Here is a 55,791-nt window from a genome sequence, read left to right as displayed (position 1 = left end):
AACCCACACGCAGCGTGCGGATCGGGCGTGGATCGGTGTAGTCGGCGCCGTCATCCGGCAGGGCCTGATGGTCGCGCGGATCCGGACCCTTGGCGATGTTGAACAGCAACGCGCTGTCCTTGGCCGAAACGCTCATCGGGCCGGCATGGGAGAGCATTTCCGTCGCGCTCCACGGCCAGGCCGGCACGCGTCCCAGAGAGCCCTTCATGGCAAAGACGCCACAGAAGGCCGCCGGGATGCGCACGGAACCGCCGCCATCCGACCCCAGAGTGAAGGGCACCATGCGAGCGGCGAGCGCGGCGCCAGACCCCGAAGAGGAGCCACCGCTCGTCAGTTCGGGATTCCAGGGATTGCGGGTCGGCCCGTAGAATTCGGAATGGCCGGAACCGGACCAGCCCATCTCCGTCGTCGTCGTCTTGCCGATCATGATCGATCCGGCGTCGATCATCCGCTGGACGATCGGCGCCGTCGCCTTGGGAGCGAAATTTTTGTAGGCGGCCGAACCGCGCTGGCAGAGCCGGTCCGCCACGAAGAAGAGGTCTTTCACCCCCATCGGAATGCCATGCAGCGGGCCGCGCAGATGGCCTTGCGCTGCTTCGCGGTCGCAGGCCCGCGCTTCCTCCAGCGCCTCCTCCTCGAAGACCTGGCTGAAGGCGTTGACGACAGGGTTCAGCCGCCGGATGCGCGCCAGGCATTCCCGCACCAGCGCCTCGGATGTGAGGCTGCCAGAAGCAATTGCCGACCTGAGCGCAAGAACCGAAAAATCCACGACCTTCATCTCCCGTTATGTGGATTTATGTTGGTTTTGTGGAAATTGTCAATACACACAAAATCAACAAATCACATATTGAGAAGCATGAAGAACCGTAGGACGGCCGTGCATGAGAACCGCTCTCCCAGCACCGTTGGTTGTCGCCTGCCAATGCCCGAGGACCCAGTACCGAAACCCGTCAATGGGTCACATACATGCCCAGCAAGGAGGAAGCACCAAGCCGCGCTTGTCATTTCTGGACCAAAACAACGAGAACGGCGAAGCAAGTCGCTTCGGCGTAAAAAATAGGGAAAAGAAAGAGATACAACGTTCCTACAGCTTAGGAATCGCAACGTGGAGGATGCTTCCGCTCCCGAGCGTCATACCGGATGAATGGACCACTTCTCGAACCTATGCAACCCGCCCGATTCGCCGTCGTGAATGCGAATCTCACAGCTCCTTCGACCTGTCGACGAGTTCGGCCTGCTGGATGGCCGGCACGGTGCTCGTGCCGTTCTGGTCGAAGGCCATCAGGAAAAATCCCGCTGGGCGAGACGCGCGTTTAACCATTCGATGTTCTCCTCCGGCTCCTCGAACGGCAGGCTGAGATCGAAGAAGCGCACATTCGCCCGATAGGAGACGCTGCTCTAGTAGATCATGACCTCGGTGAAGACCGTATCTATGGTGAGGTCGTCGTCGACGAGGGTGCCGAGGTTTTCAGCGCCCGGAAACGTGCCGGTCGCGCAATGGCCGATCCGGTAGCTTTCCGCATTGCGCGCCGACCAGGCGAAGGACACCTCGCCGTAGGGCCGGTCGATCGTGCGGTACATGCGGAAGAACTCGATGCTGGTCACCGACTCCACCACGGTCAGCGTCGCCTCCCGCGTCCAGGTCATCGGCTGGGGCGTCTGCCAGGTGCCGCTGAGGCGGTAGAAGCCGTTGCCGCACCTCCTCCGGCATCGAGCCGCGCAGCGGCACGTCCGTCGCCGGCTTGGAGATCTTTTGCAGGATGATGCGACCCTCGGTAAGCGTTCCCTTGAAGGCCCATCGGCCGCCAAGCTCCCAGGAGAGATGCGCCCGCTCGCCGAGCGCCGCTGCCTTCGGCGTCATGGTCAGGTCCATCACCGGCATCACCACGGTGATGTCGATCGAATCCTCCTTGACCAGCTTGCCGTCCTTGTAGAGCGAGAGCGTATAGACCATGAGGTCCTCGTAGGGCATCGCGGCCAGCGAGCCCTCGGGCAGGCTGAGGCTCGCATCCTCCCCGTCGCTCGTCAGCGTATGGGTGGTGCCGTATTCGACATAGGACAGCTCGATCCGGTCGCAGCCGAGCACCGACCAGCTCAGCCGGCTCTCCTCGCCGCAAAACAGCGAGGGTGGCTCGGCCATGAAGCTGCGGATCTGCGGCTCGGGGATCTGGCGGTAGAGCGTCAGCGTCTCGTAGCCGGGATCCCAGCCGTCGATGCCTTCATAGAGCACGTAGACCTGCGTGGCGAAGGGCGGCAGGCTGGTGTTGAAGTCGGAAATGTGCAGCATCAGCGCGCCGCCCTTGCCGATCAGCTCCCGGTGGTCGGGTTTCGGCCGTATCGCACTGACGAGGCTGTCGGCGTCGGGGCCGGAAACCGTCCAGCCGTGTTTCGCATCGCTCGCCGGCACCACCTCGATATCTTCGACCAGCGCCACCGCCGTCAGGGCCGTCGTGCCGGTGAACGTCTCCTCCTCGCCGGGTTCGACCCAGACGGCGGGGAAGACCAGCGTGAAGCCCGGCGCGCTGTCCGCCGCCCGCGCCGAAAGCAGCGGCTTGTCCTTGTCCCGGTTGCGAATGGTGACGGTGAGCTCGTTAGGGATGAGATAGTCGCGGCCGACCGAGGTGAGCACCGTGCCCCGCGAAATGGCGAAGGAGAGCGCGTTCGAGAGCTGCCGCTTCGGATCGGGCTCGACCGGCTTGTCGGCGAGGATCACTTAGCGGTCAACCGTTTTCGACGCGACGGCACTGGCGCCGCTCCGGAAATCCTTGAACACGGCCTGCATATGTTTAAGGCCGAGGGTCTTCTTCAGCCCGAGCATGCCGAAACTTAAGGAAATGGCGAGCGTTGCCCCCGGCCCCCAGGTGACATCCGCGGTCGGCGAGAGCCCCGGCTGTCGGCGGACCAGCCGGCGGCGGTCAGCACCGCCTGGCCCGCTTCCTCGTCGCCGCACAATTCCGCAAGGTTCAGCGTCAGCGTCGTCGTACCCGCCTTCAGGGTCAGCGTGTCGGGGCCGGTGTTCTTCAGGGTGCGGTGGCGCTCAAACCAGTCTTTCACATGATGTAGCAGCTGCGAAGGCCTCCGTTTGTATTTGAGCGGCTACGGCGGCAATGTCTATCGGGCCTCTTCATCCCGGTTTCCGACTGGCGTCAACCAATTCGGAACCCTTGGCGCCTGCTCCATAAGCACCCAGCAGGCCGCGTTGCGCGAGATTGCGCATCAGATGGGACGCAGCGAAGGTCCAGGGCGCGCATTCGTCGGAAAGCCTCACCCGATTGACCAGGGCGCCGAGCCGGTCGTTGGAGATGGTGACCGTATCGCCGATCTTGTGGGTAAACCCCTGACCGGCCACGTCGCGGTCCTCGACGGGTGCAAACAATGTGCCGAGAAAGAGCATGAAGCCATCCGGATATTGATGGTGAGCGCCAATCGTCTGGGCAACGAGATCGAGCGGATCCCGGCTGATCTCGTGCATGGAGCTGTGCCCGGTCAGTACGTAACCGTCCTCACCCTCGACCCGCAGATGAAGAACGGCATTGCGCACGTCCTCGATGGAGTAGGTTTCATCGAAAAGACGGATGAACGGTCCGATGGAGCAGGAGGCGTTGTTGTCCTTGGCCTTGCCGAGAAGCAGCGCGGAGCGGCCTTCGACATCGCGCAGGTTGACGTCGTTGCCGAGCGTGGCACCCCGCACCCGGCCCCGGCTGTCGACGGCGAGCACGACCTCCGGCTCCGGGTTGTTCCACGAAGATATCGGGTGCAGCCCGACCTCCGCACCATGGCCGACCGACGACAGCACCTGTGCCTTGGTGAAGACCTCGGCATCCGGGCCGATGCCCACCTCAAGATATTGCGACCAGAGCCCTTCCTCGACGAGGGCCGCCTTGACTTTCACCGCCTGGGCCGAGCCCGCCTTGAGATCCCGAAGGCTGGCACCGACCAGGGCCGCCACCCGATCCCGGATCGCTGCCGCACGCGCAGGATCCCCGGCAGCCCGTTCCTCGATCACCCGCTCGATCATGGAGCGGGCGAAGGTCACGCCGCAGGCCTTGACCGCTTGCAGATCGCAGGGCGCGAGAAATCGTGCCGCATCCCTTTGCCCGGATGCGGCGAGGACCTCTTCCATGCGGCCGATCCGGGAGCCGGTCTCAGCCCGCACGAAGCCGACGGGGTCGTCCAATTCGAGCAGGTCCCGCATGGTCGGTGCGGTGCTGGAGGTGATGTCGACCAGCACTCCCTTCCGCAGCACGACAAGGGAGGGGCCGGCCACAGCGGGAAGCCACACGCGGCCGACGAAGGTGCCTTGCAGATCGAGTTCCATATCGTCACCCGTCAATAATCGACGACCCGACCGTCGTTCGGATCGGCCCAGCGCGTGTTCGGCACGACGGAGAACCAGCCCTCGCGCGAGGGATCGCGATCATAGGGGTAGCCGCCCAGCGTCTTGTAGAGGTCGGCATACTTGCCGAGCTTGTCGCGGTCGATCTCCACGCCGAGCCCCGGCGCCGACGGCACCTTGATCGCGCCGTTCTCATAGCGCATCGGCCCACCGACGATGATGTCGTCTACGAGCTGGTGATAATGCGCATCCGCATGGAAGACGAGGTTCGGCACGACCGCGCCGAGATGCAGCATGGTGGCAAGCTGGATACCGAGTTCGCCCGAAGAATGCACGGCGATACCGAGCTGGAAGGTTTCGCAGACGCCCGCGGCCTTCACACAGGGCCGGATGCCACCCCAGAAGGTCGTGTCGATCAGGATGACATCGACCGCCGGATTGAGGATGTTGGCGGCGAGCTGCTCGAAATTGACGACGACCGTGTTGGTGGCAAGCGGCATCGTCGTGTTTTCGCGCACGCGGCGCATGCCGTTAAGGCCCCAGGTCGGATCCTCGTAGTAGTCGTTATTGAGATCCTCGATACTCTTGGCGAAGCGGATCGCCTCCTCCACGCTGAAGGCGGCATTGGGATCGTAGCGCACGCTGTCCGGCCCAAGCGCCTTTGCCCAGGCGCGATAAACCTCCAGCTCGTAGCCAGGTGGGAAGACGCCGCTCTTCAATTTGTGCGAGGTGAAGCCACATTTTTCCTTGAGAGCCAGCGTCTGCTCGATGAGCTGGTCGGCAGTGCGTGTCTCGCCCTCACCGGTCTCCTTGTTGGGCAGGCGGAAGAACATGTAGCTGGCGAAAGGCACCCTCTCGCGCATCTTGCCGCCGAGCAGGTCATAGACCGGCACGCCAAGGAATTTGCCCATGATGTCGAGACAGGCGAATTCGATGGCCGCATGCATCTGCGTGCGGTTGTTGTAGAGGCTGGCGGTCGGATTGCAGATCATGAAGCGGAGATTTTCCAGCTCGAACGGATCATGCCCGACGAGATAGGATTTGAGTGCCCGAAAGGCCGCCTCCGCGCTCTCCCCGCCCCCGCCCATCTCGCCGAGGCCGACGATGCCCACATCGGTCTCCACCTCGACGATGGTGCGCACAAAGCGCCCCCAATGCGCCCCGTTGGAATGGCGCAGCGGCGCTTCCAGCGGAACAGTGACGGTCGTGGCGCGGATATCGGTGATTTTCGGTCGCTTCATGGAAGGCTCCAATGCGGTCTGTCTGTTGCAAATGGCCGGGCCAAACGCCCGGCTAGCTGATCATCCGGGTCATCTCGTCCACGCTGATATCCCTGGCCGGCAGGTCGGCGATCTTCTCGCCCCGCGCCATCGCGACGATGCGGTCGGAAATCGGGTGGATGTGATGCAGGTTATGGCTGATGAAGATCGAGGTTACGCCGAGGCCCTTCAGTTCCACGACATGGTCCAGCACCTTGTTGGTCTCCTTGACCGAAAGGTGGTTGGTCGGCTCGTCAAGGATCAGCACCTTCGAACGGAAATGCATGGCGCGCGCAATCGCCACCCCCTGGCGCTGGCCGCCCGACAGCGCTTTGACCGGCGTGTCGGCACCGCGCAGGTGCAGGCCGACACCGCGCAGGCCTTCCATGGCTTCCCGCGCCATCTTCTCCCGGTCGACGATGCCGAAGCCGGGCCGCCCGAATTTCAACGGTTCGCGCCCGATGAAGAAGTTCTGGGCGATCGACATTTCCGGCACCATGGCCGTGTACTGGTAGATAGTCTCGATGCCGAGCCCCATCGCCACTTCCGGGCCGGTGATGGAGGCGCTGCGGCCCTCGATGAAGATGTCGCCCTTGTCCTGCGTGTGCACGCCCGACAGGATCTTGATCAGCGTCGACTTACCGGCGCCGTTGTCGCCGACGAGGCCGATAACCTCGCCGCGCGCGGCATGGAAATCGACATTCTTCAGGGCATGCACGGCGCCGTACCATTTTTGCAGGCCAACGCATTTAATGATCGGCTCTTCGGCCGGATTGACGGCAGTGCTCATGGCCTTACCCCTTCATGCCTTCGGCCTTCAGCCGGGTCTGCGTGTTGAGGACGACCGCCACCACGATCATGGCGCCGACGGCGAACATGAACCAATTGGCATTGACGCCGCTGAGGATGAGAATGTTCTCGATCATGGCGATGAGCAGCGTGCCAACGACCGCGCCGAGAATGGAGCCGACCCCGCCGGTCAGCGCCACACCGCCAATGACGGCCGCGGCGATCGCCTGCATTTCAAGGCCCGTGCCGAGGTTCGGCACGATCACCTTGACGCGAAAACTCTGGATGATGCCGGCAAGGCCGGCGAGCGTGGCGCAGAGCATGAAGCAGGCCATCTTCACCCGCTCGGTCTTGATGCCCATGTCGCGCGCCGCCTGCGGATGGCCGCCCGTCGCAAAGATCCAGTGGCCGAAATCCATGCGGCGCAGCACGAAGCCGAGCACCAATGCAATCGCGATCATGTAGAGCAGCGAGACACGCGGTGTCACGAGCCCGAGATCGAGCCGCCCGACCAGCCAGGACACGTCGAGTTCGCGCGGGAACACCGGCGGGAAACCGCCAGCCAGCACGATGGCAAGACTGCGGGCCATGAACAGCATGCCGAGCGTCGCGATGAAGGAGGGAATCTTGAGCTTTAGCGTGATCAGGCCGTTGGCAAGGCCGATCAACGCCGCCAGCGCAAGGCCGATCAGGATGGCCGCCGCCGTCGGCCAACCGGCCTGCATCAGGAGCACCGTCACCATCGGCGACAGGCCGAAGACCGAGCCGACGGAGAGGTCGAACTCCCCGGCAATGATCAGGATCGTGATGCCCATCGCGACAATCGCCAGCTCGGGGATCGGCTGCAAGTAGACGGTCATGTTGCCGGTCGTGAGAAACCGGTCGTTGATGATGCTGAAGGTCACGAACAGGGCGAGGAAAATCAGCAGCGCTGCCATTTCCGGCCGCGCCATCAGGCTGCGGATATTGGGTTTCATCGTGTCAGGCCTTTGAAGGGCCCTCCCGCGCCTTGGCGGAAGGGCTGGGAAACGGCGGGCTTAGCGGACACCCATCGACATGAACTTTTCGACCTGCTCCAGATCCTTCGGCTCGACCACCGCCTTGCCCGTATTGACGTCGAACGCGCTGAGACCGAATTTCTTCATCATTGCGAGCTGGAGTATCGGCAGGTAACCCTGGTAGTAAGGTTGCTGGTCGATGGTGATGTCGACATAGCCCTTCTTCATCTCATCAAGCACGACGGGCACCAGATCGAAGGTCGCCATGTGCAGCTGGCCAGGCTTGATGCCGAGATCACGCAGGCATTCGCCGGCGCCCGCGCCCCAGAAGCCGGCATCGACATAGGCATTGGTCTCCGGCTTGCCCTGGACATATTGGCAGATGCGCGAGGCGGTGACCGAGATGTCGTTGGAGCTGTCGATCACCTCATAGCTGATCTGCCGGTTCGGCTCGGCGGCCTTGGCCTCGTCCAGGAATTTCTTGGCGCCGCCGATACGTGCTTCCGCCCAGCTTTCACCGGGCCGCGACAGGCCGAGCAGCGCGTGGATGGGCTGGTCTGCCGGTATCTTCGCGTGGAGCCCCTTCATCAGCACGTAGCCCGCCTCGAAAAGATCCTGCCCCACGAAAGCGTTGCGTGCATTGCCGGCGGCGCCCTGGCTGTCATCGACATTGGCCGTGATGACGGGAGTCCCCTTGTCGACCGCCTTCTTGATCGTCTCGTCGTAGAGGTCGTCGTTGACGATCACGGTGACGATGCCGTCGACACCCTGTTCGACGACGGTGTCGAGGTTCTGCAGGTGTTTTTGCAGGTCGCCGTTCGGCGTGGTGAAGATGAGCTGGCAATCCGCCTCGAACTGCACACAGGCATCGTCCATGCCCTTCTTGATCGATTGCCAGAAACTGTTGTCGATACCGGTCTGTGTCAGATAGACGAACTTCGGCTTCTCTTGGGCCACAGCAGAGCCCGCCACTATGCACGCCACGCCCAAGGCCAGTGCGGCCAGAGATTTCTTCACCATTTCAATTCCCTCCCAGGATTTCCTCACGAAGCGCTCTCAGGGTGATGCCCGCTGCGGAGCGCGTGGCGCGGCGGGCCGTTCCGTAAGCTGATCGCGTGCTACTTCGCCTCCCCCAGCACGCGGAGGATTTCGTAGCAGGCGCCGAAAGGGTGATAGTCGGTCTTGCCCGGCGGGCTTTTGATGTCGCTCTGCTTTTCGCCTTCGGGCGAAAGGATGCGGAACCAGCAGCCGTAATCGTGATCGACGAGGTGCCGCCAGCTGTAGCGCCAGAGGCGTTCGTAATCCTGCCAGTAGCGCTCCGCGCCGGTGCGCGCGGCAAGGCCCGCGGCAGCGGCCACCGTCTCACAATGGACCCAGTGGTACTTGTCGAGATCGTAGAGCATGCTATCCGGGCCGTAGCTGTAGTGCAGGCCACCGAATTCGAGATCGGCGCTTTTGGCCAGCGCCGTCTCGTAGAGCAGGACGGCCTTGGGCAGGATCCAGTCCCGCGGGCGATACCGTTCGAGGATCAGGAGCAGCTTGGTCCATTCCGTCATATGGCCGGGCAGGTAGCCGTAGGGACGGAACAGGTGCTTGGGATCGTCCTTGTTGTAGTCCCAGTCGATCGACCAGTCCTGGCGATAGTGCTCCCAGACGACACCCTGCGCACCCGCGGCAAGCTCGACGCAGATGCGACGGGCGAGCGTCTCGGCACGGTCGAGATAGCGGGTCTCGCCCGTCGCCTCGTAGGCCGCCAGCATGGCCTCGGTCATGTGCATGTTGGCGTTCTGGCCGCGATAGGGCGAAACCCTCCGCCAATCGCGGCCGATCTCGTCCCTGTAGAGTTCGCGGTCCGCTTCCCAGAAGCGGCGTTCGAGAAGATCCCAGGTCTGCGAGACCTTCTCCGCCATGCCTGCAACGCCCGCTTTCGCCGCCGCCGCATAGGCAAGCAGCACAAAGGCGTGGCCATAACAATGTTTGGTCGTGTCGACGGCCTCGCGGCCATGCATCAACCAGAAATAGCCGCCGTGGTCGGGGTCGCGATGCACCTCGTCGAGATATTTGATGCCATGAGCGGCAGCCTCGGCGAAATCCGGCCGCTGGAAGAGCACGGCGGCCGTCGCATAGTTGAAGATGAAGCGCGTGGTGGAGACGAGGTGCTGCGTCTTGCGATCGGTGATGAAACCGTCGTCGCGATATTCGTTGTAGTAGCCGCCGTCCTCCCTGTTCAGGCAGATCGGATGGTAGAAATCCATGATCTCGCGCATATGGGCGAGGAGGAATGTCTTCGAGCGGAAATCGGGAAACGGTTTCATGGGCGGGCCTCCGATCAATCTGGAATGATGATGCCGAGCTTGGAGAGCACCCCGCCGTCGATCTTGACATCGGCGCCGGTGATGAAGCGTGCCTTGTCGCTGGCAAGGAAGGCGACGAGATCGGCGACCTCGGCCGGTTTTCCAACACGGCCGAGCGGGTGGCCCCGCCCCCAGGCGTCGAGCGTCGCCTCGGCCGTGCCGTCGCCTTTCCAGATGTCCGCCGCCCAGCGCAGCATCGGCGTGTCGATCGAGGCGGGGCAAACGGCGTTCACCGTGATGTTGTCAGGGGCATGGTCGAGCGCCATGGCGCGCACCAGCGCGTTGATGGCACCCTTGCTCGCCGTATAGGCGGCGACACCCGCCTGCGAGGCATAGGCCTGCACCGAGGAGATGACGACGATCGCCCCGCCGCCGCGCTTCTGCATTTCGGGAATGGCGAACTTCGCAGCAAGGAAGATACCCTTGAGGTTGATGTCGAGCACGTCATCCCAAACGTCCTCAGGTGTATCGACCACCGTGCCGTAGCGCTGGATGCCGGCGCAGCAGGCAAGCACGTCGACGCCGCCGTGACGCGCGACCGCTGCCGCGATCGCTGCCGCCATGGCATCCTTGCTGCGCACATCGCCGACGAAACCCGCGGCCCTGTCGCCGATCGCCGCCACGGCCTCGTCGACCGAGGCCTTGTCGTTCGCGACGATCAGCACCTTGCCACCGCCTGCCGCGAAACGATGGGCGCATGCGAGCCCCATTCCGAGGCTACCACCGGTTACGACGATGCTCTTGCCGTCAAATTCACTCATCATGCTTTCTCCGCAACGGACGGGTTTTGGGCAGGCGCCCCGAATTTCGGCTCGGCGAGGCCGCGACCGACACCCTCGACGGCAAAAAGCCCACCTTCCAGTGGATGCGCCTCGAGATGGTCGGCCGACATGGTGAAACGCGCCGAGGTGACATAGAGGGTGGATAGGTCCGGTCCGCCGAAGGTGCAGCTCGTCGGCCAGCCCGCGGGCAGCTCCACGAGACCGACGAGGCCGCCTTGCCCGTCGAAACCGGCGACTGCCGCACCGCCTGCAACGCGGCAGTTCCACAGCCGGTCCTCGGCATCCAGGCAGGACCCATCCGGAAAACCGCGCGAAAATCCGGCTGCAAGGGTTCGCCGGTTGGTGAGGCGTCCCGTCGCGACGTCACAATCGAAGAGGTAGATCTCGTTCGCCAACGTATCGGCGAAGAAGAAGCGGCTATCCTGTGTCCAGGCCATCGTGTTGGTGATGCCGTATTCGTTCGGTGTCAGCCGCGCGACATGGCCGCCGACATCGATGCGGTAAATAGCACCGGCATTGCGGTCCATATTCTTGAGCGAACCGTCGGGGTGGAGGTTGCTCTGCATGGTCGACACCCAGAAGGCGCCGTCCGGCGCGACACGCCCCTCGTTGAGGCGGTTGTCCGGCAGATCCGGCTCGGGCACCGCGAACTCTTCGAAAGCGCCACCGGGCTGCCAAAGGCAAACCGAGCGGCGAAGGCCGACGATCAAACCGCCATCCGCCCGCATACCGATGGAGGTCACGAAATCGGGTGTCGGCCAGATATCATGGCGGCCGCTTGCCGGTTCGAGCCGATGGATGCGCCGGCCGACGATATCGACCCAATAGAGGGCATTCTCCTCGCCCGACCAGATGATGCTCTCGCCGACGATATCTTTTGCATCGAGAAGCATGCAAGCCGAGGTCTTCATGGCAGCACCACCGATTTGATCGACGATGGATCATCGCTCGCCTTGGCCAGCGCCGCCGCGGTCTCCTCCAGGCCAAAACGGTCCGTGATGACGGATTTCATATCCACGAGGCCGCTTGAAGCAAGGGCGATCGCTCTCGGATACATGCCGGCATAGCGGAAGACGCCATGGATCGAGAGCTCCCGCTCCATGGCAGGCCAGAAATCCACCGAGGCGACACCCGTTGGATTGATGCCGACCAGTGCAAGCCCGCCGCGTGGACGGATGCGCGGCAAGGCGCGCGTCACCGCCGTCGGCGCCCCGCTGCATTCGATCACGGCATCGACTTCGGCGATCGTCTCATAGGCCGGATCGGCAGCCGCATCATGTGCGGTGAAGCGCGGGAAACGCGAGACAAGGCCGATACGCGCCGGATTGATATCGGAAAGGACGATGCGCGTCGCTCCGCGCGCGGCCGCCGCCTGCCCCGCCAGCAGGCCGATCGGCCCGGCGCCGATGATCAGGACCGAGCTGCCCGGCTTGAGGTCGAGCCGTTCCGTCGCCCATAGCCCGACCGCCAGCGGCTCGATCAGCGCCGCTTCCTCGAAGGACAGGCTGTCGGGAATGGCAAAGGTGAAATCGGCAGGATTGACGACCCGCCGCGCAAAGGCACCGTGATAGGGTGGCGTCGCCATGAAGACCACGTCGCGGCAGAGATTGTAGGCGCCGGACCAGCACTGTTCGCAATGGCCGCACGGCCGTTGCGGCTCGAGCGTCACGCGATCGCCGGGCGCAAGATGCGTGACCGCGCCACCTGTTGCAACGACCGTGCCAGCGGCCTCATGTCCAAGCACGATCGGCCGATCGCTGACGAGGTTGCCGATGCGCCCGTGGCGGAAATAGTGCACATCCGACCCGCACACGCCGACGGCTGAGATCTCCACCACGACGTCGTTCGGCCCTGCCGCCGGCTCTGGCCAATCCTGCAACTCGACGTGGTTGGGCGACAGGAGGACGGCTGCACGGTTTGGTCTCGTTAAGATCGCGTTCATGCCCGTCCCCGCATACGCTTGATGCTGATGATGTTGACCATGACGGCAACGAGGATGACCACGCCGCGCACGATGCCCTGTGCGAAGGGGTCGACACCCATCAGGACGAGGCCGTTGACAAGGGCGGCGATGAAGATGACGCCGAGCAGCGTGCCAAGCATGGTGCCACGTCCGCCGAAGAGGCTGGTTCCGCCCACCACGACAGCCGCGATAATGTCGAATTCCAGGCCGGAGGCGGCGCCGCTGTTGCCGGATCCGAGGCGGCTCGCCATCAGGATTCCCGTCAGCGCGGCCAGCGCGCCGGTAATGGCGAAGACGAGGATGCGCACCCGCGCCACGGGAATGGCGGAAAGCCGCGCAGCCTCCGCATTGCCACCGACCGCATAGACGCTGCGGCCGAAGACCGTGCGCGTCGCCACGAAGCTGAAGACGGCAAAGAGGACGAGCATGATAACCGCCGGCGTCGGGATGCCGAGAAGCCAGCCCGCGCCGAGGCGCTGGAAGCTGAAATCCATGATGACGATCGGCACGGCATCCGACATGACCTGCGCGGTGCCGCGCAAGCCCAGCCAGAGCGCCAGCGTGACGATGAAGCTCGGCACGTCCAGAAAGGCGCGCAGCACGCCGGTGAAGCAGCCGATGAGCGCGCCGAGCACGATGACCACCAGCGCTGCGACCGCAAGCGGCACGCCGGATTGCGCCAGCGAGGCGAGAAGTACGCCGGCAAAGGCGACGTGCGGACCGACGGAAATGTCGATCTCGCCGCTGATCAGCACCAGTGTCATGCCCCAGGCGATGATACCGACGAAGGCGGCATCGCGCAGGATGTTGAGCTGGTTGGGCAGCGTCATGAAATTCGAGGCAAAAGCCGTAAGAAAAGCATAGAGCACGAGGATGGCGACGAGCAGGCCGATCTCGTTGGCGCGCCCGCTCAGGAAGTGGCGCAGGTCGAACTTCTGGTAGAGTTCGGATTGAGTATGGGCCATTTTCAATGCACTCCCTGTTCGCCCGTCGTCAGTTCGGTCAGCGTCTCCGTGCGGATCGCCGGCCCCTCCACCGCTCCCGTGATGCTGCCGCCCCGCAGGATGAGGACACGGTCGCAGACCTCGCAGAACTCCTCGATCTCGCCGGAGACGAAGACCACCGCGAGGCCATCCGCAGCAGCATCCCGCATCAACTGGTAGATCTGCCGCTTGGCACCGATATCGACGCCGCGCGTCGGCTCATCGAGCAGCAGGATACGCGGCGCGGCATTCAGCGCCTTGCCGATGACGACCTTCTGCTGGTTGCCACCGCTGAGATTGCCGAGCGGTTCACCGGGGTGCGCCAGTTTGATACCAAGCGCGCGGATCGACGCGGCGACCTTCGCGCGCATTGCGACGCGGTCGATTACGCCGCCGCGCGAGACCGACCGCCAGCTCGCCATGACGAGGTTCTCGTCGATGCCGAGCATCATCACCGCCCCCTCGCCGCGGCGATCCTCCGGCGTCATGAAGATGCCATTCGCCCGCGCCTTGCCCAGGCTTGCAGGCCGGAAGGCGCTGCCATCAAGCGTCATGGAGCCACCCTGGGTGGCGCGCAGCCCAGCAATCGCCTGCAACAGCTCCGTGCGGCCGGAGCCGAGCACGCCGGCAATGCCGAGCACTTCGCCCGCCCGGATCTCGAAGCTTGCATCCTGGATGCGCGGTGCGACGTGGAGGCCCTGGATGGCGAGCAGCGGGCGGCGTTCACCAGACGCGCCGGCGAGGCGCGGAGCTCCGCCCTCGCCCTGCGTACCACCGAGCAGCATTTCGACGATCTGACGGTTCGAAACATCGGCGACCGGCGCGGTCGCGATATGGCGGCCATCGCGCATGATGGTGACGGACTGCGCCACCTTGCGGATCTCATCCATCCGGTGAGAGATGTAGACGATGCTCGTGCCCTGTTCGGCAAGCTGCCGCACGACGCGGATCAGCGTCTCCGCCTCCTGGGCGACGAGCGAACTGGTCGGCTCATCGAGGATGAGCAGCCGGGCCCCCTGGCTGAGGGCGCGCGCGATCTCGACGAGCTGGCGCTCTGCAACGGATAAGCGCGCAACCGGCTGGCGTGGATCGAGATGGAGGCCAAGCACCGCCAGCGCATCATGCGCCTCGCGCTGCATCCGGCGCCAATCGATGCGCCCGCCCTGCTTGGGCCACCGGCCAAGAAAGACGTTTTCAGCGATGGAAAGCTCAGGCACCACGCTCAATTCCTGATGCACGGTGGCGATGCCGGCCCGGATACCGTCCATCGGCGTCCGCAGCAAAAGGGCCTTGCCGTCCATCACAATCGCCCCCTCGTCCGGTCGCTCGACACCCGCCAGGATCTTCACGAGTGTCGATTTGCCCGCCCCGTTCTTGCCGAGCAGGGCGCGGACCTCGCCACGCGCCATGGCGAAGTCCACATCCCGCAAGGCAACGACGCCGGGATACGCCTTGGATATGCCGCGCATATGAACAAGCGGTTCGACCATGGGGACAATGCCACTGACTGCGTTGATGAAAAGGGAAGGCCGCAGCAAGCCGCGGCCCCCGGGAGGAAACCGGCTGGTTTCAGGGGATGCCGTCGGGCCGCGCTTCCAGCCAGGCTTTCACCTTGTCCGGATCGGAGGACAGGAACATCTCCGTCGGCACGATGGTGAGATAGGTGTCGATCGCCTCGCCCTTGATGGCCTTCAGCGCCATGAGCACGGAATCCTTGCCCATCTGCTGCGGCTGCTGGCCATTGGTGGCAATCAGCGTTTCAGGGGCGTTGACGAGATACTGCGCGAGCTGGACGCTGATATCGTTGCCGAACACCACAGCCTGCCCCTGGCGGCCGGAGGCCATGATGCCCTGGATGGCGCCGATCGTGCCGTTGTCGGTGGTCGCGAACATGGCATTGATCGCCGTGTCGCCGGTCAACATGGTCGTCGCCGTCTCGGTCGACTTGCCTGGTTCGAAGCCCGCCTGGTCGGCCGCCCATTCGACACCCGGCACCTTCTCCTCGACCGCCTTCTTGAAGCCGGCCTTGCGCTGAACGCAGGCCTCGTAGACGTCGCAGTTCAGGATGCCGAAGCGCGGCTTGTCGACGCCCTTGCCCTTGAAATAGTCGCCGGCGACGAGGCCGACATCATAGCCGAGCTTGTACTGGTCGGTCGTCACCAGCGCCTTGACATACTTCTTCGCATCCTCGTCGTTCACGCAGGTGTTGTAGCAGATTACCGGAATACCGGCCTCCGCCGCTTGTTTCACGACAGGCACGGAGGCCGTGGCCGACACCGGAGACATGATGATGGCCTTGACCTTCGAGGCGATCAGCGTGGAAGCGAACTGTGCCTCCTTGGCCGCATCCCCTTGGGAATTCTGGCCAAGCAGACGCACGCTCTCATCGCCGGCGCCCGCTTCGATGCCCTTCTTGATGCCGCCATAGAAACCTTGCGCATCGAGATAGAGCGCGCCGATCGTCACCTCCTCGGCACTCGCCGCTCCCGCCATGAAGACCGCCAGCGCGGTCGATGCAATGACCCGCAAAGCAGCGGGCCGCAGCCTGTCACGAATTGTCATCGATATCCTCCCAGATGTCTTTGCATTCTTGTATGCAAGATTTTAAACCTGGTCAAGCTTCGACGTTTGGATGAGTAGAAAATGATTATTTTTCAGGCTATCCTGCAATCAAGGGAGAGTTGCATGCAAAAAAACAAAAGGCCTTTCACCCATGGCGCGTGATACGAAAATCTCGGCGGCGGAGCATTGTTACCGCACGCTTTCGCGCAAGATCATCGGACTGGAGCTGAAGCCGAATGAGCCGATCGGTGAACACGCGATGGCCGAGTTGCTGGGCGTCAGCCGGACGCCCGTCCGCGAGGCCCTGTCCCGGCTTTCCGCGGAAGGACTGGTCGATCTCAGATCCCGGGCCGGCGTCGTGGTCGCACCGATCCGCATGGACGCAGTACGGACGGCGCAATTCGTCCGCGAGCAGCTCGAACTTGCGATCGTGGCGGAAGCAGCCCGGCAATCGAACCGGCGCATCCTGCTCGGCATCCGCCAGGCGATCGAGGAACAGGAGCTTGCCATTCAGGAAGACAATCCGGATCTGTTCTTCGAATGCGACGAGCGCATGCATGCGCTCTACTGCAGCCTGGCCGGGCGCGACGGCGTCTGGGGGTTCATTTCTGATGCGAAGAAGCACATGGATCGCGTCCGCCGCCTGTCGGTGCAGGCCGGACAGCTCGACCAGCTCGTGCAGGACCATCAGGATGTGCTGGAGGCCGTGACGGGCGGCGACATGGATCGTGCCCAGGAGGTGATGAAACTCCACCTGCGGCGGGTCATGCTGGATCTCGGCGAGCTCTCCCGTCGGTTCTCATCCTACTTCGAGCCGGAAACTGTACGCACGACGGAATAGGCGGGAAAAAGCGAACGCCCGGATCCATCCCGCCAGGGCGACGATCACCGCCTTGACAGAATGGTCCGGGGAGGCTGTGTCAGGCGATGCCGCCGTGAACCACACGATGGATGTTCGACAGGATGTGCGCGGGATCCACGGCCTGGAAGATGCTGCGCCCGTAGACGATGCCCCTTGCACCGGCCTGCATATAGGCGTCGACATCGGCAAGGGTATCAACCTCCTTGTCGCGCGGCGTCCCGCCGCGGATGCAGACCAGTACATTCACCGATCCAACGACGACTTCGAGATCAGCAATCTCCAGCGGGGAATCGATCTTCAGAAGGCTGACGCCAAGTTCGGCCGCAAGCCGCGCGGCGTGCAATATATCCCGCGTCTTTCGAACCGTGTGCCCCTGATCATCGACCACAAGCGCCTCGACGATCACCGGATAGCCAATCTGGCGGCAGATACGGGTGATCTCGGCCAGGTGCGCACGGTGATCCGCGACCCGCGCCGCATCCGGCTCGTTCACGAGGAAGAAACACGTCACCGCATCCGCACCAGAGCGGGCGATCTCATCGGCATTGCAGTTGCATATTTATCTATGGTCTCAATCTATGGGTCTCAATGATTCGGAGGTCGTGGATGGCAGGTGCATCGATCGAGACGACGCTTGAGCTTTGGGCATCATTGTTGCGTGACGTGAAGGCTCGTATGCGCGGACTGTTTACGTAGGAGCGAGTTGCAGCATCTGCGAACCTTTTCCTGGACGGTTTGCTGAGTGTCGAGCGGCGTAAGACAGGTTGGATGCGCGCTGAGGCGGCCGGTGATCCCGGTCCATGGCGGCAATAAGCCGTTCTGGGTCGCGGGCGTTGGGACGCGGACGCACTTCGCGGCATCGTGCGTTGGTGCACGTCAATATCCAGGTTCGGCAGGCAAGATAACGAACTGCCAGATCGGAGCGTTCGCCGCCTGTGTGTCCGTTCGCGGTCATGCCTTTATCGATCGAGCCCTGTACTTGCCCAAGAGCTGGACTGGCGATCCGGCAAGGCTTGCAGCAACTCACGTTCCTGAGGCTATAGCCTTCGCTACCAAGCCAGGCCTGGCTGTGGATATGATACGGCGCGCGATGGCAGCCGATGTGCCGTTTTCATGGGTGGCCGAAGATGCGGTGTATGGCGTCGGGGACGTCGAAGGGACCCTGCGCCGAGCCTGCAAAAGCTACGTTCTTGGGGTTAAATCGGACCACTATTTCGGCTCCTGGTCGGGCAAGCCTCCGGTGGCCGGCACAGCGCAGGAGATCGCCCGTGATCTCGATCCAAGTGCATCGCAGCGTCTCTCCGCCGGTGAGGGCACCAAAGGCGCGCGGCTTCATGACTGGGCCTATTGCGAACTCGCTGATCTCGATGCCGACGAATATACCGAGACGAAATCGGGGCTTTGGGCCCGTGGGCTCCTGATCCGGCGCAATACTAGCGACGGTGATCTCGCATTCATTACCACCTGGTGCCTGGACGGGACCGGCATCCAGACACTCGTTTCCGTTAAAGGCCATCGCCGGGCGATCGAAGACAGCTTCGAGACCGCCAAGAACGAGCTCGGCCCCGATCACAACGAAACCCGGTCATGTCACGGCTGGCATCATCACGCCTCCCTCGTCATGCTCGCCTTCGCCATAATGGCGGTGATCCGATGCCGCACCAATGACGTGACGCCCCAAAAAAGACTGCGGATGCCGACCATCAGGATTTGATCCGCTGGTCAATCCAGGAAGTCCGGCGCATCGCCATCAGACTCGCCCAGCGTCGTATACCCCCCGCCTACGTCATCGCATGGTCATGCTGGAGACGCGCTCATCAGGCGGTCGCGCGACGAGCGCATCTGAACACTAAAATGCAACTGTAATGCATCTAGACCTATCAGCTTGGTGATGCTTGCAAATAAAGCATGCTGCCAAAATATAGCTCGGTGGCTCGGAACGCCCCGCCAAAACGCTTGCATTGAACAACGACGTCGATCGATGCTCTCAGCAAGTTCAAGATTTCGGTGCGCTCAATATCTCGACCTGCATCTGACTCTTTTATCAGGAGCGTCAGCTGTTCGAAGGCGAGCGCGACGGAATCGGCATGGACAGTCGTAATGGAACCAGGATGGCCGGAGTTGACGTTTCGAACATAATAGAAGGCGGTTCCGTCGCGAAGTTCCTGCAAGAGGATGCGGTCGGGACGCATGCGGAGGCTGGATTCCAAAAGTTCTTTGGGCCCTGCATGGGACAGTCCTTGTTGGTCTTTCGAATAGAACAGTCGCACATGATTGGGTTGTGGGATGAGGAGTTCCGGCGTGTCCTCTATCGAAATGATCCGCTCATCGTCCGGAATGTGTTTTATCAAGGCCTTAGAGAGCGTTGTCTTCGCGGATCCCGTCGCTCCCGAAATTATGATGTTCTTCCGGGAAACCACCGCCTGTCGCAAGAACTCCTTGACCTGACCATTGCGGTAGAGACTGCGCAATTCACTATCGTCACTTGGCGCATCCGCGTCGGCGGTTCGGGTACCTGCGAAGAATTGTCTTTTCTCCAGATCGTCGAGTGTAAAGTCGACGGAGGACGGCTTGCGGATCGTGAGGCTGACCGTGCCTTTCGACGTTGCAGGAGGGATGACAATCTGGATGCGCTCATCTCCCGGAAGAGTCGCGGACAGGATCGGCCGGCGTTCGTCGATGGACTGGTGGGAAAAGCTGGCGACGGCCCGGGCAAGGCGCATGAGTTTGTCGAAGGTAAGCTCCTGAAGATCATGGGTCCGCCAACCACCGGGTCCTTCCGTCAGCACCTGCCCGGGCCGATTGACGATCACCTCATAGAGTGAGGTATCCTGCAGGAACACCGAAATCGGTTTCAGCAACTCACGAACAACCGCCGCATCCTGAGCTTCCGTCATCGCCCTGCCTACTTCGTTACTAGCTTCGAGTCGGGCGCGAAATTCCCCAGCACCGCTCGATCGAGAATGCGGTTCCTCGGCTCTGTCACACGCAGGCGATAGATCCCGGAGAAGTCGAGATCGCGAGCGACAAAAATGGAGACGAGCTCGCCCTGGTGCTTGTTCAGCGTTGGCGCGATGTTGATGGATTGCTCGACGGCGATCGCGGCAGCCTGCTGCCCCGCGCTGGTCGTGTTTTGCGCATCGACGTCACTATCCTGAACCCGGCTGTTCGCGTAGCTCGTCGCATCGCCGACGATGGAGAGAAGCAGGGCACTGCCGAACCGTTCCCACCAATGGGTGTCGACATAGCCGTCGATGCCGGCGCGGCCGAGCGCATCGGTCGCGGGAGACGCAAGCGTGACGATCACCCCCTTCGGCGTTTTGGCGCGGTTCCATAGGACGAACAGTCGCTTCTGCCCCCGTTGCAGCCCGCCTCGATATTCACCCACGACCTGGGTGCCCTTCTCCATGAGGACGACCCTGCCGTTGTCAGAGAGAACGTCTCGATTGATCACGCAGCTGCTGAATCCGGGTTGGTCAGACGCGAGCGCGGTTTCGAGCACGCAGGGGATCGACGTCCCCATTGCGACGATGAAGTCACGATTGCCAAGCGTCCCAGCGCGTGATCCTTCGAGTTTCGTCGGCCGCAGCAGTCCGTCGAAGCGCTGCTGATCGCTATTCTCTTGGTTCTGGCTCATCATGTTGCCGTCGAGGGGCAGGAAATTGCTGTTCGCGCTCGTCTCCGAGCTATCCCCCTCCCGGCGTTGCGTGGCATTCTTCTGGCTGCCGCTGAAGGCCATGACCGGCGCGCGACGGGCGGAGTCGAGCAATTCATCCTTCGCCTCGGCAACAGGTTCCACAACCGGCGTCGGGAGCTTCACTTCCGGGACCGTCTGCTCCGGCTCGGCCTTCTCCTTCGCTGCCTCGAATGGTGTTGTTTGACGGATGACAATGCGTTCCGGCTGTGCGCTGTCGTCTTTGGCCTTTTTCCCGGTTGTCGACCAGAGGGCGAATCCGACGAATGCCACGACCGCGAGCGCCACCGCACCTCGCTTCAGGACGGGACTGTTGTCGATGCGCCGGCCTGTGACCGTTTCGGCCCGCTCACCGGGAATGCGGGTTTCATCTTCCTGGGCCATAGCCTCCCCTTCCCTACTGATCGGCGCCATCGGTCTTCACGATGCGTTCGACCGACGGCGAGGTCGTGTTGGTGTCCGGATTGATGCCGACGCGGTCGTAGGCCTCATTGAAGACGCACAGCACGTCCTTGCCCCGACGCAGGATGAACTTGCGGCTGATTGCGTGCACCATCACGAGGTTGCCATCGACGGATTTCGGAACCAGGCTCTCGGAGCCATCGGAGTTTTCCATGTAGATGGCGGGCATTTCCTGATTGCCGACGAAAGCAAAGGTCGTGACCTTGCCGTTGTCATAAACGCTCTGCGGTTCAAGGGCCTGGGCACCCTGTGCCGAATAGCGCCAGTTGCGCGGCCCATAGGCTTCATGAAGCGCAAGCACATTGTCGGCTTCCTTCGCCTGGTTCGCGAGCGCGCGGGCCGAGGCCTGCCGCCGGCGCTGTTCGGCCTCGTCACCGGGATAGCGGAACTTGACATAGAAGTAGGTGTTCTGCCCGACCTCAACGGAGCCGTCGCGGACCGTGAGCTCCATCTGATAGCTGCGCGTCGAGCCGTCCCGGCGCGTCGTCACCACGGAAATGTTCGTGACCGGCTGATGCTCGCGTGGCTTCAGGAACAGGATGTTGCCGGCCGGCGCCACCTCCCAGGCGACGCTGTTGCCGAGCGCAACATGGGCGATCTCCTCATCGGCTGCGAACTCGACCTGCACGGAGGAGCGCAGTGTGCCGACAATCCTGATGATATTGTAGGGCTGGTAGTTCACGAACCTGACACGACTATCCTGGGATGCGCCGCGTGGGATATCGAGTGCAAAAGACGTGGAGGCGGACCCCATAAGGAGAGCCGCGGCGACGATGATCTTGCAATTCAATTGACAGCCTCCGGATCGGCGCGGTATTCGCTAACCGCGAAACCAAGTGGGTTCACCAGCCGGTCCGTCGATGACATCGGGGCATTGGCATAGGAATAGGTGAGGGTCGCGACCCAATGGGACGTGCGAACCTCGTCTCCTCGGGTGACGGTCCGCATGTAGCGAACCGAGATCACGTTTTGATTGATCAGTGAGATCGAGGCGATGTTGATCCTTGCCGTTGCGGCGCGGCTGTACGTGTTCTGCGGGGATTCCGGATTGCTCCCGCGATAGATGGCGGAGAACCGGGCCTGCTCGGCTTGCGTTGACAGCAGCGCGATCGTGCGGAAGTTCTCCTTTGCCTCGCTCCAGACGTAGCCTTCGCGCGCGCGAACATATTTAGCCGCGAAATATTTGGTCACGGCCTCGTCATAGGTTCCGGCCGTGGAAGTCAGCGCCGACACCACATCGACGATGCCCGTCGAATTATCAACGCGCACGACGAAGGGCTCTACGGTCTTCAACGGCGTAAGGCCAGCGACCGCGAAGACGGAAACGCCTGCGATGACGCCGGCGGCGATGGCAATCGACCAGGCGATCCGGTTCGACCGCTCGATCTGCATCATTCGATCCTGATCGAACCGCCGGGCCTTTTCGAAGTAGCTCTTGAGGTTATCTGTCGAAACCATGCCGTCACCCCGCGCAACGGCGTTGGGAGCCGTCGATATCAAGGTGGGCGAATGCGGTCGGTTCCGTGCCCTCCTCAGCATAAGGCGTGGCCGAGGTTGACGGTCGCCGATCCGACTGCTGTGACTTCAACTTGCTGTCACCTTCCCATTCCCACATCGCCCGATTCAACGGCCGGCGAGAATAGCCGTCGCATTTGGGGAGCGAATAGGTCAGCGAAGCGCACCCTCCGAGTGCAACAAGTATGGCAAGAAGTACGGTGGTCTTGATCATATGGACGGGCCTTTTCTTATTATTGAGCGGCGCTCATGCACCGACGCTTCTCGAGCCGAACGCACTGCCGGCGAGGCGCGCGGCGCGGCCAACCATCCGACCTGCGGAGCGAGTCCCCTTGGCGAGCACGCCCTCATGCGCATCGCGTGCGGCGCCGTGGCCGTAGGCCAGCGACGCGCCGCCGGACGCCAGCGCGGAAGCGATCGTCGGCAGCTGGTAGAACACATACAGGGCAGCAATGCCGATGGCGCAAAGTGCGATCGGCCGCATAAGGACGTCAGTATAGGCATCGATCGCCGTGAAGGTGGAATCGAGGCAGGAGATCAGCAACGCGCCGACAGCCACGACGAGGACCTGAAGGATCGCGAAGTTGGCGAGCTGGCCAATCCAGGCCTCGGTGAAGCGCCGCGTCGACTGGAACATAGCCAGTGCGATGAAAATCGGCCCGATGGCCAGCACGATGGCAAGGGCCAGCCGAGCATAGAGCGAGACGACGTAGCCGATACCGGCGACCAGAAAACTGACACCGATCACCATCATGCCGCCGACACCCGTGACGATGTCGACCGGCCATGACGCGCGTGACCAGATGTCGGTTGCCGAAGCCTGGCCCTTGTCGAGCAGACTATCGAATGTGCTGGCGCTGGGCGTCGTGCCGGTGTTCAAAGCCTGTGCGATCTCACGCGGCAGGATATCGAAGAAGACGTTCGTGACATAGGTCTGGTACTCACCGCCGTTTTTTACGAGCAGGACAATGATCGCGAGCTTGATCGCCCGGAAAGCAAATTCCAGAACCGGTTCCTGCACGGAGCCGCGCAGCACAAGATAACCGTACAGAATGACGTAAAGCGTCACGGCTGCCGTTAGCGGGCCGGTCACCCATTCGGCAATGTTCGACGTCCCCTCGGAGACAAACATTTCCAACGGGCGCTTGAACTGTCCGTCGATGAACTCGAACACCTGATACATGGGTTTCAGCCTCCCAACGCCTTGCGCATCTTTTCAAGGCGGAGCTTCCCGTCGGCCGCTTCCGCGTTCTGGCAATTGGCAGAGCCGCGCAGTTCGCCCGGATTGTTACGGCACTCCGCCATGATCCGGGACAGCAGTGCTTCGTCGGCGGTCAGTTGGTCGACGGAATAGGACTGCTCGGAGCAGGCCGCGAGGAGAAGGAGCACGGCAAGAAAGGGAGATCGCCTCATTGCAGCGCCGCCTTCATCGCATCCATGCGCTGGCGCCAGTCCTCGGCCTTGCGCTGTTCATCGACCTGGTTCTGCGCCTGCTGCACCATGCGCAGACCTTCCATCCGCAGCACGTCGGTCTGGAGAAACGCCTGCTCGGCCTGCAACCGCGCCTGCAGGTCGGCGATGTCCTTGGCATCGCTTGCCGTCGAAATCTTTTCACGAAGCTGGTCGATCCCGTCGATGCGCTTGGTGGCAGCGTCGTAAATCTGCTGTCCGAGGCTCATCTGACCCGCGTTTTTGTTCTGTACGCGCGCGAGTTCCTTGGCGTAGAAATCGTCGGCGTCGGTACGATAGGTGGAGTTCCCTTCCAGGAACTTCGAGGCGGAGTCCTTGAACACGCCTGTTCCATCGCCCTTGAGCAGCCCCTCGATGGCGGCGAAATCCGATGGAAGCGCCTTGCGGATCGCCGGGTCGTTGAGCACGCTCGCGACGTCAGCCATGTCGGTCAGCTTGTTGAGGGAACCGTAGAGCTCTTGGGCCTGCTCGATCTGCTTGTGCAAGGCCTCCAACTGGTCATTCAAGCGCGCGATGCTCTCGATGTGTTTTAGGATTGCCGTCTGGTCAATGACCGGAATCCCCTGCCCCGACGCGCCGCCGGCGGAAAGGACAAGCACTGCCGCGAGCGCCGCGCCATGAAGTCTATAGGATGCCATCAGCTTGCGCTCCTTCTTGCCTGGAAAACGGGAAGCCAGTCTTTTGGATCGTTACCGACTTCACCGCGGATCGCGTCGAGCAGCTCGACATTGGCCGTACGGCCGGAGAGGATCGCGAGTTCGTCGTCGAAGCCGTTGAGATTCAGTTCGGCGACGACGCTGTTATGTCCCTGCTTCAACACAAACCGCCGGCTCTCGACGGAGAGTTCGCGGGCGATCAATTCGTATTCGCGTTCCGTGAGCTTGAACCCCTCCACATAGTCGGCACGGTTGCCGCGGGAGTTTGGCAGAAAGATCTGCGTCGGGCATTGCTCGATGATCGTGTGCGCGATCGGCGATATCAGTGCGTCGCGCAGGCTCTGCGTGGCGAACAGCATAAGCCCGTTCTGCTTGCGGATCGTCTTCAGCTTGTTCTGTGCGAGGTCGCGGAAGCCCTCGTCCTGCAATGCTTTCCAGAATTCGTCGATGACGATGATGATCCGGCGACCGTCGATCAGCTGCTCCACGCGATGAAAGAGGTACGCCATCAGCGGGGTGCGAATTTCCTCATTGTCGAGGAAGTCCGTCATGTCGTAGCCGATGAACTTACCGTTGCCCCCCAAATCGCCGAAACCGATATTCTCGATGACATTGTCGAAGACCCAGCCGAGCGGCCCGCCCCTTTCCCAGCGCCGCAGCCTCGCCGCAATCCCCTCCAGGTCCGTGTTGTTGAGGAAGGTCCGCAGGGCGCCGATCGTCCGTTGCTCTGTCGGCAGATCGGCAAGTCCGTCGACGGCGCCGGCGATATCGCGAAGTTCGGTGACGCTCAGCTCCCTCGTGCCGGACCCGACAAGCTTTCCGACCCAACGGGTCAGAAAGACCTTGTTCTCCGGTGTGAGGTCGAGGGCCTTGAGGGGAGCGCAGCCAGTGGGAGTGCCATTCTTGAGGGGGAGATAGGTGCCACCGGCGGCGCGGACATAAAGGTCCGCGCCGCGGTCCTTGTCGAAGAACACGACGTGCGGATCGTGTTTTTCGAGCTGCGACAGCATGAAGTTGACGATCACGGTTTTGCCGGCGCCGGACGGGCCGCACATTAAGGTGTTGCCGAGATCACCGTGGTGGAGGTTGAAGTAGTAGGGCGAGCCTGACGCCGTCTTGAGCAACGCGACAGCCGGTCCCCATTCGTTGCCGTCCTTCTGCCCGATGGGATAGGAGTGGAAGGGTGAAAGGGCCGCGAAGTTGCGGGAGGTTATCGCGCCGGATCGGGCGCGGTAGCGGAAGTTGCCCGGCAACTGTGCCCACCAGGCGGACTCGAGACCGAGATCCTCGCGCGCCACGACCGCCCCGCCGTTGGTCAGGCTGGCACGGGCCTTGGCGAGATTGTCCGTCAATTCCTTGACCGAGGCGGCGAAGACGGCGAGCGTCAGGTGATGCTCGCCGAGCACGAACCGGTTCGATTCCAGATCGTCCATGGCGTCATCGAGCTCGCCGATCTGCGAAGCCGCCTTGTCGCCGCTGCTGACCAACTGGTTCTGCTTGCGGCCCATGATGACCCGAGCGTCCGCCTTCGAAGCGAAGCAGAAGGATTGCGAGAGGATCAGTTCGAAGGGACTGGTCAGTACGCCATCCAGCATTCCCGTCCTGGTGCGGGCGGGATATTCCTTGATGCTCAACATGCCGGCAAAACGGCTTTCCGCCTCATGGCGGATTTCGATCGTCTCGCGTCCGATGATGACGCGGTCGGAGTAGATGGCCGAGGAAATCCGCCCCTCGGTTAACGGGACCGGCTCGCGCCGGCCGCCGACCAATTGGTGAAGCACCTCGCTCGGCTCGGAAAATAGCAGTCCATCATGATTGTAGAGAGGGAGCACGCGTGGCTCGAAGCGATTCAAGCCGGCAGTAACGTCGACGAGTTTGTCCTGAAGCTGCTTCAGCGCCTCCTCGTCCAATTCGATGCCGGCACGGCTTCGCTGCCGCAGTCGAGATAGCAGCTTCGCGGCCTTGTCCGCCGGATCGCGCGCCGGCGACCAGAGGACGGTCAGGTACAGATCGTTGCGGAACAGATCCTCGCGGACCATACGCTCGCGGTACTTTTCGTTGAGCGCGGCCGAAAAAGATGTTGCGAACGTTCCGTCCGGATAATCACGATCGCGACGCCGAATGAGATGAGTCCACAAGGCAAGCCGTTCATCCGCGATGTTGCGATAGAGCGTGTTCAGATCGCGATGCAGCGCGTTGAGGTCGAGGACATCGGCAGTCTCGAAGGACACGCCTTCCAGCGCCACCATGACCATCAGCGTACGGGAGTCGAGTGCGATCGTCGTTTCGTCGACATGTCGCACATAGGGAATAAAGGTTTCCGGCGTGAGTTCGCGCGACTTGAGCGTGGCGACGCTAGGCATATCCGAGATCCCTTTCGTCAAAGCGGCGGACGAGCTTCAGCGGCGAAAGCGTAGCTCCGCCCCAATAGCCGCCGTTCCGGGTCCGGCCGCGCGTCTCCACCCAGGCCACCAGGATCCGGAACATGTTGTGGTCGTGTTTGACCAGAGCCCGAAAGACGAAATGGAAGACGACGCCGACGAGCGCATAGGCGACCGAGCCGGCCGCGAGGTAGAAGATCGTGGTCGCCATGACGTTGATGCCCATGGCCTCCATCGTGACGCCCGCGATCATCGCCGGGCGTGTGCAAGCGATGAACAGAGTGTCTTCCTCGAGTTCGGGTCGCGGGGCGGCCATCTGGTCAGCTCCCGATGATCGTGCTGACGAGTTCTGAGGAGCCGGCGATCACGCCGATGCCGACGATCCAGTAGCCGGCGCGGCGCAGGTCCATGTAACCGAACATCCAGGCGAGCGCGATCAGGATAACGGCGATGGTGGCGAACAACCTGAAGATGTTGCCCTGCAAAAGGTCGACGACGTTCTGTAGGATCGTCTCGATGCCGGCGGCCTGCGCAAAAGCCGGTTCGACCGGCATCGCCACCACAGCGAGTGCCATCGAAGACGAGGCCGCAAATGCGCGGATACGGGAACTGAAAGTCATTCACTCTGCTCCAATTGATTGTTCTGAAACACCAGGACGGAAGAACCGCGCCGGCTGTTGAAAACGTCCCATGTGGGCGTTGAAGCGATGGCAGTAGTCTTCTGCTCGGAGTTCTCCGACGCCACTTCTGCGACCACATCGGCGGGGCTGGAGCCGACAGGATCGTCATTCCCCCTCCCTTCCCCCGTATCCGTGATCGTCAGCCGGGCGATGGTAGGACCAAGCCGTTTGATTTCGCGGCGAACCTGATCGTCGTAGTTCACCATTGCGCCCACCGATGGATCGGCACGGCCATAGTAGGACTGGAGCATCACCTGCTCCGCCCTGGCAGGATCTGCGCCGGCCTTGACGGCCAGACGGTAATACCCGTCCAGCAGCGTGGCCGTGGCTTGCAGGTTCAGGCAAGGATCGAAGGCGTCGGAAATGGAGAGCTTCAGCTTTTGAAGCTCTTCGACCCCGATGCCGCCGAGACCGAGTTGAATATCGTGATGTTCGGCCACCAGCGATGTGGCGATCTCGATCGCCTTAGCCTTCGATGCCGGCTGTGTCTTGAGCGGTTGGCCGCTGTTGATGCGAATGTTGAACGGCGCGAACCGACTTTCGAGACTGACGACGCCAGCCAGTGTTTCGGACGCAACAAAGGGTGCACAGGTCTGCGCAAAGTCGACGAAAACGATGGGCATGTTTAGAACCAGACCCTCTGCTTGCCGACGCCGTCGATCGTCACATCGATGTATCGCGGTTTCTCACGGACCAGTGGGCGGTTCAGGGTGTAGGCCATGCACTGGTAGCGGCCATCAATTTGCTGCCAGCGTGGCGAGATCGCGGAGCCATTGCTCCCGCCGGCATTGTCCGGGTCCCGGCGGCAAAGACTGTCGCTCACCGGCTGCATCGACGTCGACACGCAGGTTCCGTCACGCCCGGTCGGGCCATAGCCCGCTGACAGACGGTAGCCGTCGTTGCAATAGTAGGGTTCGTATCGAGGGCGGGAACTTTGGAAGCCAATGCCGCTGCAGGTCGGGAAGGAACGGCCCTTTGCGAGCCATCTCCAGAGCTTCTGGATAGGCGGCCGGCACTCGGCGTATTGTGTCGGGCCACCGGGATTGGATAGGCACAGGATAACCTGGCAACCCCATTCATCGGCACGCGCACTTCGTTCGGAACTCAGATATATTGATCCGAACCCTAACGCCGCTATGACCGTTCGAAAGAAAAGGCTCTTCATGCCCCCTACCCTCCGATTGAAATTTCGTTGAACTGGATGCGAAGAATCGTCTCGCCCTAACGTTCATACTGAACATTTATTGGATAGTTAAATCGATGGCAAGCAAATTGAGTGACCGATGGCAAACACAAGCATTGTCTGTCTTCGCGGTGCGTGAAATCCTCGACAAACCGCTAGAAGATGAGAGCGCGCAATCGCGCATCAAACAAATCGGAATGATCAACATCCTCTATATGATGCACCAGGCACATGAGAGACTAACCCTCTCAAAGATCATACAATTTACAGGAATGACGCGCGGCGGCGTCATTGAAACCATTGACTTTCTGGTCAAGCGTGGGGTCCTGACAGAGACGCTCGGGAAAAACTCCATGGGTCGAGGGACAGCCCGGCAATTTGAGTTCGCTGCTCAGGTGTTTGAGGCGATGCGTTCTGCCGCGGTGACTGAAAATGGCTGATTTTACTTATCATGTTTTTTAAGATACGGCGGCTGGGGTTGACGACCCCGACTTCGGACCGAGTAACTAATTCCTGAATGGAAACCCGGTGTACGTTCCGAAATATCCGACTCAGACATTTTGCAAGCTGAAGCGCGTCTCTGTTGATTGTCAGCAGATTTCGAGCCAGGCCTTCATTTCGCTGCAACCCGCTATCAGGCCGAAATAACGCATTGTGCGCAACCGTTTAGGCGGTGAAAAATGGAGCGGTGCCAAGTGGAAATACGGATCAAACCCTGCCGAAAATCAACACCACAGAAGATTCATCGCGAGTTGGGAAACCCGCGAGTCGCAATCATCAAGGTGTCATATCACTCTAGCAGGAAGATGGTATCGGCGTTCACAGCTGGTTCTGCGATCCCAGCGCACCGTGGCAAAAAGGCGCCGTGGAGAATGCCAACAAGCACATTCGCCGTTTCATGCCCGGCGACACCAATCTGGCAACCGTATCACGGTGCGATCTCAACCAACTCGCCCGCCACCTGAACGATCAACCTCGAAGGTGCCTCGGTTGCAGGACGCCGACCGAGGTATTCATGGCTCATTTGCTAGAAGCGGGATGATCCCCTACCCTCAATACCGACATGATGCACTTAACCGCCTTAATGCATTGCGCCGGACGTTTTGGCGACGAGAGGCGAGGCTTTTGCTGGCTGCGCGCCACTACGGGCAAGTTTTTCCAGTCGCTGGAGTTTATCCGTCGCGATGGAAGGCGGGGTTTTCAGGTTGAGGTCGAGGGGTTCGTTTTTGGGGCGTCAGCGCCCCGTCGGCTATGTCACGAGCCGCGGGATGCGATCCAGGACGATGCGCAGGATGCGCTGATCGGGGCAGGATGTCGGCAAGTGCAGGCGGATCTGGGTTTTCATCTCGACCACCCGCGCGGCAATCTTGATGACCCGGGCAGCGCGGATCGTCGATGCAGCGCGCCAGACGGTCGGCCACATGTAGCCGCTTGCCCACCGCAGCCAGGGCCAGAACACCACTGTCGCACGACAGCATGCCGCCATCAAAACGCGCGACGACGGGCTTGCCGCCGACTGATGACAAACCGGGCAGCGCTAGCGTAGGATCATTCATGGCGGATGTGGTCTCCGGAAACGACACGGATCGGCTTAAGCAACCAAATCCTACGTCATTTCAACGGTTTGAACCACATCCGCCAACCCCTCATGAATTCTTCGGGTTAGGTTTACTTCTCCAGCTAGCTTCTCCAAAAAGTGTGGGCATGGATCAGTGTGTGGATAGCAGACAGAACGACCGCCTACCCAGGTTCGCCATGGCTAGGCGGCCACAGAAACAGCGATTGCGAACTATCGCGTGACCAAGTCCGCGCCAAACCATTTCAGACTGATCGCCTTCAGCGTGCCGTCCCCCGCAATAGCCTGAATGGCACCGTTGAACTTATCCGCCAAAGCCGCGTCCTCTTTTCTAAGGCCTATCCCGACCCCCGGTCCGAACAGTCCGCCCGAGATGCGCGGTCCGTAAAGATGAGCCGACCTTCCATCATTGGATTCCAAGAATGCCTTCCAAACGGAAAAATCCGCTAAGCCACCATCGATCCGACCAGCTACGAGGTCAAGATTGAGGTTGTCCTGTTTGTCGTAGGTGCGTAGCTCGACAGTATCGCCAAAATAATCTCTGACGAATGCTTCAGCGTTTGTGGAGCCTTGTACACCGATTGAACGCCCTTTCAGGTTTGCTTTCAGGTCCGCCAAGACGCGCTTGCTTGCGTCTGTCTCTGTCGTCAGATCAAGCTTCGACGTGCTCTCCACCGCCGGCAGGTCGAGGGATTTTGAAACAACGAAGTAGTTGGAGGTCAACGCATAGGGCTGCGAGAAGGAAATGACCCGCTTGCGCTTTTCGGTTATCGACATTCCTGCCATGATGGCGTCGTATTTTCCTACCGTTAGAGCGGGAATAATCCCATCCCAGGCTTGGGTCACAAACTCGCATTTGAGATTTGCCCTTGCGCACAACGCTAGGCCGACATCAACGTCATAGCCAACTGGCTGCCCGGACGCATCGACCGAGTTCCAGGGCGGGAAAGCCCCCTCCGTGGCAATTCTGATCGTCCTCACCTCCTCAGCCCGGGCCATTCCGGCCAAAAGGCCTAGAATTACAACAGCAGTTGTGAATTTCAGGATATTCATATGACTCCCCCTTCTGGGATTTCGATGCGGTCTCAGGTGTAGATTCTCGGTATGTGATCGCGCAGGCCCGCATAGATGCCGACGACATCTGTCCCCCAAAGCGCGGCAATTTCTTCATGCGTGATGACTTCGTCGCCCTGCCTGCCGAGCAGTACGACCTTGTCACCGAAGCGGGCATCGGGAGCGTTCGAGAGATCTATTCGCACATGTTCGAGATGAGCCGGCGGCAAGAGACGGGCTCGCGTTCCGCCCACGAGCGCTTCGGCACCAGGCGGAACTTGCCTAGGCAGGCCGTCCCCCCAGCCCATGCCGAGAACACCGAGCTTCATCCCCGACCGAAAACCTGGAAGGTCCGGGATCGGGCCAAGGGACGCATCGAGGTGTTTAACGGCGACGATGGTGGTGCAAATCGTTTTTAGGGCTGGTTGCAACACGGCACGGCGAACAGGTGCATGACTTTCCGGTAGTCCAACAAAAAGTGCACCCGGATCGACAGCGTCCATGTCCATTTCCGGATAGGCGAGGACGCCCTCCGTGCTCGACATCATGGCGACGACGGGTCGCTCTCCACACACCTCAGCCTCGGCGAGGATCGCCCGCATCCGGTGAAGTTGTATCCTCGCATCGGATGGTATTGAGGTTGGAAGTTCGCTCATGTGCGCATAGATTCCATCGACCTGCACGTCGGAATACGCGTTCGCCGCGGCAAGCAGTCGGCCCGCCTCCTGTGGCGATGCGCCCGCGCGGAAAAAGCCCAAGTCGGCCTTGATGAACACATGGGTTTTTGTCATCGCCGCGCGCCAACGCTCCAGTTCATCGATACTGGAGACGCTTACCGTGAGGTCGAGCTCTTCGATCATCATCCCTGCCGCTGGCAAGGCTCCGGGGTATAGAAGGATGCGCTGATCAGCCCCCATCCTTCGGATCGCCATGGCGTCGAGAAGCGACGCTACCGCGAACCCGTCAACCCCCTCCGCCGCCAGCGTACGCGCGACCGGGCCGGCACCACATCCGTATGCATTCCGCTTCAGACAAGCGTAAATGCTGACATTCTTAGGCAGGACCGATCGAAGTTCGCGATAATTGTGCCTGATTGCCCCCAGGTCGATTTCGTACCAGCTTCCTCGCAGGAGGGCCGCCTCTGCACAACCGAGGTCATAACTTTCATTGAAAGGCGACAGGAGAGCGGTCATCGCGCCACCTTCTCGATTGCGTAACCCTCCGAAGGCGGGATGTTCTTACGGTTGTCGTTCTCTGCACGAGCGCGACTTTGGTGACTGGCGATACCTCGCTCCAACCGCCCAAAAAGATGCACGACCACGAATGTGATCCCCAGATAGATCAACGCCGCCGAAATAAAGACCTCATAGGGCGAGAAGGTCTGCGCAACGATCCTTCGCGCTGTGCCCGTCAGCTCCATCATCGTGATGGTGCTGGCGAGCGAACTCGCCTTCAGCATCAACACCACTTCGTTTGCATAGGCCGGCAACGAGATACGAAAGGCGACAGGTAAAACAATCCGCCTGGTCCGAAGCTCGTAAGACATCCCCAGCGCCTTCGCCGCTTCGACCTCACCTCGCGGCACGGCACGTATGCCACCGCGCAGGATTTCGGTCGTATATGCTGCATGGTTAAGGGAAAACGCGATCAGCGCGCACCACCAAGGCTCCCGCAAGACCGGCCAGACAAAACTCGCGCGGATCCACTCGATTTGGCTCGCGCCGTAGTAGATGAGAAAAATCTGAACGAGGAGCGGTGTTCCTCGAAATGCAAACGTATAGAGCAGGACGGGGCGCGATAGCCCGGTAGACCCTGACGCGCGCATTAGCGAAAGCGGAAGTGCGATGACGAGACCAAGCAGAACGGAAGCTGCTGTGAGCTGGACGGTCAGGAGCGCCCCGTCGAGCAGAAGGGGCAGAACGTCGAGAATAAGGTACCATTCCATGTCGATTTCTCAATCTGCGACGCGGACGCCGCGATTTGCGCGCCGCTCAAGTAAAGTCAGCCCAGCCAGCGATACGGAGGTGAATGAGAGGTAGAGGCCGGCAGCGACGGTGTAGAAGGTGAGTGGATCGCGGGTTGCGCCCGCTGCAACACCGGTCTTGCGCATTAAGTCCTCAAGCCCCACTACGGAGATGAGAGCAGTGTCCTTCAGCAGCGTGAGCCAAAGGTTTCCTATGCCTGGCAATGCGTACCGCCACATCTGGGGGAAGATCACCAATCGCCACGTATGCATCTTTGACAAGCCGAGCGCATGCGCCGCTTCGATCTGACCGGTCGGCACCGCACGGATTGCTGCCCTGAAGACTTCGGTCGCGTAGGCGCCGAAGACGATAGTCAGTGCAAAGACGCCGGCAGCGAAAGCATCGACTTCGACGTAGCGGCCGAACACCGCGGTCATCGCAACCGTACCGCCAAAGTATAGAATAAGGATGATGAGGAGTTCGGGGACACCGCGAATGATCGTGGTGTAGACGTCCGCCAATCGCCTGAGGGTCTGGGAGCGGCCGAGTTTTGCCATCGCACCGCAAAGACCGACACCAATCCCCAGAACCAGACTGGTTGCTGCTACGCGCAACGTCGTGATCGCCCCGGCGGCGATCTGGTCGCCGAAACCTTGCAGCTCGATCATTGATGCAGCTCCCTTTCTTGGGCCGAGAGGAACTGCTTCAGTCGGAATGACGCAGGATTACGAAACACCGTTTCCGGTGCACCCTCCTCTTCGATCCCCCCCTGGTGGAGAAAGACAATGCGGTTCGAGACCTGCCGCGCGAAGCCGAGCTCATGCGTAACAATGAGCATTGTCCGGCCTTCATCCGCGAGCGAGCGGATTACCTTCAACACCTCGCCAACGAGTTCAGGATCCAGCGCCGATGTCGGTTCGTCGAAAAGGAGGATTTCAGGTTCCATCGCCAGAGCGCGTGCGATAGCGACGCGTTGCTGCTGGCCACCGGAAAGGTGAGCTGGATAGGCGTGCCGCTTGTCGGCAAGGCCAACTTTTGAAAGAAGTTCCTCCGCGCGTAGCCGCGCTTCGGCTTTAGCTATTCCCCGAACATGGATCGGTGCCTCAACCATGTTCTCCAGGACTGTCATGTGAGACCACAGATTGAAGCTCTGGAAGACCATCCCGAGCTTGCAACGCAACGCATTGATCTCTCGTTGCGCTACGATGCCTGAGCGTGCGTTGATATGGCGTCCGCCGACCCAGATCTCGCCTTCGCTCGGCTCTTCCAGAAAGTTCAGGCACCGAAGAAGCGTGCTTTTCCCCGATCCGCTGCTTCCGAGGATTGAGATGACGTCGCCGCGTTCCGCTGTGAAGGACACCCCTTTAATGACTTCGAGCGGACCGAAGCGCTTCTTCAACTCCACGACGCGCAGAGCAGGTCCTTGCTTCGTGGTATTGTCACGAGCGTGATCGTAATTTGATGGTTGGTTCACTAGCAATCCCTCGGCTTGTCGTCTGCCGAGGATGCGACACTGGCCCAAGTGGGGCTTGCAGCGAATTGACGTGTCTGCGAAATCTTATCGAAAAATCATTCGACTGATTTATTTAGCGACGAGCCGCGAAAATCTTGAGGTGTCGTGCCCGTCTCGCGCCGGAACGTGTTGGCGAAATGGCTTGAGCTGGAGAAGCCGCACAGGAGCGCCACTTCGGTGATCGGCATCGCGGAAAGGCGAAGGTACTCCTTTGCCCGCTCGACCCGCCGCCGGACGATGAAGGCATGGGGCGGGCATCCGAGTGTTTGCTTGAAGGCTCGGCAAAAATGCGGAATGCTCAACCCTGCGAGAGCAGCCAGCTGACCCAACGACAGATCGGAAGAAAGATCGCCATCGATTTTCTCGATGACACGGTTCAGGTTTGTCGCCGCCAACCCGCCCTTTCGGGTCGTTGCGACATATTTCTGGCGGCGGAACAGCTGCGCAAACATCGTGGCCACGTAGCTTTCCACGACCATGGTACTGAGTGGATTTTGATCTCCGATCTCCTCGCCGATACCGCGCGCGGCGTTCATAATGATCGTATCCTCGCAACCAAGGTCAGGTGAAAGGGTCGGAAGCATGCTCGTCGCCATTCGAGAAAAGACGTCGGTCACAAAGACCGGATCGATTGTGATTGAAAGGTAAGCCGCCGTGGAAGCACCTTCCTCCCATCCTTTCCAGTCACACCCGGCTGGAATGAAGAGAACGGCTCCGGGCCGGCGGCAGACGAAGCCGGTCCGTTTTTCGTCAAGGAAGTGTTCGCCACGTTCGGAGTTGCCTTTCAGGTTTAGGAGGATCAGGTGCCGGTCCGACTTGACCGCGATCTCTTCCGCTTCAAGGCCAGTGCGGCGGACGAGATCAGCCTGTACGTGGCGCCAAGTCCTGTGGTCATGGACAATCGTTTGGCAACTGCCGGTCTTGAATTTGGGGGCGGGAGATGTAACCTGAACTCTCATCGGCCCCGTTCCCACTGCGAGAGGGTTAGAGATGGCTGGCCATACTTGAATGATGACGTGATCCTGAACGGGAGCGCGCTATGCTGGTCCGGAAAAAGCAGTATTTGAAGCCTGCAGGCACGTGAACACACGTTCCGCTGTTTACGTGGGTGTCGCATCGAACATCTCCGAAAGAGAGTTTGTCGCGGTACGTCCCCGCGAAACTCACTAAACCTCCCAATGATCGGGGAGTGGAAACTGTCCGTGACAGCCCTGTGGCCTTTAGCTCCGGGGAACCTGGACATACGCCACAGGCTCCCCGACCTCGAAAGGTCAAGGAGTGTGATGCTGAAACGACCAGCATCAGTCGCACGGAGGGGTTTCCAGCCCCGAGGCAGCACGTACTGCCTCACATTCAGAAATAGAGGAAGCGCATTAATTTCGCTAGAGACATGTGGTGAAAAATTGTGTGCTGGGCCGATATCCTGGCACCATAGTTGAATTGCGGCATAAATTTCTAGGCGGCAGGACCGGCCGCAAGCGGTGAGATCGTCACGCTGATCAATTGGACAACATCGGGGGCATGCTGCATGCGAAAACACTTAATTAGGGTCATCGGCCAGGATCGCGCTCCACGTCGATATTCGTTCCGTTTCTGCAAAACAGGATGAGAACCACCATGCCGAACGCAAGGATGACGGCATAGGCGAGAAATAGCGTCGACGGTTTGACATCGTCGGCGATCACCGAAACGATCGCGAAGAGGACAACACCCAAGAGAACGCCCACGCTGTGGAGCAGGCCCTTTGCGCGGCCAAGCGCGGTACTCGGGACGGCCGACTGGATCATGACTTCGACGGCAACCCTGCCGAGATTGTATAAGGCTCCCAGGATCGCGAATGCCAAGAGGGCAAAGGGCGGGTCCAGTGCTTTGATCACCGCGAAGGACACCGCACTAGACCCGAGAATGACGTATTGCAGGACCGTTAACTTCGTCGCTCGAACGAGAGGTATCAGCAGCAAAGCACCAAGGATCGATCCTGCCGACCAAGAACTCTCAAGCTGGCCGAAATCGACCGCATTTCCACCGTGTTCATCAAACACGAAACTAGGCCCGATAACGCTGATCAACATCCCTCCGGTATAGAGTAGCGCGTAGACGACACTCAGACAGAGGAACTGAGAATCGATGACCGGCGAGCTCTCCATCGCGCCCCCGGCACGCTCGGAGGGCCCTCTCTCATGCCGAACAACACGCATGATGATTGCCGAAAAGGCAAACCCAATGGAAACAGCACCGAAAGTGACCACCGAGCTTGCCCCATGCAAGAGAGCCCCAACGAGCACGGCCGCAGCGAGACTTCCAGACTGCATCAAGAAAAAGGTCATCGAGTTCGCAGTCGCCAGCGAGAGTCTCGCACTGATCGACGGAATCATGGATTGGGATGCCGTCAGCGCGATCCGATCGCAGGTTGCAAAGAGTACGGCAGACAGCCCGATGGCCCACAGCACGCTTGTCACCATCAGAACCGCGCCCAACACGATAGCGGCGACAACACGGACAGTCTCCGCGATGACATAAAGAATGCGCCGATCGAAACGATCGGCCAGCCAACCGGCAAGCGGACTGGTAACGAGTTCGGTCAGACTAATAATAGTGAAGAATCCCGCGACTGCGGCGCTGCCCTGTCCGGAGACGATAAGGACCCAAGCACATGCTATGTGGTAGCCATTTCGGCCGATAGCGGATGCAAACGTGCTTGCCAAAAACCAGTTAAACGAACGCGCGTAGCGAACGCGGGGGGCGGGCGCTTCCATCGTTCTCGGTCGGGGCATATGGATACTTCGCAGTTGGAGACCCATCTGCAATAGGCATCTTTAGGCCCCTTCGCTTTAAGAATCAGGCCTGGTTATCAAAATCGTGCCAAAAACTATTCAAGTGCATCAACTGCGCCATCTTCGGCGGAACTCCAGCGGCCCCGTTCCATAGACTCTCTTGAAGGCGTAGGTGAAGTGGCTGGAACTTGCGAACCCGCATTCGAACGCGACTTCTGTGGCGGAAAGCTCAGTCGTACGAAGAAGATCAACGGAGCGTTCCAATCGACGCGTTGTGACAAACGAATGCGGTGACTTTCCCGTCGACTGCTTGAAAGCACGGAAGAAGTGGCGGCGGCTTACCCCGATTTCTCCTGCCATCTCATCCAGGTTCGGCGGATTGCCGAGCCGGTTCTCGATGATGGCAACAACGCGTTTAAGGTCGAAGGGCGAAAGCCCGCCCTTTGCCGGTTCGTTCCCCAAGCCATTGAGCCGAACCATCTGGACGAAAAGCTGAATAGCTTGGCTTTCCACCATGACGACGCTGATCGGATCGGGATTTTTCAGTTCAGCCGCTATTCGCTGTAGGCAGGCCTCTATCACCGTATCTCGAAAGCCTATTGCCGGTCGCAAACACGTGACATTTTCAGCTCCGATTGCGCGATCAATGAAGGCAGTGTCGATGGAAACGAATAGATAGGACCCCGTAGTGTCGCCCTCGTCCCATCCGCTCCATTTGCTACGCGCAGGAAGGAAGGCTACGGAACCAGGCCGGCGCGGGGTGAATGCTACCCGTCGTCCTTCAACGAAGTCCTCACCCGCTCGCGCCTCGCCTTGAAGGTTGACTATGAAGGAATGCTGCTCGGCCGACACATTTGTCTCCTGGCGGGCCAGTCCGGTTCGCTTCACGATATCAGCGCGCACGGCGCCCCAATCAAGATGTTGGTGAACAAGACTGCTGTGGTCCGAGCGACGGACTTCCCCGGGGTCGAAATCACGCGTTTCCGTCAATAGCGTTCATGTCCCACATCAATAAGGTTCTGCCGCCATATAAGTTCAGCTGTAGTTGCAAACAATCCCGGGAGAACCCAAGGTTGGCCGATGATGGCACTTTTGTGAAAAAACGGCATGCCGATGAAAGCGCGTCACAAAGCACAAGCCTACCTCTTACCCGCGGCATCGCTTGAAGCTGGTCTTCATTAAGTCAGCAGAACCGTTGTGGAATTTGGTCCGCCTGGTTTGCGGAGCCGCACCCTTATGTTCATATGATTAGGTGTATTGCGATGCAGGATTTTGACGACTTCTTCAGTGAATGCGATCGTGGCCCCCGGCTTAATCAGTTGGCTGGCTTCTTTACAGAAACCGCTGCCGGGAAAAACGGCATGCCAATTCGCAAGCCAATCGTTGACACGCGGCTATTCCCCAACGACACGCTGCTTCACCGCTTTGTCGATCTCCACGCGCGCCGACAAGGGTTCTTCGACCAGCACTACCATAGCAGCATCCCGTACCGTCTTGAGGAGGAATGCCGTATGGCTCACGCCCTCTTCCGATACGCGCAGCTCAGCCCTACCGATGTACTGCTCTATAGCCTCGGGACGGCCGAAGGTACGATGGCTCGCACCCTGTCGGAATTGAGCAACGGAAAAATTCAATCGCTGTCCTGCAGCCCGAACGAGGAGAACTTCAAGTGCTTCATGGCATTCGGCGAACCATCCAATGCAAACTTCTTCCTCGGGCCATTCCACCGGCTTTCAAAGGATCACCTTCGGTCCGACGAGAAGCTTAGACACTTTGCAGACGGGTTCGATTTCATTCTGGAAGACACGACCTTCCAAATGTACTCGCCGAACCGCAATAAACAGATCGAATTCGTTGCTCACCACTTGAAGAGCGATGGAATCCTTCTCCTTCTCGAGAAATTCCGCGCGTCAAACCCGCGCGACTACCAGACGCGTGAGTCGCAAAAGGATCTCGGGTTTAAAACCCGTTTCTTCCCGGCCGAGGAGATCGAGAGAAAGACCAAAGATGTGCTGACCACAATGCACAACAGCGAGGTGACCTTGGCCGAAATGGCCAACGCGGTCTACGCCCAGTTCAAACATTGCGTCATCACCTGGAACAGCGGCAACTTCTACGGCCTTGCAGCCAGCAACAGCCAGGAAAACCTGTGGCGCTATCTGTCGTTGATGGTCGAACCCGCAATCCCGGCGGAATACGTCTACGAGCCGCAACCCTATACGGAACTTTCAAAGGCGGCGGACGGCTGACGATAACCACCACCGTCAGAACGCAATCTCTTCCTGTGTGCTTGGCGGGCGGGATCACCCCTCGTCCGGCGCTACTCTGAATGCGGAGGCCGGCCGTGAAAAAACCTGAGAACCAATTCATCGCCGAGACATTCGTTTCTGTCGCGGATGCAAAATGCGTTGTCGACCAACTCTGCGCGCGATGCTGCGCCTATTGCCTATCGATCGGCGAAGACGGCGTTGATCGGCTCCTCGCCTTTGAAGACGTCCGCGCAACCCTACGCCCCGCCGGCGGCGGCCTCCTGATGCGTGTTGAAGGCAGGGATCTGGTCCTGTTCTACGGCGTCCGCATGCTGTTGCAAGGGCAGCTCGAAACCGTCGCTACCATTGCGACCACCGCTGTCGAATGGCAGCCATTGAGGGGCAGCCGAGCCTGATCGGCGGCGGGAGGAGGCCCGACTTGTCCCGCAGTTTGCCGGCTATCGCTCAGGGCATCAAGAGGATACTGCCGCTTGAGCGGCCAGACTCCATTCTAACATGGGCCGCGGCGACCTCGTCCAATCGGTATTTTGAGTCGACCTGCGAGACGATACCGGCTTCGATATCACGAAGGGCTGCAATTGCCGTCTCCCGGTGGCGGCCAACATCCGCGCACCAGGCCATGATGCTCGGATGCGCAAGAAACTTTCCAGGCCGCAGATTCTCGACGGCGACGGGCGGGATCGGGCCGGCGGCCTGGCCGATGGTCACCACCACGCCGAAGGGCCGGACGGAATGGATGCTCTTAAGCAGCACATCGCCGCCGATACCATCATAGACGACATCGACACCGTTCCCCTCGGTCAATGCCTTCACCTCCGAGACGAGATCGGCATCCCGACCGACGATAAGATGATTGGCGCCAGCGGCCCGCGCGAGCACAGCCTTCTCCTCAGAACCGACGGTCCCGATCACGACGGCGCCTCGCGCCTTTGCGCCGCGTGTCAGGATCGACCCGAGCCCGCCGGCGGCCGCGTGAACCAGCACCACATCTCCAGCTTTGACCATGAAGGTCTTTTCCAGAAGCATGTGCGCCGTCATGGCCTTGAGGAGAGAACTGGCGGCGGTTTTCATGGAGATGCTATCGGATAGTTTGACGACCCGCTTGGTCTCAATGATCCTCAACGAGGCATAGGCGCCGACCGGTGGGCCGGCATAGGCCACGCGATCGCCCGCCCGGAAGTCCGAAACACCGGAACCGACCGCCTCGACAACGCCCGCCGCTTCCGCGCCGATCACCGCAGGATAGGTCGGTAAGGGGTAGATACCCTTGCGGTGATAGACATCGAGGAAATTCGTGCCGATGGCCTGGTGATGGATGAGGATTTGGCCCTCTCCCGGTTCGGAAACGGATTGCTCCCGGATTTCGAAGCGCCCATGCTCACCGGGCGAAACGAGCAATACGATTTTGTCTGTCATGAACCCATCTCCTTCTTGGAGACACTCTGCCCTGTAGCCTGCTGATCATAAATTCCCTAATCTCACCCAATGACTGGGAAAGAATTCACACAACTGAATTGGGACGATCTGCGGCATTTCATGGCGGTGGCGCAGGCAGGAACATTTCTCGGCGCAGCAAAACGTCTCGGCATCGAGCACGCAACGGTTAGGCGGCGTATTGTGGCGCTCGAAACGAGGCTCGGGCGAAAGCTTATCGATCGTCGTGGCCGAAAGATCGTCCTGACATCCGACGGTGATAAGGTTGCCGAACTCGCTGCCCCGATTGCTCTGCAGGCAGCGAGTATCGAGCAGCTGGGGCGGACCAGCTCGAGCGAACTCCAGGGCGATATCCGTATCAGCGCGCCGCCGGCGCTTTCCAACATGCTGCTTGCCAGGCCCATCGTCGACCTTCGCCGCCAACATCCGGGCATTCAGATCACTCTCGTCGGCGAAAAGCGCTTTGCCTCGCTGAACCGGCGCGAAGCGGATGTCGCCGTCCGTCTATCCCGTCCCGAGGAAGGCGAATACGCGATCATCAAAGTCGGCGCGATCAGCTTCGACTTTTATGCCGCAGAAGAATACCTGGCCTCGACGTCCCCTGAAGACTGGTCGTTCATCGGCTATGACGAGTCGATGAAGGCTGCGCCGCAGCACACCCGCCTGATTGAGTTTGCGGCGGGCCGCCCGATCGCCCTTCGCTCTTCCATGATGGAATTCCAGGCCGCGGCCGCGTTGACCGGCGGGGGTGTCGTCATGCTGCCGGATTTCGCGGTGGAGGGCATGGAAGGCCTTCAGCGCATTGAAAGCGGGTCGCCCCTGACGCGGGAGATCTGGCTCGTCGTTCACTCCGAGATCAAGGATGTCCCCGCGGTGCGCGCTGTTGTGGAGGCGCTGAAGCAGGCATTCCGCCGCTAGACGATATCATGCGCAGTACGGGCAAAAAAATGGGCCATCGGAAACCGTGGCCCATGAAGTGTGGAGATATGAACCTCCAGAGGGGAACAGCTGATGCGGCGGCAATGGGAGGAGAAAACCGCGATGTGCATCAACTGCGAGCATAATGCCCGTTTCCTGGGCGGATGAATATCATCCATTGTGCAATGCAGCTATGCAATTCTCCAGGTGCGACCAGACTTAGCGCCGCATCGTCAACTGACTTGTGCGCGAAACCTCCCGGTTTTGTCGGACGGTCTTCTCCTGCAGCACGCGCGCCTGCTCATGGACTTGTTGCAATGATGCCGCCTGTTCGCGCGTTGCGCCGAGCGATGAGGCGAGCCGCGCGACATTTCCCCCCTTCAGATCTACCTTATCTCCTGGCGATAGACGTCTGTTGATCGCAAGCGTCATCGTCTCAAGCTCACGACGAAGCGACGGTTCGCTGTTCAGGTGACGAACTTGATCCTGACCGTCACTCCTCAAGATCTCCGTCAGCTCAGGTGACGGCGCCGGTATTTCCACGCGCTGCCGCGCCTGCACCTCTCGATGCTGGGTCACGATCTGATGGCGCTCGAAATCCACTGCATGTCCGTAATCCGCGAGCGCCGCCGCAAGCTGCGGCGCATGGGCTTCGGCAGCCTCACGCGCGGGACTTGGGCCGTGCAACCAACCTTTCCCCTCCCCGGCCATGTCCCCGAGACGCCCCTCGCGGACATCCTCGCCGGCGGCCGCACCACTTCGAGCACCACGAATGCTCGCAACCGTCGATGTCACCGCTTGGCTATTGCCGAAGACGAGACGTGACAGGGTTTCGATCTCGGCGCGCTTGTCGGCGAGGCGTGCGGAACCGTGCAGCCTGTCGGCAATTTCATTCTCGGTCAGGTCGGGCAGATCCCGCCCCGGCACGAGGACATTGGAGCGTCTGGTGCTTTGATCTACATCCCACCTTGCACCCAGACTGCGCTCGTTATCAGCGATACCGCGCGCAAACTCCTCGGCCGCGCGCCGGCGCCCGGCGTCAAGCCGCTCATGCCGCGCGGCCTCCACCATGATTTCGTCCATCATGGCCTTTGCCCGCGCCCGGTTATCGAGATCGCCGGTTCGCAGGCGCAGGTTATCCAGCATCGCGCGGAAGGGTTCACCGCGTTGGTCGACGATCGAGGCAGCGATCGCGGTGCGCTCGGCAAGCGCCATGTTCCGTTCCAGGCGCTGGCGGGTGCGGGCGACCGCCGCCGCGAAGCCGGGCTCCACGATATCCGACATGGCAGCGCTCGCGGACATGCGTCCGGATGCGACGTCATTTGCCGCCCGAGCCAGCGTTTTGCGCATGCCGGCAGTCTTCAGCCAGGAATCCACGACCTTCGCCATACGGGACAACCGGTCCGTCCGACCGAACACCTCGCGGTCGATGGCGACCTGGTTGAGCTGGACGTCGAAGTGCTCCGCCAGCCGCCGGCGCTCCCCATTCGGCGTTTCGACCGAGAGGTCGGCCGGCAGGCGATGCGCGGCCGGAAACTCCTGGTTCCCGTGCTTGTCCTGGACCATCGCGCGTGTTGCGACGATCGTACTGTCATCGGGCAAGAGGCCAAGGTCGCGGGCGGTTTCGACGAGTTTCAATACCATGTAACTCTGGGACAGCCGCCCTAGTGCATGCGCCTCGATGTTGCCAATCGGGCGGCGCTCGGCATCGCGCAACGCATTGTCGTAGAGCTCGACGAACATGCCGAGTGCGTCAGCGCGCGTCTGGAAAATCGATCGCCCGCGCCGTGATCCATCATCGCCATCCGCCTCACGCCGCTGCGCGAGCAAATGGTTGACGTCCTCTACGGCTCGTGTCCTGGCGGCCGCTATGCGGTCCTCGGGCGCATGCCGTTCCTCCATGCGGCCGAGAACATGGCTCCAATCATCAGAAAAACGCTGCAACTCGCCGCGCGTCATCGGTCGTGTCTGCTCCCGTTCGAGGGCGCCCCCCGCCTCTGGGGCGCGCATCCAACCGGCCGAGCCTCGCTCATTGTCGTAGAGGATAGTGCCACCGCGCGTTCGAAGCTGGACACGGTCGACGAGGTTTTCCGTCTCGACCTTCTCGAGGCTGACGCGCAATCCGGTGACAGCGGCATCGTGAACGTGCGGCGGCGGAATGCGCGCCGCGTCGCCGGCCTGCAGCATCTCCTCGAAGCGATAGTCGTTGCCCTGCCAGCTTAGCCGTGGATTGACGGCAACCGCTCGCGCCTCGATATCGTAGCCACCGGCGCGCGCCACGCCGATGACGCGGGCGACATTCTCCGGTGTGCGCATCGTCGTCTCGAACACGATATTGACCTTCCGCTCCACGGCGGCCGCCAGCGACTTTTCCGTCCAGCGCCCGGCATCGGCCTGGGTAAACTGCGACGCGGTTTCCGCATCCTGCTTCTGGAATGCGAGGAACTGCGGATGATAGAATCGGAGATCGTCACCGACGATGCGGATCGTCGGCCCCGTTTGATCGAGTTCCGTCTGGCTTGCGATCAGAACCGCCGTCTTAACGGCCCCCGGGTGGCCGCCGAGCAGGATCATCCGCAGCCGCCCCGCCGGCTTCATCGCCTCTGGCAGATAGTCGGGAAGGATGTCCTTGCGGAAAATGCTCTCATTCCTCTCCGGCGAGAGCGGGCCGGATGCCTGATCGCCCGCCATGATCAGAACTCCGCCCAGAACCGGGCGTCGTCCTTCACGCGTGGCCCCCAGAGCGCGATGACGTCCTCGACAGAATCGCGATTGGCGACGGTGATCCTCTGCTGCAGGGCAATCAGCTCACGCCGCCGAGACCGAAGCGCTTCGGCGGCGTCAGGATCCGATCCTTCGAGCTCATAGACACGCGCCGTGACGATGGCACGCGCCTGGTTGAGGATTTCGATGGCGATCTCGGCGCGGACGATCGCGTCGTATGGGGCTTCCTGTTCCGTCATGTTCTTCTCCTTTTCCACATCGTCGAAAGATTCACCGGATGACGCCCCGGCCGCGGTCGATCGCCCGGCGCTGGCGTTCCGCGACTATCTGCTGGCTGTTGCCCATGCGGACTGTCTGCTGCAATATTTTCAGGCGCTCCTGCATCGCCTCGAATGGACGGCGCTGCGCTGGCGACACGCGGTTGATCACGTCCTTCTCACCGCGCAGGATCGCGTCGCGGCCGAACCGCAGATCGAGCGATCGGCTGACACCGGCAAATTCTTCCCAGATACGAGGATCGAGCGACCCGGCTGCGACATTGAGCTTGGCGTCCTTCTTCTTCATTGCCGCCGCAAGCTCGCGCAATGCTTCGTCGGCCGCCGGCGACAGGCCCGGAATTGCCACGCTCATCCGTTGGCGCTCTTCTGTAATTGTCTGGGTCACTGTCGAGAGGGCTGTGGCATAGGACGCGCCCAGCGACCGGACGCGGCTCTCCGCATCGGGCACTGCCTGTAGCGCGTCTTTTCGTTCGCGGCCGACAGCGAGCAATCTGTCCAAGATGCGATCGGACCCGCGCAGAGCACCATAGGCCGCGGGACCGTTGGCAACGGCCGCTGCGATCCGCTCGCCCGAAATGCCCTTGACGATCAGGCTCTCGATCTTGTCGACGGCGCCGGCGGGATCGCGCCAGATGCGTCCGGCCGTATCGACAAGGGCCGCGCGATTGTGGCCGTAGTGGGCAACCTCGGGCGCCCTCACCCGCGCCTCGTCTTCGACCGAGGTCTTGAACTCCGTCACGGCGGCGAGCATTGGCAACACGGCACTCGTCTCCTTCCCCGGCTCGACGCTGGCGCCGGCAACCACCTTTGAGCGATCCTTCTTTTCGGCAAGATGCTGCTCCTCGGCAAAGCGGCGCACGACCTTGAAGAGCCGCGCCAGTTTCTCGCGTCGATCGGAAGCAAGATCGTCCGGCATGCGCTCGACCATGTTGTGCTCGGCAACAGCATCGGCCCTCTCCGTGAAGGCGGACCATCCGAAGCGCCCTGTCAGCGCCTCGTTGACCGCCTTCACCTCCTGGACCAGCAAACGGTCCTCGACGGCATAGGCGAAAGCAGTCTTGTAAGCGTCGGGTCCGCCGCGCTCTCGGACCGCCTCGATTTCGACAAGACGCGCCATGGCCGGTTTCGAGAGCGCGGGAATGGACAGGGACATATGCCCACGCCTCTGTTCCTCGCGAATGCCGAACCGCGCTGCCTGTCTGCGGAATTCCGTCGCATGCCACCGGGCGAGCGGCAGCAGATCCGACAGGGCCGCCATCGCTGCATTCCGTTCGTCCCGCGCGGCGCGACCGTCCACCAGATGCTCCGCCCCCTGCAGGCGGCCTAGACGCTGAGGCGTCGCGGCAAGATCTTCCGCAAGGCGGCGCGGCTCCATGCCTGCATTCGACGCCAGCACGTTCAGCCTGGCCAGCGCGCCGTCAGGGTCGCGATAGATTTTCTCCAGAACCGGGCGAAGAATGACCTCCCGCTCCTTCCATCGATCCGAGGCCAGTTGCGCCCGGCGGGCTTCCTCCTCGATGCTACGGGCAAATCGCGTCGTCGGCGGAATAAGGTATGGTCGATCCTCGGGAATTCGCGGCGCGACGGTTTCCGAACGCTCCTCATTGTAGGAGACTCTCTTCTCCCGTTCGATCGTGAAGCCGAGCGCCACGCTGGCGCGCTCCCAGAGCTTCGCCACCTGTTCCCGCTTTTCCGCAAGCCAGGCCAACCGCCGCCCGGCCCCCTCCTCCATCCCGGCCGCGACCTCGGCAACCAAGTCGATACCGCGGCGCCGGGCAAAATCGCGGGCATGCGCCTGGTAGCCAGCCTCGCTCTCGAAATCGAGCGTCGTGGTCTTCGCGCCCGAACGGCCGAGACGCTCGACCATCTGCTTGAACAAGTCCGGCCGATGGTTTTCGCGCTCGATCCGTTCCTGGCGAGCATCGGCCGATTCCTTCAGCTCTGCCGTCCAGACATTGCGGTGAACTTCGCGTTTCTCCGTTCGCTTCTCGCCCGTCTCCGGATCGGTGACGGTGACATCGACCTTGACCGTCTCGACGCCATCCTTGCGGAGCGTGACCGTGTCGCCTTCCGAAACGCCGCCCTTCTCCAGCGCCTTCGGCAGGCTCACGCCCCAGACACGATGGACCGTTCCGTCATCCGTGCGGACATCGGCATAGGGGCTTTCGTCCGCATCCTCATCGTCCGGCCGGAACTTCGCCTCGCCCGTCTCCACAAGCTCACCGGTGACGCCGGCGGCGTGATCGGCGCGCGGCTTTCGTCCCCATTTCGGCCTCGGCTCGAAATCCTCGCGCGCCGCATAGAGCGTTGCCTGATCGCGATGGCGGGTCATCGACACATAGGTCAGGTGCTGGTCCATCATGCCGGTGGCGAGCACGAAGGTCCGGTCGACAGTGGCGCCCTGGGACTTGTGGATCGTCGCGGCATAGCCATGGTCGATATTGCAACAGCTGTCCTCACTGATGACGACGTCGCGACCGCTGTCGAGACGAACCGAGAGCAACGGACCACCACGCAGGTCGCCGGTCGCAACAACCGTTCCGAGCATGCCGTTCTTCACATATTGCGGTCCGAGACGCCGCGCGCGCGGTTCGAGGAAGCGGGCATTTGCGAGGAAGATGATGCGATCGCCGGCGGCGAACTCCCGAACCCCGCGCTCTGTCCGGAATTCGCGTGCGGCGGTAAGCGCGCCGGCAGCGTTCATCACGCCGCGCAGCGATTCATTGAGACGCTTCACATCCTCGTTGGTCTGCGCAAGCACCAACATCTCGTCGCCCCGCAGACGGCCGTCGTGACCTTCCACGCGCGACCGCGCGACGACCTGTTCTCGCGCCGCCCTCCAATCCGCCACGATCCGTTCGACGACTTCGACGCGCTGCTCGGTCTCGACGATCCGTCCTCGCTGGGCATAGGCATCCAGCCCCTCCTCAACCTTGCCACGCGCGAAGAGACGCGAGGCATCGCGCGCCCAAGCTTCGCGCTGCCGGCGGACACCGGCAAGTTCGGCGGACCCGATCCGCTCCGATATCGCCCGGAAAGCCGCACCCGCCTGGATCGGCTGTAGCTGCATGGCGTCGCCGACCAGGACCACCTTCGCGCCGGCATCTTCGACCGCCTCCAACACACGCGCCATCTGCTGCGATGACACCATGCCGGCCTCATCGATGACGAAGACATTGCCGCGCTCCAGGAGATCGCGCCCGTTCTCCCAGGCCAGTTCCCACGATGCGAGCGTCCGCGACTTGATGCCGGAGCTGTCCTCCAGCCCTTCGGCCGCCTTGCCGGCAAGAGCTGCGCCGAAGACGCGATGACCTTCACCTTCCCAGGCAACCCGCGCGGCGGCAAGCAGCGTCGACTTGCCGGCCCCGGCGAGACCGAGGACGGCCGCGATCGCATTATCACCGGTGACATGACGAACCGCCCCGGCCTGCTCTGGATCGAAGTTGAACGCCTTTTCCGGATCGGCGGTTTCGACCTGACGCACGGCTGCGGCGACCTTCACGTCGGCGATACCGAAGCCAGTACGCTTCGACAGGACTTCTGCCGACTGCGCCATGTCATATTCGATGCGCAGGATCTCGCGCGTGGTGAAGATTGCCGGCTCCGCCACCTTGCCGGTCTGCCGATCCACCTGCTGCGGCCTCAACAGAACGAGATCGTCGGACGACATCAGGCGCGCGCGAATGTTCACGAAATCCGTGGGGTCATCGACATAGCGATGCAGCGCCTTGGCGATATCCCTCTCATCGAAGGTGGACCGTTCGTTGGCGAGCTGCTTCAGCAGAAGCTCGGGATCGGCGAGCAGGCGGTCGGCCATATCCTGCCGCCGGGCCAGATCTGCCGGCGCGAAATACATCTCGACGCCCTTGCGCGCGAGCGCGGCTTTTTCCGGGCCGAGATGTTTCTGGGCAATGCCATCGAGGCCCTGCTCGGCATAGGAGCGCCCGTCCAGACGGATGTCATGGCCGGCGAGCGCAAGGTGCCGATTGGCCGTTTCCGCCCAACCGATCTTCCAGGCCTTCATCGTCTCCTTGTCGCCGGCCCAGAGCTTGTAGACGATCTTGCCGTTCGGCCGGTCCGGCGTGACGACGCGCAGCGGCTCACCGTCTTCGCCGAGCACCGGCACCTTCTTCGGCCGGAAACCCTCGTCCGTCAGGGGTCGCAGCGCCGTCATCAGATGGATGTGGGGATTGCCGTCCTTATCGTGATAGACCCAGTCGGCGATCATGCCTTGCGAGGTCAGATTGTCCCGGACGAATTCCTGCACGAGGGCGATGTTCTCCGCCCGCGTCAGCTCCTCGGGGAGCGCAATGATCAACTCGCGGGCAAGCTGTGCGTCCGCTCGCACCTCAAAGGCCTCCACGGCATTCCACAGCGCCTCGCTCGTGCCCGCGACGCTCTTTCTTTCGATCGCGATCCGCAGCCAGGCCGGAACCTTGTCCGGTAGCGCCAGCTCCTCATGCTTCAATTCGGCCGCGCCGCCGCGATAGCTGAAGGAGGTGCCGGCCTGTTCGTCCATCATGCGAGCGCGATGACGGTAAGCGGCGGCCGAGACGATGCTGCGTCCCGCTCCCCTGCTGATTACCTGCGCTCTGACGAACATGATCGCCACTGCCGTCTCCTGATCTCCCAAGCACGTCGCGCCAGCGACGTATATTGCGCCCTCAAACCGATCGGACCTCAGGTCCGATGCCGCTTTTCCGGAAGACGGCCCAGGCCGGAATTCCGGCATCGACATTTTGGGGACTTGCGCAAGGTAGCGCATTTTACTATCGTTTTCTAGTCAGTATAAATAAACAACAGCGATATTGCTTGAAGAGAGGGAACCTGGTAAATGGCCGCCAAGTCGTCAATTCTGGATATCGATACGCAGATCGAGAAGCTTCGAGAGCGTCGAAAAACGCTGATAGTTAAATCAGCTGATCGCTTCTCCCGCGCGGCAATGAAGTCGGGTCTGGCGGAGATGGAGATCGACGACGAGGAGGTCGATCGCATCGTCGAAGAGATCGCCGCGCGATTTCGCAAAGCGGAGAAGAAAGGGGCTGGTGACGCAGCTGCTTCGCCGCGTGGACAGCCAGGTGGCGGGGCTGGAGCGACGACGGAGATTCCTTATGACGGCTGATCGCAAGAAGGAAACTCGCGAGAAATTCCTGCTGGGCGGGATCGTCGTCCGGGCCGGACTGTCGAAGGTCGACCGGGCGTTTCTGCTCGGCGGGCTCATCGAACTGGCGCGCGTCGGGTCCGGTTCGCCGGAATATCGTCGGCTGCGGGATGTCGGCGAGGAAGCCTTCAAGGCTCCCGTGCTCGATGGCGGCCGACCGATGCTGGAGGCAGCCGAATGACGACGATGGCCAAACCACATCCAAGCCTCTTGCTCGTCATGGTGCCGATCGTCGTCACGGCCTTCGCTGTCTATGTCGTTGGATGGCGATGGCCGTCGCTCGCCGTCGGCATGTCGGAGAAAACGGCATACTGGTTCTTGCGCGCCGAGCCGCTGCCGGCGTTTTTGCTCGGGCCGCTCGCCGGTCTTTTAACCGTCTGGGCTTTGCCACTTCATCTGCGAAGGCCGATTGCCGTGGCGAGCCTCCTCAGCTTTCTGATCGTTGCAGGCTTCTACGGCCTGCGGGAATTCGCGCGGCTTTCGCCTTTCGTGAAGAGCGGCGTGCTGTCCTGGGATGGGGCGCTTTCCTATCTCGATAGGATCGCAGTGGGCGCGGGCATTGTCGGCTTCATTGCGGTAGCGGTCTCGGCGCGCATCTCAACGGTCGTGCCCGAACAGGTGAAGCGCGCCAAGCGCGGGATCTTCGGCGGCGCGAACTGGCTATCGATGGCCGCGGCCGGAAAACTCTTCCCACCCGATGGCGAGATCGTCATCGGCGAACGTTATCGGGTCGACAAGGACATCGTCTGCGATGTGCCTTTCGATCCCTATGATCGGTCGACATGGGGCAAGGGCGGAACCGCGCCGCTCCTCACCTACAAGCTGAACTTCGACTCCACCCATATGCTGTTCTTCTCGGGCTCAGGCGGGTTCAAGACCGTGAGCAACGTGGTCCCGACCACATTGCTTTACAGCGGCCCACTGATCTGCCTCGATCCTTCCACCGAGATCGCGCCGATGGTGGTGGAGCATCGCACCCGTGCACTCGGCCGGAAGGTCATGGTGCTCGATCCCATGAACCCGGTCATGGGGTTCAATGTGCTCAATTTCATCGAAACGTCGCGCAAGAAGGAAGAGGATATCGTCGGTGTCGCGCATATGTTGCTGTCGGAGAGCGTGCGCATCGACACATCCACCGGCTCCTATTTCCAGAACCAGGCGCACAATCTTCTAACGGGCCTGCTCGCCCATGTCATGCTGTCGCCGGAATACGAGGGGCGTCGCAATCTGCGCAGCTTGCGGCAGATCGTTTCCGAGCCGGAGCCCTCCGTGCTCGCCATGCTCCGCGACATTCAGGAGCATTCCACCTCCGCCTTCATCCGCGAAACCTTGGGCGTCTTCACCAACATGACCGAGCAGACGTTCTCGGGCGTCTACTCGACGGCATCGAAGGATACGCAGTGGCTGTCCCTCGATGGATATGCCGCGCTCGTTTGCGGCAACGCCTTCAAGCCGAGCGATCTCGTTAGCGGCGAGAAGGACGTTTTCCTGAACCTGCCTGGTGACATCCTGCAGTCCTATCCTGGCATCGGCCGTGTGATCATAGGCGCACTGCTCAAGGCGATGGTTCAGGCCGACGGCGGGTTCACGCGACGTGCGCTTTTCATGCTCGACGAGGTGGACCTACTCGGCTACATGCGGGCGCTCGAGGAAGCGCGCGATCGCGGCCGCAAGCATGGCGTCACCATGATGCTGCTCTACCAATCGGTCGGCCAATTGGAGCATCACTTCGGCAAGAACGGTGCGACATCGTGGATTGAGGGATGTGCTTTTGCGAGCTATGCCGCCATCAAGTCGATTGAAACGGCAAAGAACGTTTCGGCGTTGTGCGGCGTGATGACCATAGAGGTCAAAGGAGATTCGCGTGACGTCAGCTTCGCCACGAAGAACGGCTCGCCGCGAAAGTCAGAAAACATCTCCTATCAAGCGCGACCGTTGATCCTGCCGCATGAGGTCACGCAGACCATGCGCCAGGATGAGCAGATCATCATCGTTCAGGGCCGTAGCCCGATCCGGTGCGGGCGCGCGATGTATTTCCGTCGGAAAGACATGAACAAGGCGGCGAAGCCCAATCGATTTGCCAAGCGTTATCGCTGATCACAACAACGCACCGGTGCGCCGGTTCGGAACTGCGTTATCGACCGAGAGGGCGATAGCGCTCAGCCGGGTCCGTTTCGCCCGGAGGTGTGATCCAGTCGACGAACTTCGAATACACCATGGAAACGCCGACGAAGCCGGCGGCCATCAGGAGGAAAACCCAAAATGGCATTCCGTTGGCTGCCTCGGGTTTGACGAAAGCGACGAAGGCGACCAGCGGCATGATGAGGCCGCTCAGCATCAGCACGTTGACGACCGGCCGGAGCAGGGAGAGGACGGAATAGGCGAGACACCCGGCGCAATAGAGCACGCCGCGGACGATTGTGATGGCCAGCGTGGCGATCAACAGAACGGCGTGTCGCAGCAAACGAAGCAGCGGGTTGCTTTTCGCAGCCTGTGCACTCGCTTCGTCGATGGGTTGCTCTTCGATCTCATCATGCCGACATCCTCACGCTGGAAGGGCGCGGCAAGCAAAGATCGGCGGGGAGCGTGAGGGACAACCCCTTGCGGCGAGGCGGCCGGTCGATCCGGCCGTTTCGCCCCGCTAGAGTGAGCGTCACCGAAGGCCGGGCCGGCTCGGGGGAGCCACTTTAGAAGATAAGCGCCTGTTATCGTTGAGCAATCCGATGAAAGGGGCTTTCTTCGCCAGAAATCCTCCCCGCTTTTGAAGTCCGCTACATCTGAATGTGGAGTCGAACTCAATGCGTCCGCTTCGCCGCAGCAGCTAGGCCGACGACATCAACCTGATCTCGGCTCGCCTCTCCCGCTTCGTCCTTTTCTTGTATCTCCCGTTCTGCCTGGAGCCAGTGCCCAAGCGATCGGCCATCCAACGACCCTTCGCACTGCCAGAGTTCGAAGGCTCGCTCCTTGATGCGTCTCTCGCGTTCGTCGTCCATGATCAGCCGAGCCCAAAGAAGGACAGGACGGCGATCACGACTACGACCAGACCGACAAGATAAATAATATTATTCATAATGCGTCTCCGTTTCTGTTCGGGGTCAAACGTGCCCGCCGCCATTCTTGTTCCCGTCGACTGGAACCACCGCGATCCGTAGTCGTTCCTGATGCCCCACAGGAGGACGCACAATGGCAATTGAGAACGCACCGACGGAGAAGGGCAAGGAAGGCGCCCGTGGCCTCCACAAGGCCGCACGAGCCGAAGAGCGCGAGGTTGAAGCTGAAAAGGGATCGGAGCTCGCAAAGGGCGCGGATCGCGTTGAGGAGCGCTCCAGGAGCTCTGACGGCAAGAGTGCTGGCGAGAAGCAGCGTTAAGTCGATGGGGCCGCCCGGCAGCTGCCGGGCGGCCCTCTCAATGCGACTTACCAGGTCTGGCGATTATACCAGTCGTCAACGTCCCGCGTCGCACGATCCTTTTCGTAGCCGTAGCGCTCCTGGATCTTGCCCTCGAGCTGGTCGCGCTTACCTTCGATGACGTCCAGATCGTCGTCAGTGAGTTTACCCCACTGCTCCTTGATCTTGCCCTTGACCTGCTTCCAGTTTCCTTCGACACGGTTCCAGTCCATCTTGCTCTCCTCGTTTAGGATAGTGATGGATAGGAAACGCGCAGCCGGCGGAATTGATCCCTGATCAAGCATTCATTAATGGCGGCGTAGAGGGGCCGGAGCGGTGCCAAAGAGGCGAAAGCGCCTGTACGGGCATTCCTGCCTCAAGGCACGCCGAGACGAATGCCTCGCGTGCAACCGTCGCCGGCGTCCGGAGCTGAAGGGCGGCACGGCATCTTTCACAGGCACGCTTGTAGCGATCGCCGGAGCGTAGTGGCCATTCATTTTCTAGGAAGTCGAGAGCGTCATGGACGCCTTGGAACAAACGGCTCGTCCCATTCGTGACCGTGACGGAGATAGGGGTCGCAAAGTAGATTTCTGCCAGCATCGATAATCCTCCTTCCAAAAGCTACCCTGGCGCCGAACGATATCGAAATCGCGTGCGGATTTTTCAAGGGTGCCGTTGGCTGCCGTACGAACTGCGATCCGGATCAAAGGTTCCGCGCGGCCGAGACGAATAAGAACGACCTAAATAAGAGAAGCGCTAGATGATCCGCTCGACTTGCAATTGTCGCATTGCGAGAGCACACTTCCTTGTACTGGCAGCCGATTATCAGGGCGCTGTCGGCTGTGAGGTGGCACCTTTCGCCCCGAACGAGAAAGGGAGTTCGCTATGGATCTCCCAAAAACCTTATCTCAGGCAGGAATATTAGAACCCGACGATCTCGCGATCATGCGAGATGTAATTGCGCGCTTGAAAAAGAATATGGACCGCGACCTCGATGCGGTTGCTCTTACTGTCATCCGGCTCTTTCAGGAAGAGCCGGGCGACGCTGAGCACCTTTGGAAACGCTGTCAGCCCCTCGTGGGCTGACGCATTGGGAGTTTAGGGTTGGCGCGGGAATGGGCCGACCCGATAGCCGCCGACCTTGTGCCGGCTGCGGAATTGCTCCTTGGGAAGAGGCGGTAGCCGTCACTCGTCCGGTGGCGCAACACCGCCCTCTGCAATACGAACCCCGTCCGGAGAGATGAACTCCGCGAACCGCCACCGGCCGTTCTCGTCCGGAGCACCTTGCTCAAGTGCCGCCTGAATAGCATCCATTGTAGATTTTTTTGCGTCGGCGCCGTTTTCGATCCGGGTGATCGTGTTTGCGGTAACTCCGGCCCGCTCTGCTAGCTCCCGAACGCCCCACCCAAGGCCAGCCCGCGCCATCTTCATGGTAGTTGCGCGCATTATTTTTTGTACCTCGTCGCAATCAATGTTAACAATGTACAAATACAGTACGACAAACGCAACAGGAAGGACCACCAGCAATGGCCACCACGACGCACGACACAATTACGGACAGAAGGCTCGAACCGCGCAGGCTGCGTCCGAGAAGACAACCGCCGCACTTCCCCTATGACCGGGCCGGCGCCACCGAGATTCCACGCATGGCAGCTCTCGCTGAACAACTGCAGACCAGCATGCTCGAACTGCAGCCCATGCCCGATGAGGCTATGGACGGCATCAACAACGCTCATACGGCCGTCGTGGAGGCGCTCGCCGTCGCGCCGGTCACTAAGTCCAGTGAGCTTGCCGATAAGCTGCGTGTGCT

Annotated in this window: 59 protein-coding genes and 3 pseudogenes (1 of these 62 only partly in view); 14 read left to right on the top strand and 48 right to left on the bottom strand. The window is 61.1% G+C overall.

Translation table 11 applies throughout. The features are described 5' to 3' along the window. The 15 genes from EXZ48_RS24660 to EXZ48_RS24590 form a co-directional block, all read right to left on the bottom strand. On the bottom strand, window positions 1–769 hold the 5' portion of the coding sequence (locus EXZ48_RS24660) for an amidase (RefSeq protein WP_207900481.1). It extends 701 nt beyond the left edge of the window; only the first 769 of its 1,470 coding nucleotides appear in the window; it begins with the start codon at window positions 767–769; the stop codon falls past the left edge of the window. Window positions 770–1,468: 699 nt separating this feature from the next. Then, window positions 1,469–2,713 carry a hypothetical protein gene (locus tag EXZ48_RS24655; protein ID WP_130518998.1) on the bottom strand — a complete coding sequence of 415 codons (1,245 nt, stop codon included), beginning with the start codon at window positions 2,711–2,713 and terminating at the stop codon, window positions 1,469–1,471. A gap of 113 nt (window positions 2,714–2,826) precedes the next feature. After that, entirely contained in the window at window positions 2,827–3,054 is a 228-nt protein-coding gene (locus EXZ48_RS24650) for a hypothetical protein (RefSeq protein ID WP_130518996.1), read from the bottom strand. 70 nt (window positions 3,055–3,124) lie between these two features. Continuing rightward, window positions 3,125–4,318, bottom strand: coding sequence for a fumarylacetoacetate hydrolase family protein (locus EXZ48_RS24645; protein WP_130518994.1), 1,194 nt, complete (start codon window positions 4,316–4,318; stop codon window positions 3,125–3,127). 11 nt (window positions 4,319–4,329) lie between these two features. Next, on the bottom strand, window positions 4,330–5,577 hold the full coding sequence (locus EXZ48_RS24640; protein WP_130518992.1) for an enolase C-terminal domain-like protein: 1,248 nt from the start codon (window positions 5,575–5,577) through the stop codon (window positions 4,330–4,332). Between the two features lie 52 nt (window positions 5,578–5,629). Next, the gene (locus EXZ48_RS24635; protein WP_130518990.1) at window positions 5,630–6,385 is read right to left on the bottom strand and encodes an ATP-binding cassette domain-containing protein; all 756 of its coding nucleotides are present in this window, start codon (window positions 6,383–6,385) and stop codon (window positions 5,630–5,632) included. 4 nt (window positions 6,386–6,389) lie between these two features. Then, window positions 6,390–7,361 carry an ABC transporter permease gene (locus tag EXZ48_RS24630; protein ID WP_130518988.1) on the bottom strand — a complete coding sequence of 324 codons (972 nt, stop codon included), beginning with the start codon at window positions 7,359–7,361 and terminating at the stop codon, window positions 6,390–6,392. A 60-nt stretch (window positions 7,362–7,421) separates the two neighbouring features. Beyond that, complete coding sequence (locus EXZ48_RS24625) at window positions 7,422–8,402, bottom strand: sugar ABC transporter substrate-binding protein (RefSeq protein WP_050746200.1); 981 nt, start codon at window positions 8,400–8,402, stop codon at window positions 7,422–7,424. Window positions 8,403–8,500: 98 nt separating this feature from the next. Continuing rightward, window positions 8,501–9,697 (bottom strand): AGE family epimerase/isomerase, encoded by a 1,197-nt coding sequence (locus EXZ48_RS24620; RefSeq protein ID WP_050746199.1) that lies wholly within the window; start codon window positions 9,695–9,697, stop codon window positions 8,501–8,503. Between the two features lie 14 nt (window positions 9,698–9,711). Then, window positions 9,712–10,497, bottom strand: a complete 786-nt coding sequence (locus EXZ48_RS24615) for an SDR family NAD(P)-dependent oxidoreductase (RefSeq protein ID WP_130519053.1) — start codon at window positions 10,495–10,497, stop codon at window positions 9,712–9,714. Beyond that, window positions 10,497–11,429: an SMP-30/gluconolactonase/LRE family protein gene (locus EXZ48_RS24610; RefSeq protein ID WP_130518986.1), complete on the bottom strand. Its 933-nt coding sequence runs from the start codon at window positions 11,427–11,429 to the stop codon at window positions 10,497–10,499. The genes EXZ48_RS24615 and EXZ48_RS24610 overlap by 1 nt, the downstream gene beginning before the upstream one ends. After that, entirely contained in the window at window positions 11,426–12,460 is a 1,035-nt protein-coding gene (locus tag EXZ48_RS24605; protein WP_130518984.1) for an NAD(P)-dependent alcohol dehydrogenase, read from the bottom strand. Before EXZ48_RS24605 ends, EXZ48_RS24610 begins: the two co-directional genes overlap by 4 nt. Next, window positions 12,457–13,446: an ABC transporter permease gene (locus EXZ48_RS24600; protein ID WP_023515650.1), complete on the bottom strand. Its 990-nt coding sequence runs from the start codon at window positions 13,444–13,446 to the stop codon at window positions 12,457–12,459. Before EXZ48_RS24600 ends, EXZ48_RS24605 begins: the two co-directional genes overlap by 4 nt. Before the next feature lie 2 nt (window positions 13,447–13,448). Then, window positions 13,449–14,954 (bottom strand): sugar ABC transporter ATP-binding protein, encoded by a 1,506-nt coding sequence (locus EXZ48_RS24595; RefSeq protein ID WP_130518982.1) that lies wholly within the window; start codon window positions 14,952–14,954, stop codon window positions 13,449–13,451. Between the two features lie 79 nt (window positions 14,955–15,033). After that, entirely contained in the window at window positions 15,034–16,026 is a 993-nt protein-coding gene (locus EXZ48_RS24590) for a substrate-binding domain-containing protein (protein ID WP_130518980.1), read from the bottom strand. Window positions 16,027–16,177: 151 nt separating this feature from the next. Between EXZ48_RS24590 and EXZ48_RS24585 the strand changes: the two genes are divergently transcribed. After that, the gene (locus EXZ48_RS24585; protein ID WP_024270329.1) at window positions 16,178–16,867 is read left to right on the top strand and encodes a GntR family transcriptional regulator; all 690 of its coding nucleotides are present in this window, start codon (window positions 16,178–16,180) and stop codon (window positions 16,865–16,867) included. 79 nt (window positions 16,868–16,946) lie between these two features. Here EXZ48_RS24585 and EXZ48_RS24580 read toward each other — a convergent pair whose 3' ends face one another. Beyond that, window positions 16,947–17,447: a hypothetical protein gene (locus tag EXZ48_RS24580; protein WP_130518978.1), complete on the bottom strand. Its 501-nt coding sequence runs from the start codon at window positions 17,445–17,447 to the stop codon at window positions 16,947–16,949. Between the two features lie 29 nt (window positions 17,448–17,476). On the opposite strand from EXZ48_RS24580, the pseudogene EXZ48_RS35950 reads away from it, so the two are divergent. After that, window positions 17,477–17,698, top strand: a pseudogene (locus tag EXZ48_RS35950) (IS701 family transposase); the annotation flags it as partial. Then, window positions 17,631–18,602 carry an IS701 family transposase gene (locus tag EXZ48_RS24575; protein WP_371687677.1) on the top strand — a complete coding sequence of 324 codons (972 nt, stop codon included), beginning with the start codon at window positions 17,631–17,633 and terminating at the stop codon, window positions 18,600–18,602. The pseudogene EXZ48_RS35950 and the gene EXZ48_RS24575, both read left to right, overlap by 68 nt. A 166-nt stretch (window positions 18,603–18,768) precedes the next feature. Here EXZ48_RS24575 and virB11 read toward each other — a convergent pair whose 3' ends face one another. Genes virB11 through EXZ48_RS24510 form a run of 13 tightly spaced genes read right to left on the bottom strand, consistent with a single transcriptional unit; the run spans window position 18,769 to window position 28,911 of the window. Then, window positions 18,769–19,785, bottom strand: a complete 1,017-nt coding sequence (virB11, locus tag EXZ48_RS24570; RefSeq protein WP_130518976.1) for a P-type DNA transfer ATPase VirB11 — start codon at window positions 19,783–19,785, stop codon at window positions 18,769–18,771. Window positions 19,786–19,793: 8 nt separating this feature from the next. After that, window positions 19,794–20,966: a type IV secretion system protein VirB10 gene (gene virB10, locus EXZ48_RS24565; RefSeq protein WP_130518974.1), complete on the bottom strand. Its 1,173-nt coding sequence runs from the start codon at window positions 20,964–20,966 to the stop codon at window positions 19,794–19,796. Between the two features lie 13 nt (window positions 20,967–20,979). Further along, complete coding sequence (gene virB9 / locus EXZ48_RS24560; RefSeq protein ID WP_037406294.1) at window positions 20,980–21,822, bottom strand: P-type conjugative transfer protein VirB9; 843 nt, start codon at window positions 21,820–21,822, stop codon at window positions 20,980–20,982. Window positions 21,823–21,830: 8 nt separating this feature from the next. Next, on the bottom strand, window positions 21,831–22,502 hold the full coding sequence (locus EXZ48_RS24555) for a virB8 family protein (RefSeq protein WP_130518972.1): 672 nt from the start codon (window positions 22,500–22,502) through the stop codon (window positions 21,831–21,833). A 4-nt stretch (window positions 22,503–22,506) separates the two neighbouring features. Then, the gene (locus EXZ48_RS35510) at window positions 22,507–22,773 is read right to left on the bottom strand and encodes a hypothetical protein (protein ID WP_082342688.1); all 267 of its coding nucleotides are present in this window, start codon (window positions 22,771–22,773) and stop codon (window positions 22,507–22,509) included. Between the two features lie 33 nt (window positions 22,774–22,806). Then, entirely contained in the window at window positions 22,807–23,742 is a 936-nt protein-coding gene (locus EXZ48_RS24545) for a type IV secretion system protein (RefSeq protein WP_130518970.1), read from the bottom strand. A 5-nt stretch (window positions 23,743–23,747) separates the two neighbouring features. After that, window positions 23,748–23,972, bottom strand: coding sequence for an EexN family lipoprotein (locus tag EXZ48_RS24540; RefSeq protein WP_023517507.1), 225 nt, complete (start codon window positions 23,970–23,972; stop codon window positions 23,748–23,750). Beyond that, entirely contained in the window at window positions 23,969–24,667 is a 699-nt protein-coding gene (gene virB5 / locus EXZ48_RS24535; RefSeq protein ID WP_023517506.1) for a P-type DNA transfer protein VirB5, read from the bottom strand. Before virB5 ends, EXZ48_RS24540 begins: the two co-directional genes overlap by 4 nt. Beyond that, on the bottom strand, window positions 24,667–27,048 hold the full coding sequence (locus EXZ48_RS24530) for a VirB4 family type IV secretion/conjugal transfer ATPase (RefSeq protein ID WP_130518968.1): 2,382 nt from the start codon (window positions 27,046–27,048) through the stop codon (window positions 24,667–24,669). The genes virB5 and EXZ48_RS24530 overlap by 1 nt, the downstream gene beginning before the upstream one ends. Further along, window positions 27,041–27,382 (bottom strand): type IV secretion system protein VirB3, encoded by a 342-nt coding sequence (locus tag EXZ48_RS24525; RefSeq protein ID WP_050746186.1) that lies wholly within the window; start codon window positions 27,380–27,382, stop codon window positions 27,041–27,043. Before EXZ48_RS24525 ends, EXZ48_RS24530 begins: the two co-directional genes overlap by 8 nt. A gap of 4 nt (window positions 27,383–27,386) precedes the next feature. Next, the gene (locus EXZ48_RS24520) at window positions 27,387–27,686 is read right to left on the bottom strand and encodes a TrbC/VirB2 family protein (RefSeq protein WP_130518966.1); all 300 of its coding nucleotides are present in this window, start codon (window positions 27,684–27,686) and stop codon (window positions 27,387–27,389) included. After that, window positions 27,683–28,369, bottom strand: coding sequence for a lytic transglycosylase domain-containing protein (locus EXZ48_RS24515; RefSeq protein WP_130518964.1), 687 nt, complete (start codon window positions 28,367–28,369; stop codon window positions 27,683–27,685). The genes EXZ48_RS24520 and EXZ48_RS24515 overlap by 4 nt, the downstream gene beginning before the upstream one ends. A 2-nt stretch (window positions 28,370–28,371) precedes the next feature. Then, the gene (locus tag EXZ48_RS24510; protein WP_130518962.1) at window positions 28,372–28,911 is read right to left on the bottom strand and encodes a hypothetical protein; all 540 of its coding nucleotides are present in this window, start codon (window positions 28,909–28,911) and stop codon (window positions 28,372–28,374) included. A 95-nt stretch (window positions 28,912–29,006) separates the two neighbouring features. Between EXZ48_RS24510 and EXZ48_RS24505 the strand changes: the two genes are divergently transcribed. Together EXZ48_RS24505 and EXZ48_RS24500 are read left to right on the top strand one after the other, a co-directional pair. Further along, entirely contained in the window at window positions 29,007–29,369 is a 363-nt protein-coding gene (locus EXZ48_RS24505; protein WP_050746182.1) for a transcriptional regulator, read from the top strand. Window positions 29,370–29,731: 362 nt separating this feature from the next. Further along, window positions 29,732–29,971, top strand: a pseudogene (locus tag EXZ48_RS24500) (transposase); the annotation flags it as partial. Between the two features lie 207 nt (window positions 29,972–30,178). Here the strand turns inward: EXZ48_RS24500 and EXZ48_RS35505 are convergent. The 10 genes and pseudogenes from EXZ48_RS35505 to EXZ48_RS24445 form a co-directional block, all read right to left on the bottom strand. Beyond that, window positions 30,179–30,274, bottom strand: coding sequence for a transposase (locus EXZ48_RS35505; protein WP_245462350.1), 96 nt, complete (start codon window positions 30,272–30,274; stop codon window positions 30,179–30,181). A 31-nt stretch (window positions 30,275–30,305) separates the two neighbouring features. Beyond that, window positions 30,306–30,485: pseudogene (locus EXZ48_RS24490) on the bottom strand (IS1380 family transposase); the annotation flags it as partial. Between the two features lie 233 nt (window positions 30,486–30,718). Beyond that, window positions 30,719–31,558 (bottom strand): transporter substrate-binding domain-containing protein, encoded by an 840-nt coding sequence (locus tag EXZ48_RS24485; protein ID WP_023517613.1) that lies wholly within the window; start codon window positions 31,556–31,558, stop codon window positions 30,719–30,721. Between the two features lie 32 nt (window positions 31,559–31,590). Then, window positions 31,591–32,751 carry an alanine racemase gene (locus tag EXZ48_RS24480; protein WP_024270316.1) on the bottom strand — a complete coding sequence of 387 codons (1,161 nt, stop codon included), beginning with the start codon at window positions 32,749–32,751 and terminating at the stop codon, window positions 31,591–31,593. Then, complete coding sequence (locus EXZ48_RS24475; RefSeq protein ID WP_050746179.1) at window positions 32,748–33,503, bottom strand: ABC transporter permease; 756 nt, start codon at window positions 33,501–33,503, stop codon at window positions 32,748–32,750. Before EXZ48_RS24475 ends, EXZ48_RS24480 begins: the two co-directional genes overlap by 4 nt. A gap of 9 nt (window positions 33,504–33,512) precedes the next feature. After that, window positions 33,513–34,190, bottom strand: coding sequence for an ABC transporter permease (locus tag EXZ48_RS24470; protein WP_130518958.1), 678 nt, complete (start codon window positions 34,188–34,190; stop codon window positions 33,513–33,515). Beyond that, window positions 34,187–34,996: an ABC transporter ATP-binding protein gene (locus EXZ48_RS24465; RefSeq protein ID WP_130518956.1), complete on the bottom strand. Its 810-nt coding sequence runs from the start codon at window positions 34,994–34,996 to the stop codon at window positions 34,187–34,189. Before EXZ48_RS24465 ends, EXZ48_RS24470 begins: the two co-directional genes overlap by 4 nt. A gap of 95 nt (window positions 34,997–35,091) precedes the next feature. Beyond that, on the bottom strand, window positions 35,092–35,994 hold the full coding sequence (locus EXZ48_RS24460) for an AraC family transcriptional regulator (RefSeq protein ID WP_130518954.1): 903 nt from the start codon (window positions 35,992–35,994) through the stop codon (window positions 35,092–35,094). Between the two features lie 591 nt (window positions 35,995–36,585). After that, on the bottom strand, window positions 36,586–37,791 hold the full coding sequence (locus tag EXZ48_RS24450; RefSeq protein WP_165909410.1) for an MFS transporter: 1,206 nt from the start codon (window positions 37,789–37,791) through the stop codon (window positions 36,586–36,588). A 126-nt stretch (window positions 37,792–37,917) separates the two neighbouring features. Continuing rightward, window positions 37,918–38,799, bottom strand: coding sequence for an AraC family transcriptional regulator (locus EXZ48_RS24445; protein WP_130518950.1), 882 nt, complete (start codon window positions 38,797–38,799; stop codon window positions 37,918–37,920). 272 nt (window positions 38,800–39,071) lie between these two features. Here EXZ48_RS24445 and EXZ48_RS24440 point away from each other — a divergent pair, with 272 nt between their 5' ends. Continuing rightward, window positions 39,072–40,058 (top strand): class I SAM-dependent methyltransferase, encoded by a 987-nt coding sequence (locus EXZ48_RS24440; RefSeq protein WP_130518948.1) that lies wholly within the window; start codon window positions 39,072–39,074, stop codon window positions 40,056–40,058. Between the two features lie 95 nt (window positions 40,059–40,153). After that, window positions 40,154–40,474 carry a hypothetical protein gene (locus EXZ48_RS24435; protein ID WP_130518946.1) on the top strand — a complete coding sequence of 107 codons (321 nt, stop codon included), beginning with the start codon at window positions 40,154–40,156 and terminating at the stop codon, window positions 40,472–40,474. A 49-nt stretch (window positions 40,475–40,523) separates the two neighbouring features. Here EXZ48_RS24435 and EXZ48_RS24430 read toward each other — a convergent pair whose 3' ends face one another. Further along, the gene (locus EXZ48_RS24430; RefSeq protein WP_130518944.1) at window positions 40,524–41,495 is read right to left on the bottom strand and encodes a quinone oxidoreductase; all 972 of its coding nucleotides are present in this window, start codon (window positions 41,493–41,495) and stop codon (window positions 40,524–40,526) included. A 69-nt stretch (window positions 41,496–41,564) separates the two neighbouring features. Between EXZ48_RS24430 and EXZ48_RS24425 the strand changes: the two genes are divergently transcribed. Beyond that, window positions 41,565–42,431 carry a LysR family transcriptional regulator gene (locus tag EXZ48_RS24425; protein ID WP_130518942.1) on the top strand — a complete coding sequence of 289 codons (867 nt, stop codon included), beginning with the start codon at window positions 41,565–41,567 and terminating at the stop codon, window positions 42,429–42,431. A gap of 219 nt (window positions 42,432–42,650) precedes the next feature. Here the strand turns inward: EXZ48_RS24425 and EXZ48_RS24420 are convergent, their stop codons facing one another. From EXZ48_RS24420 to traA, 3 genes are read right to left on the bottom strand one after another with little or no spacing between them, the layout of a single operon-like run. Next, a complete protein-coding gene (locus EXZ48_RS24420) occupies window positions 42,651–45,122 on the bottom strand; it encodes a zeta toxin family protein (protein WP_130518940.1) in 2,472 nt (823 codons plus the stop codon). Between the two features lie 2 nt (window positions 45,123–45,124). Continuing rightward, complete coding sequence (locus EXZ48_RS24415; RefSeq protein ID WP_130518938.1) at window positions 45,125–45,394, bottom strand: hypothetical protein; 270 nt, start codon at window positions 45,392–45,394, stop codon at window positions 45,125–45,127. Between the two features lie 31 nt (window positions 45,395–45,425). After that, complete coding sequence (traA, locus tag EXZ48_RS24410; protein WP_130518936.1) at window positions 45,426–50,045, bottom strand: Ti-type conjugative transfer relaxase TraA; 4,620 nt, start codon at window positions 50,043–50,045, stop codon at window positions 45,426–45,428. 222 nt (window positions 50,046–50,267) lie between these two features. Between traA and EXZ48_RS24405 the strand changes: the two genes are divergently transcribed. From EXZ48_RS24405 to traG, 3 genes are read left to right on the top strand one after another with little or no spacing between them, the layout of a single operon-like run. Beyond that, entirely contained in the window at window positions 50,268–50,555 is a 288-nt protein-coding gene (locus tag EXZ48_RS24405; protein ID WP_130518934.1) for a TraC family protein, read from the top strand. Next, entirely contained in the window at window positions 50,545–50,775 is a 231-nt protein-coding gene (locus EXZ48_RS24400) for a conjugal transfer protein TraD (RefSeq protein ID WP_023515110.1), read from the top strand. Before EXZ48_RS24405 ends, EXZ48_RS24400 begins: the two co-directional genes overlap by 11 nt. After that, window positions 50,772–52,691: a Ti-type conjugative transfer system protein TraG gene (traG, locus tag EXZ48_RS24395; RefSeq protein WP_130518932.1), complete on the top strand. Its 1,920-nt coding sequence runs from the start codon at window positions 50,772–50,774 to the stop codon at window positions 52,689–52,691. Before EXZ48_RS24400 ends, traG begins: the two co-directional genes overlap by 4 nt. A gap of 37 nt (window positions 52,692–52,728) precedes the next feature. On the opposite strand, the gene EXZ48_RS24390 is transcribed toward traG, so the two are convergent. Continuing rightward, window positions 52,729–53,037, bottom strand: a complete 309-nt coding sequence (locus EXZ48_RS24390; RefSeq protein WP_130518930.1) for a hypothetical protein — start codon at window positions 53,035–53,037, stop codon at window positions 52,729–52,731. A gap of 352 nt (window positions 53,038–53,389) precedes the next feature. Further along, window positions 53,390–53,587: a DUF2934 domain-containing protein gene (locus EXZ48_RS24385; RefSeq protein ID WP_130518928.1), complete on the bottom strand. Its 198-nt coding sequence runs from the start codon at window positions 53,585–53,587 to the stop codon at window positions 53,390–53,392. A 190-nt stretch (window positions 53,588–53,777) separates the two neighbouring features. Here EXZ48_RS24385 and EXZ48_RS24380 point away from each other — a divergent pair, with 190 nt between their 5' ends. Then, window positions 53,778–53,963 (top strand): hypothetical protein, encoded by a 186-nt coding sequence (locus EXZ48_RS24380; protein ID WP_050746518.1) that lies wholly within the window; start codon window positions 53,778–53,780, stop codon window positions 53,961–53,963. Between the two features lie 47 nt (window positions 53,964–54,010). Here the strand turns inward: EXZ48_RS24380 and EXZ48_RS24375 are convergent, their stop codons facing one another. After that, on the bottom strand, window positions 54,011–54,214 hold the full coding sequence (locus EXZ48_RS24375; protein ID WP_023517627.1) for a CsbD family protein: 204 nt from the start codon (window positions 54,212–54,214) through the stop codon (window positions 54,011–54,013). Window positions 54,215–54,278: 64 nt separating this feature from the next. Then, a complete protein-coding gene (locus tag EXZ48_RS24370; RefSeq protein WP_130518926.1) occupies window positions 54,279–54,581 on the bottom strand; it encodes a DUF982 domain-containing protein in 303 nt (100 codons plus the stop codon). Between the two features lie 285 nt (window positions 54,582–54,866). Here EXZ48_RS24370 and EXZ48_RS24365 point away from each other — a divergent pair, with 285 nt between their 5' ends. Then, the gene (locus EXZ48_RS24365; RefSeq protein ID WP_130518924.1) at window positions 54,867–55,067 is read left to right on the top strand and encodes a hypothetical protein; all 201 of its coding nucleotides are present in this window, start codon (window positions 54,867–54,869) and stop codon (window positions 55,065–55,067) included. Between the two features lie 99 nt (window positions 55,068–55,166). Here the strand turns inward: EXZ48_RS24365 and EXZ48_RS24360 are convergent, their stop codons facing one another. After that, entirely contained in the window at window positions 55,167–55,502 is a 336-nt protein-coding gene (locus tag EXZ48_RS24360; RefSeq protein ID WP_245462349.1) for a helix-turn-helix transcriptional regulator, read from the bottom strand. Between the two features lie 5 nt (window positions 55,503–55,507). On the opposite strand from EXZ48_RS24360, the gene EXZ48_RS24355 reads away from it, so the two are divergent. Next, window positions 55,508–55,791 (top strand): hypothetical protein (locus EXZ48_RS24355; RefSeq protein WP_130518922.1); only part of this gene is annotated, 284 nt, incomplete at its 3' end.

The organism is Shinella sp. JR1-6, from assembly GCF_004284735.1.
Classification (GTDB): Bacteria; Pseudomonadota; Alphaproteobacteria; order Rhizobiales; family Rhizobiaceae; genus Shinella.
This window is presented reverse-complemented; position numbering and strand designations above follow the sequence as displayed.

Bases quoted from the DNA above. Each gene is read 5' to 3' on its own strand.
- EXZ48_RS24645 (WP_130518994.1), bottom strand. From the start codon at position 4,318: ATGGAACTCGATCTGCAAGGCACCTTCGTCGGCCGCGTGTGGCTTCCC.
- EXZ48_RS24640 (WP_130518992.1), bottom strand. From the start codon at position 5,577: ATGAAGCGACCGAAAATCACCGATATCCGCGCCACGACCGTCACTGTT.
- EXZ48_RS24635 (WP_130518990.1), bottom strand. From the start codon at position 6,385: ATGAGCACTGCCGTCAATCCGGCCGAAGAGCCGATCATTAAATGCGTT.
- EXZ48_RS24630 (WP_130518988.1), bottom strand. From the start codon at position 7,361: ATGAAACCCAATATCCGCAGCCTGATGGCGCGGCCGGAAATGGCAGCG.
- EXZ48_RS24625 (WP_050746200.1), bottom strand. From the start codon at position 8,402: ATGGTGAAGAAATCTCTGGCCGCACTGGCCTTGGGCGTGGCGTGCATA.
- EXZ48_RS24620 (WP_050746199.1), bottom strand. From the start codon at position 9,697: ATGAAACCGTTTCCCGATTTCCGCTCGAAGACATTCCTCCTCGCCCAT.
- EXZ48_RS24615 (WP_130519053.1), bottom strand. From the start codon at position 10,497: ATGAGTGAATTTGACGGCAAGAGCATCGTCGTAACCGGTGGTAGCCTC.
- EXZ48_RS24610 (WP_130518986.1), bottom strand. From the start codon at position 11,429: ATGAAGACCTCGGCTTGCATGCTTCTCGATGCAAAAGATATCGTCGGC.
- EXZ48_RS24605 (WP_130518984.1), bottom strand. From the start codon at position 12,460: ATGAACGCGATCTTAACGAGACCAAACCGTGCAGCCGTCCTCCTGTCG.
- EXZ48_RS24600 (WP_023515650.1), bottom strand. From the start codon at position 13,446: ATGGCCCATACTCAATCCGAACTCTACCAGAAGTTCGACCTGCGCCAC.
- EXZ48_RS24595 (WP_130518982.1), bottom strand. From the start codon at position 14,954: ATGGTCGAACCGCTTGTTCATATGCGCGGCATATCCAAGGCGTATCCC.
- EXZ48_RS24590 (WP_130518980.1), bottom strand. From the start codon at position 16,026: ATGACAATTCGTGACAGGCTGCGGCCCGCTGCTTTGCGGGTCATTGCA.
- EXZ48_RS24585 (WP_024270329.1), top strand. From the start codon at position 16,178: ATGGCGCGTGATACGAAAATCTCGGCGGCGGAGCATTGTTACCGCACG.
- virB11 (WP_130518976.1), bottom strand. From the start codon at position 19,785: ATGACGGAAGCTCAGGATGCGGCGGTTGTTCGTGAGTTGCTGAAACCG.
- virB10 (WP_130518974.1), bottom strand. From the start codon at position 20,966: ATGGCCCAGGAAGATGAAACCCGCATTCCCGGTGAGCGGGCCGAAACG.
- EXZ48_RS24555 (WP_130518972.1), bottom strand. From the start codon at position 22,502: ATGGTTTCGACAGATAACCTCAAGAGCTACTTCGAAAAGGCCCGGCGG.
- EXZ48_RS35510 (WP_082342688.1), bottom strand. From the start codon at position 22,773: ATGATCAAGACCACCGTACTTCTTGCCATACTTGTTGCACTCGGAGGG.
- EXZ48_RS24545 (WP_130518970.1), bottom strand. From the start codon at position 23,742: ATGTATCAGGTGTTCGAGTTCATCGACGGACAGTTCAAGCGCCCGTTG.
- EXZ48_RS24540 (WP_023517507.1), bottom strand. From the start codon at position 23,972: ATGAGGCGATCTCCCTTTCTTGCCGTGCTCCTTCTCCTCGCGGCCTGC.
- virB5 (WP_023517506.1), bottom strand. From the start codon at position 24,667: ATGGCATCCTATAGACTTCATGGCGCGGCGCTCGCGGCAGTGCTTGTC.
- EXZ48_RS24530 (WP_130518968.1), bottom strand. From the start codon at position 27,048: ATGCCTAGCGTCGCCACGCTCAAGTCGCGCGAACTCACGCCGGAAACC.
- EXZ48_RS24525 (WP_050746186.1), bottom strand. From the start codon at position 27,382: ATGGCCGCCCCGCGACCCGAACTCGAGGAAGACACTCTGTTCATCGCT.
- EXZ48_RS24520 (WP_130518966.1), bottom strand. From the start codon at position 27,686: ATGACTTTCAGTTCCCGTATCCGCGCATTTGCGGCCTCGTCTTCGATG.
- EXZ48_RS24515 (WP_130518964.1), bottom strand. From the start codon at position 28,369: ATGCCCATCGTTTTCGTCGACTTTGCGCAGACCTGTGCACCCTTTGTT.
- EXZ48_RS24510 (WP_130518962.1), bottom strand. From the start codon at position 28,911: ATGAAGAGCCTTTTCTTTCGAACGGTCATAGCGGCGTTAGGGTTCGGA.
- EXZ48_RS24505 (WP_050746182.1), top strand. From the start codon at position 29,007: ATGGCAAGCAAATTGAGTGACCGATGGCAAACACAAGCATTGTCTGTC.
- EXZ48_RS35505 (WP_245462350.1), bottom strand. From the start codon at position 30,274: ATGAAAACCCAGATCCGCCTGCACTTGCCGACATCCTGCCCCGATCAG.
- EXZ48_RS24485 (WP_023517613.1), bottom strand. From the start codon at position 31,558: ATGAATATCCTGAAATTCACAACTGCTGTTGTAATTCTAGGCCTTTTG.
- EXZ48_RS24480 (WP_024270316.1), bottom strand. From the start codon at position 32,751: ATGACCGCTCTCCTGTCGCCTTTCAATGAAAGTTATGACCTCGGTTGT.
- EXZ48_RS24475 (WP_050746179.1), bottom strand. From the start codon at position 33,503: ATGGAATGGTACCTTATTCTCGACGTTCTGCCCCTTCTGCTCGACGGG.
- EXZ48_RS24470 (WP_130518958.1), bottom strand. From the start codon at position 34,190: ATGATCGAGCTGCAAGGTTTCGGCGACCAGATCGCCGCCGGGGCGATC.
- EXZ48_RS24460 (WP_130518954.1), bottom strand. From the start codon at position 35,994: ATGAGAGTTCAGGTTACATCTCCCGCCCCCAAATTCAAGACCGGCAGT.
- EXZ48_RS24450 (WP_165909410.1), bottom strand. From the start codon at position 37,791: ATGGAAGCGCCCGCCCCCCGCGTTCGCTACGCGCGTTCGTTTAACTGG.
- EXZ48_RS24440 (WP_130518948.1), top strand. From the start codon at position 39,072: ATGCAGGATTTTGACGACTTCTTCAGTGAATGCGATCGTGGCCCCCGG.
- EXZ48_RS24430 (WP_130518944.1), bottom strand. From the start codon at position 41,495: ATGACAGACAAAATCGTATTGCTCGTTTCGCCCGGTGAGCATGGGCGC.
- EXZ48_RS24425 (WP_130518942.1), top strand. From the start codon at position 41,565: ATGACTGGGAAAGAATTCACACAACTGAATTGGGACGATCTGCGGCAT.
- EXZ48_RS24420 (WP_130518940.1), bottom strand. From the start codon at position 45,122: ATGGCGGGCGATCAGGCATCCGGCCCGCTCTCGCCGGAGAGGAATGAG.
- EXZ48_RS24415 (WP_130518938.1), bottom strand. From the start codon at position 45,394: ATGACGGAACAGGAAGCCCCATACGACGCGATCGTCCGCGCCGAGATC.
- EXZ48_RS24405 (WP_130518934.1), top strand. From the start codon at position 50,268: ATGGCCGCCAAGTCGTCAATTCTGGATATCGATACGCAGATCGAGAAG.
- EXZ48_RS24400 (WP_023515110.1), top strand. From the start codon at position 50,545: ATGACGGCTGATCGCAAGAAGGAAACTCGCGAGAAATTCCTGCTGGGC.
- traG (WP_130518932.1), top strand. From the start codon at position 50,772: ATGACGACGATGGCCAAACCACATCCAAGCCTCTTGCTCGTCATGGTG.
- EXZ48_RS24385 (WP_130518928.1), bottom strand. From the start codon at position 53,587: ATGGACGACGAACGCGAGAGACGCATCAAGGAGCGAGCCTTCGAACTC.
- EXZ48_RS24380 (WP_050746518.1), top strand. From the start codon at position 53,778: ATGGCAATTGAGAACGCACCGACGGAGAAGGGCAAGGAAGGCGCCCGT.
- EXZ48_RS24375 (WP_023517627.1), bottom strand. From the start codon at position 54,214: ATGGACTGGAACCGTGTCGAAGGAAACTGGAAGCAGGTCAAGGGCAAG.
- EXZ48_RS24370 (WP_130518926.1), bottom strand. From the start codon at position 54,581: ATGCTGGCAGAAATCTACTTTGCGACCCCTATCTCCGTCACGGTCACG.
- EXZ48_RS24365 (WP_130518924.1), top strand. From the start codon at position 54,867: ATGGATCTCCCAAAAACCTTATCTCAGGCAGGAATATTAGAACCCGAC.